Consider the following 57,671-nt stretch of genomic DNA (forward strand, 5'->3'; position numbering starts at 1 on the left):
TTGCCCGGGAGCTGCCGCGACGGGGCGCTGGTGTGCGGGCGGAGTTGTTGTGTTCTGCCGTCGTCGGGGAGTCGTCACGACGGGTCGCCGGTGGCCGGGCGGAGCCGCCGTGCCCTGCCGTCGCCCGGCGGAAGCCGCCGCAGCGCGTCGTCAGGCTCGGGAGGCGACGCCATGAGCCGTACTCACCCCAAGGGACGTAAGAAGCGGGACCTCGCCGGGGAGGCCTTCGCCGAGGGGATGAAGCTGCTGCGGGCCAATCCCGCCCTCGCCGCCGTCGAGTTCAGCGTCTGCCGGCAGGAGGGCTGCGAGCTGGCGCCCCGCGACGGGCTCGTCCGCGTCGACTCCGACGGCGATCTGCACGCCCACCCGGACCGGCTCGCCGAGCCCGCCGCCTGGGCCTGGGCCCTCGCGCACGCCGTACTGCACCTCGGGTTCGGCCATGTCCCGGCGGCGGAGGGCAAGCGGGAGCAGCCCGACCGCTTCGATCTCGCGGCCCGCTGCGTCGTCGTCAACCGCTTCCTGCTCTCCTTCCCGATCGGGCAGACCCCGGACCACCTGCCCCTGACCTACCCGGACGGTGACGAGGAACGGCTCGCCGCGCGCTGGCGGCGCGCCGGCGTCCCGGCCACGTACGAGCACTGCGGCACGGCAGGCGAGGAGCCGGACCAGCTGCTGCTGCCGTGGATGGGCTGGTACACCCGGCCCCCGGACTGGCAGCTCGCCTTCGCGACCGCGCTGACCCGGACCGTGTCCACCGCGATGGACATGGCGGGCGGCCGCCGCGACTCCATGGACGGCGAACCGGCGAAGAAGCGGCCCTGGCAGTGGGCGCTGGAGTGGTTCATCACCTCCTACCCGCTGCTCGGCGGCATCGCGGCCGGCATCAAGCTGGTCGCCGACGCCGAACTCGCCCGCGCCCACGGCATCGCCGTCGCCGCGGTGAACGCGGAGGCGGGCGAGATCTACATCAACCCGCTGCGCGACTTCGACGCCGAGGAGTGGCGGTTCATCCTGGCCCACGAGATGCTGCACGCCGCCCTGCGGCACGGCGACCGCTGCGGCGCCCGCGACCCGTACCTGTTCAACGTCGCCTGCGACTACGTCATCAACGGCTGGCTGCGCGACATGCAGGTCGGCACCATGCCCGAAGGGCTGCTGTACGACCAGCAACTGGCCGGCCTGTCCGCCGAGGAGGTCTACGACCGGATCGCCGGCGACCTGCGTCGGATGCGCCGCCTGGCCACCCTGCGCGGCAAGGGCGTCGGTGACGTCCTGGGCGGCCCGCTCGGCCCGCCGTGCGACTACGTCGACCTCGACGGCTTCTACCGCCGCGGCCTCACCCAGGGACTGGACCTGCACCAGCAGCAGGAGCGCGGGTTCCTGCCCGGCGGGCTGGTCGAGGAGATCCGCGCGCTCAGTCATCCGCCGCTGCCCTGGGACGCCCGACTCGCCCGCTGGTTCGACGAGTTCGTGCCGCGTCCGGAGCCGGTGCGGTCGTATGCCCGTCCCTCGCGCCGTCAGTCGTCGACGCCCCACATTCCCCGCGCGGGCCACTACTTCCCGCCCGAGGAGATCGCCCGCTGCACCTTCGGCGTCGTCCTGGACACCTCCGGCTCGATGGACCGGGTCCTGCTCGGCAAGGCGCTGGGTGCGATCGCCTCGTACGCCGGGGCCCGGGACGTACCGGCCGCACGGGTCGTGTTCTGCGACGCGGCCCCGCACGACGCGGGCTATGTGCCGGTGACGGACATCGCCGGGCGGGTGCGCGTGCACGGCCGCGGCGGCACCGTCCTGCAGCCGGGCATCGACCTGCTGCAGCGCGCCGACGACTTCCCGCCCGGCGCGCCCGTCCTGGTGATCACGGACGGCTGGTGCGATGTGCTGCGGGTGCGGCGCGAGCACGCGTATCTGATTCCGCAGGGCCGTCGTCTGCCGTTCACCCCGCGTGGGCCGGTCTTCCGGGTGCGATGAGCGCGAGTGTGATCGGATGGTGGCACGGACCCCACAAGCGGGACCTCACTGAAGGGATTCATCGTGGCAACCACGCGCTCCGCACACACCGTGTGGGAAGGAAACCTGTTCAAGGGCAACGGCGTCGTCTCCTTCGACTCCTCCGGCAGCATCGCCCAGCAGCCGGTGACGTGGGCATCGCGCGCCGAGGACGCGAACGGCAAGACCAGCCCCGAGGAGCTGATCGCCGCCGCCCACTCCAGCTGCTTCTCGATGGCCTTCTCGAACATCCTCGACAAGGCCGGCACCCCGCCGACCAAGCTGGTCACCTCCGCCGACGTCACCTTCCAGCCCGGCGAGGGCATCACCGGCATCCACCTGACCGTCGAGGGCACGGTGCCCGGCATCTCCGAGGACGACTTCCTCGCCGCCGCCGAGGACGCCAAGACCAACTGCCCGGTCAGCCAGGCTCTCAGGGCCACGCCGATCACCCTGTCGGCGAAGCTCGCCTGAACCGCCGTACCGTCGGCACGTCGCGCAGACCACTCCCGGGTGGCCTGCGCGACGTCGGTGCGTGGGTAAGTACAGGAACGCCGGGCCGTCTCAGGGAAATCACCCGCATACTCGCCCTGTTCAGCGTCTCTGATTGGCTTGGCGATCCCTTGGGTTGCACAGGACCGGAGCGTGGAGAACCGCCCCATGCCGCCAATCGTCTTCGTGCCCTGGTGCCGATGAGCAAGCCGCCGGCCCGCGTGACACGTCCCTCCGGACGCTGGCCGGTCAGGCCGGTACAGCCCTGACCGGGGAGGGTGCCCGACGTCGCCTGGGCGCCGGGCGTGCACGTCACGCTCTGCCACGCCCGCACTACGGATGGCTGATCCGACAGGTGAGCCTGGCCGGCCGGATCCGCCCGGAGGGCGCGGCGCCGGCCCGGCTGGCCGACACCTGCTTCGAGCGGGACCGCCTCAGGCTCGGCGACCGGCCGCTGCTCGACGTCCTCGCGGAGCGGCTCGCCCTGCCGGAACCCCTCGCGTTCGGCCCGAACGTCCACCAACTCGTGTTCCCCGGCGGGCGGTTGCTGACCGACCTGCTCTCCGACGAGGTCCGTCGGCCGGATCTTCTGAACAGCATCATCTACCGCGGCAGAATGCCCAGCGGCGCCCCGCCCCACCACACCCTCAACGCACCGCCCAACCTCAGGAACCACGGCGTCACCCTCTCCGCCCACGGCCGCGGCGTCTCCGTCCAGGCCGGCTGGGCCCCGCACGTGGAGAACGGCCTCACCCTGGTCGCCCTCGGCATGATCTCCGGCTTGGCCGTCCTGATCGCCCTGCCGCCGACCCTGCTGCCGGCCTTCTTCGGCGTGAACGGCAGCAGCGTCGACGAGCGCCGCTCCATTCTCGACCTCGGGGAGTACGGCACGGCCTACGCACTGGCCTGGCTGCCGTTCGTCGTCCTGGTCGTGATCGGATACATCATGCTCAGGCGGGTCAGCGGACGCTCCGGCTTCCGGCTCTCCCCGCCCGACGATGCACCCGCTCCGGTGCCGCACCCCGTACCCCGCCCGGGAGTTGACCGACCATGCCGACACGCCCCGCCGTCTCCGCGCACCAGGGCGGAACCGAACGCGCCGGTGCCGCCACCTGGCAGGCGTACGAGGACGCGTTGCTGTCCGGCGCGGAGTACGCCGAGTTCGACATCCGGCGCACCGCCGACGGCGTCCTCGTGGTCCACCACGACCCCCGCGCCGGTCGTACCGGGCCGCTCCTGTCCTCGATCACGTACGCCGAGCTGTGCGAGCGGGCCGGATACGCGGTGCCCGTCGTCGACGAGGTGATGGAACTGATCGCCGGAAAGCTCGAGGGGCACCTCGACCTGAAGGAGACGGGATACGAGCGTGAGGTGATCGACCGGGCGGTCGTGCTGCTCGGCGCGGACGGGTTCGTCGCCACGACTCTGGAGGACCGTTCCGTCGCCGCGATCACCCGGGCCTTCCCCGGGGTGCGTACGGCCCTGTCGCTGGGGCGCGAGCGCAGGGAGGTGGGGCCGGCGCGGCTGGCCGGGACCCGGCTGAGCGAGCTGCTCCCCATGCGGCGCGTGCGGGCCTGCGGGGCGAGCGGGGTGGCCGTGCACCAGCGGCTGGCGCGGGCCGGCGTACTGCGGGAGGCGGCGCGGCACGGGCTGTTCGCCATGGTGTGGACGGTCAACGACGACGCGCCGCTGCGCACGTTCCTGGCCGACCCGCGGGTCGACGTGCTGATCACCGACCGGCCCCGCCGTGCCCTGGCCCTGCGGGGCGTGGACCCGATGCCCTTCGCGCGTACCCCCGGCACCGGCGAGGACTGAGCGCCCGCTCAGCCTGGTCTCGCGGGGCTGCTCACCCATGGACATCCGCCGCCTGGGTACTCGCCCCATTGACAAGAGGCCACTCAAGTTTTGTGCTGGAGTTCGGGACGGCGCCCTGGCGGAAGGGGACAGCGATGGGACATGCGGTCGGGATCGATCTCGGTACGACGAACTCGGTGGTGGCCGTTCTGGAGGGCGGCGACTCCACCGTCGTCGCCAATGCGGAGGGGGCCAGGACCACACCGTCGGTCGTGGCCTTCGCCAAGAACGGCGAGGTACTCGTCGGCGAGGTCGCCAAACGGCAGGCGGTGACGAACGTCGAGCGCACCGCGCGCTCCATGAAGCGCCACATGGGCGACGCTCACTGGCGCTTCCCGGACGAGGGCTCCCTCGACGGCACCCGCTACCGGGCGCAGGAGCTGTCCGCGCGGGTCCTGCAGAAGCTCAAGCGGGACGCCGAGTCCTACCTGGGCGAGGACGTCACCGACGCGGTGATCACCGTCCCCGCCTACTTCGACGACACCCAGCGGCAGGCCACCAAGGAGGCTGGTGAGATCGCCGGCCTGAAGGTCCTGCGGATCATCAACGAGCCCACGGCGGCGGCGCTGGCGTACGGCCTCGACCGGGGCGAGGAGCAGACCGTCCTGGTCTTCGACCTCGGCGGCGGCACCTTCGACGTCTCCCTGCTGGAGATCGGCGACGGCGTCATCGAGGTCAAGGCCACCAACGGCGACACGCACCTGGGCGGCGACGACTGGGACCAGCGGGTCGTCGAGTACCTCGTCAAGAAGTTCAAGGGCCAGAACGGCATCGACCTCGGCAACGACAAGATGGCCCTGCAACGTCTGCGCGAGGGCGCCGAGAAGGCCAAGATCGAGCTGTCCAGCTCCTCGGAGACGACGATCAACCTGCCCTACATCACCGCCTCCGCCGAAGGCCCCCTCCACCTCGACGAGAAGCTCACCCGCGCCCAGTTCCAGGAGCTCACCGCCGACCTCCTCGACCGCTGCAAGACCCCCTTCCACCAGGCGGTCAAGGACGCCGGCATCAAGCTCTCCACGGTCGATCACGTCATCCTCGTCGGCGGCTCCACGCGGATGCCCGCGGTCACCGACCTGGTGAAGGAGCTCACCGGCAAGGAACCGCACAAGGGCGTCAACCCCGACGAGGTCGTCGCCGTCGGCGCCACCCTCCAGGCCGGCGTCATCCGCGGCGACGTCAAGGACGTCCTCCTGCTCGACGTCACCCCGCTGTCCCTCGGCATCGAGACCAAGGGCGGCATCATGACCAAGTTGATCGAGCGCAACACCACGATCCCGACCCGGCGTTCGGAGATCTTCACGACCGCCACCGACAACCAGCCCTCGGTCGGCATCCAGGTCTACCAGGGCGAACGCGAGATCGCCGCCTACAACAAGAAGCTCGGCGTCTTCGACCTCACCGGCCTGCCGCCCGCCCCGCGCGGAGTCCCGCAGATCGAGGTGGCCTTCGACATCGACGCCAACGGCATCATGCACGTCTCGGCGAAGGACCTGGCGACCGGCCGCGAACAGAAGATGACCGTCACCGGCGGCTCGGCGCTCCCGAAGGACGACATCGACCGCATGATGCGGGAGGCCGAGCAGTACGCCGAGGAGGACCGCACCCGCCGGGAGGCCGCCGAGACCCGCAACCAGGCCGAGCAACTCGTCTACCAGACCGAGAAGTTCGTCCGCGACAACGAGGACAAGGTCCCGGCCGACACGAAGTCCGAGGTCGAGTCCGCGGTCTCCGAGCTCAAACAGCTCCTGGAACAGAACGCCGAGACGAGTGCCCTGCGCACCGGCATCGAGAAACTCGCCACCGTCAGCCAGCGGATGGGGCAGGCGATGTACGCGGCGGCCTCCGGCGGTCAGACCGGCGAACAGGCGACGTCCGGCGAGCGGAGCACGTCCGACGAGGAGGGAGTGGTGGACGCGGAGATCGTCGACGACGAACAGGACCAGGACCGGGACACCAAGGGCGGGGCAGCCTAGACCCGCGGCGGCCCTACGGCGTGTATGCAGTCGGCAGTGTGGCGCATACGGCATCCAGGACCGCTGCGTACGGTGTACCGAAGGTGGTGAGCCGGCTGCGGAGCCGCTCCAGGCCGTCGCGGTGTTCGGTCAGCAGGTCGGTGTTGCCGGTGCGGGCCGCGAACTCCAGCACCGCGGGCAGGAAGTCGGGCAGTTCCTCGCCGGTGAACTCCAGTCCGTGCGCCCGGTAGACCTCCTTGAGGCGGGCCGGCGACCTGCCGTGCCACCGGCTCAGGTACAGGCTGTGCCGGTTGTCGCGGTCGAACACCTGGACGTAGTGCGCGGCCAGCTCCTGCGGGGGTGTGACCGCCGCGTGGTCGGTGAACCCCCGTAGCTGCGGGGCGGCTTCCCGCAGCAGTGGCAGCCGGGCGCGGAAGTCGTCGTCGGGGTAGGTCAGGCAGAGCGCGGCCGCCTGGTACAGCACCTCGAACGAGGGCATGAGGCCTCCTTCTGCTCCCGAACCTAGGGCGGGGCGGGGAAGCGCACCCGTTCACGGCGCCCGTACGGGTCAGGGGAGCGGGACCGGTGTACGGGTCGTACGGGTCAGGGCTTGACGGCGACCCCGGCGTACACGGGCACGATGCCCTCCGCCTGGGCGGCCACGTCCTCCGGCTCCGGGCGCCAGCCGTAGACCGGGATCACGCCGGGCCCCAGGAGCTCCAGGCCGTCGAAGAAGCGGGAGAACTCGGCGAGGGAGCGCGGGTAGAAGGGGGTGCCGCTGCGGCGGAAGTGCTCGGCGGCCTTCCCGATCGCCTCGGGGCTCAGGTCGGGGGTGACCTGGGACAGGATCAGGTAGCTGCCGGGGGCAAGCGTCTCGACGTACCGCTTGAGCAGGCCGTGGACGTCGTCGCCGTCCGCCGCGTCGCCCAGGTAGTGCGTGAGGGCGACCAGGGACAGGGCGACGGGCTGCCCGAAGTCCAGGGACTCGGCGGCCGCCCGCAGGATCGTGTCCGGGGCACGGACGTCCGCCTGGACGTAGTGCGTGGAGCCCTCGGCGGTGCCGTGCAGCAGGGCCTCCGCGTGCCTGAGGACGATCGGGTCGTTGTCCGCGTACACGACCTTCGCCTCGGGGGCGACCCCCTGGGCGACCTGGTGCAGGTTGGGTTCGGTGGGGATGCCCGTGCCGATGTCCAGGAACTGTCGGATCCCGGCCTCGGCGGCGGTGCGGACGGCCCGGTGCATGAACCGCCGGTTGGCGCGCGCTCCGCGCAGCACGGTGCCGTCGGCCGCGAGGATCTTCCGGGCCAGCTCCTCGTCCACCGGGTAGTTGTCCTTGCCGCCCAGCCACCAGTCGTACACCCGGGCCGGGTGCGGACGGCTGGTGTCGATACGGGTGGGCGCGGCGTCGGATCCGGTCATGCGGTGTGGTCCCCCTCGGGCTCGATGCGGTCGCGGGACAGTCGCCGTGGCGGCCGGAAAGGTTGCCGTACGTGATCAGAAGTCCGCGCGGCGCTCCCGCAGGATCTTCTTCGTGCGCTCGGCCGACGCGGCGCCCGTGGACATGTGGTCCAGCACCTCCAGATGCGCGGCGACCTCCTTGCGGGAGTCGAGATACAGCGCGCCGGTCAGGTACTCCGTGAAGACCATGTCGGGCAGCTCCGGCTCGGCGAAGCGGAAGAGCGTGAAGGGCGCGTACGTCCCCGGGTGCGGGCCGTCCTTGAACTCGGCGACCTGGAGCGTGACCCGGTCGCGCTCGGCGAACTCCAGCAGCTTGTCCAGCTGGTCCCGCATCACCTCGCCGCGGATGCTCACCGGCCGCCGCAGCACGGTCTCGTCCATGATCACCCACAGATGGGGTGGATCCGGGCGTTCCAGCAGCTGCTGCCGGGCCATCCGCAGGGACACATGCCGCTCGATCGGGTCCGGCCCGTCCTGCCCGACGGTCCCGGCCTCCAGTACGGCGCGCGCGTAGTCCTCGGTCTGCAGCAGCCCGGGCACGAAGTGCGGCTCGTAGGAGCGGACCAGCCGGGCGGCACCCTCCAGGCTCACGTACAGGCTGAACCAGTCCGGCAGCACGTCGTGGAAGCGCTGCCACCAGCCCGGCTGGTTGGCCTCCTCGGCCAGCGCGACGAACGCGGCCGTCTCGTCGTCCGGTACGCCGTACGTCTCCAGCAGCACCTGGACATACGGGATCTTCAGCGCGACGTCGGCCATTTCCATGCGCCGTACGGTCGCGGGGGCCACCCGCAGGACCTGTGCCGCTTCCTCACGTTTGAGCCCGGCCGCCTCCCGCAGCTCCTGCAGACGTTTGCCGAGCACCACCTGGCCCACGGTCGGCGCGGGCCGCCGCTCACTCACGCCACGCCTCCCCTACGCGCCGAAAGTACGTCGTGCAGTGTGTCATGTTCCGCCGCCATTCTCACCGTGTCGGCGGCGAGGCGCTCGCCACGCGCGGCCGGACGGGCGGCGGCCGCAGCTCAAGGGGCCGCATTACCTCAGGGGTAATCGACCGGGGCGCCGGTGCGCGGGGATCGTGGTGTCACCGGGTTCCGGGCCGGCGCACTCCGGTCCGGAACCCGGTTCCCAGCAAGGCAACTCGACCTCGACGGAGGGTGATTCGTCATGTCCGCCACCCAGCTCGCCCGGACGTCCGACCCGCAGACCGCGCTGCGCCGCTTCCTGGCCCTGGACGCGGTCGTGACCGGGGCGAACGGCCTCGCCTACCTCGCAGCCTCCGGGCCCCTCGGCCGCTTCCTCGGCGTCGACTCGACGCTGCTGCTCGTACTCGGCGCGTTCCTCGCGGTGTTCGCCGCGGGTGTCGGCCGGCTCGCCGCCCGTGCCCGGCCCGCCACCCTGCCTGTGCGGGCGGTCGTCGAGGCCAACCTCGCCTGGGCGGCGCTGAGTTTCGTCGCCCTCGCGGTGTGGCTGTCGCCGTCCATCGCGGGCACCGTGTGGACGGTCCTGCAGGCGCTCACCGTCGCCGGGTTCGCCGCACTGCAGTACGTGTCCCTGAAGGAGCGTCAGGAGAGCAGTGACTGAAGGTACTTGGCGGTCGCCGGGTCGGCCGGGAGGAACGTCTCGATGGCCAGCTCGGCGACGGTCACGTCCATGGGGGTGTTGAAGGTGGAGATGGAGGAGATGAAGGACAGCGTCCGGCCCTCGTGCTCGATCCGCATCGGCAGCGCGAGGTGCGGTACGGGCTCCGCAGGCCCGGCAACCGTCTCGGCCTCCGGCACCGGATACGCGGCCACCTCCTCGTACAGCTTCCGCAGCGGCTCGGAGCGGTGCAGGGCGATCTGCCGCCCCATCTGGTCCAGCAGATGCCCCCGCCACTCCCGGAGGTTGCGGATGCGCGGCGCGAGCCCCTCCGGGTGCAGCGTCAGCCGCATCGCGTTCAGTGGGGGCGCGAGGAGGTGCTCGGGGATGCCGTCGAGGAGCATCAGGATGCCCTGGTTGGCCGCGACGACGTGGTACGTCGCGTCGACCACCAGCGCCGGATACGGCTCGTACCCCTGGATGAGCCGCTCGATGCCCTCGCGCAGCGCGCCGAGCGCCGGGTCGTCCAGCGGGGTCTCCGGGTAGCGCGGGGCGTAACCGGCAGCCAGCAGCAGCGCGTTGCGCTCCCGCACCGGCACGTCCAGGTGCTCGGCCAGCCGCAGCACCATCTCCTCGCTCGGCCTCGACCGGCCGGTCTCGATGAAACTGATGTGCCGGGCGGAGGAGTCGGCTCGCAACGCCAACTCCAGCTGACTGACCCGCCGTTGCTCCCGCCAGGCCCGCAGCAGCGGGCCGACGCCCTGGCCGGCGGGGGTGGGGGAGGACGCGGTGGTGCCGGTCGCGACAGTGGTCATGCTGACGACCGTAGTCGAGAGAGTGGATGGGCGAGGTGCCCTGGCCGTGGAGGCTGGGCCCGCATCACCGCGCCGGCGGACGACCTCGCCGACGAGTGCGCGCCGAGCTGAGGCGGGCGTAATCCTCCGGCGGCCGGGAACCCTCCTGACCAGGGCCGCCGCAGCCCTCCTGTGGCAGGCTGGACAGGTACGCGACATCCAGGAAGGGAGCAGGGCCATGCCCCTCGAACCGCTGTCGCAGAAGGAGATCGAGGACCGGCTGGCGGAACTGCCGGGCTGGTCGCTGGACGGGGACCGCATCGCGCGTTCGTACCGGCTCCCCACGCACATCGCGGCCGCCGCGATGGTCGTGCACATCGCCCAGGTCCAGGACGAGCTCGACCACCACTCCGACCTCACCCTGGGCTACCACACGGTCTCCCTGACCGTGAACACGCACAGTGTGGGCGGCGCCGTGACCGAACGGGACTTCGCGCTGGCCCGCCGGGTCGAGGACCTGGCCGCGGCGCACGGGGCCCAGTGAAGCCGTGCTCGACTACGACAAGGAAGCCGGCGCCTACGACGTCCTGCGCGGCGGCGAGCCCAGGGCCGCGGCCGCCGCGCAGGCGGTGCTGGGCCTCGTACCGCCGGGTGCGCGGGATCTGCTCGACGTCGCCTGCGGCACCGGCATCGTGACCCGGCGGCTCGCGTCCGGGCGGGACGGCATGCGGGTGACCGGTGCGGACCGGGCGTACGGCATGGCGCGGATGGCCGCCGTACGCCTGCCCGGGGCGATCGTGCTGGCCGACAGCCGCAGGCTGCCGTTCCCCGACGGGACCTTCGACGCGGTGACCAGCGTGTGGCTGCTGCACCTCCTCGATCAGGCCGACGTGTGGACCGCCGTCGCCGAGTGTGCCCGGGTCCTGCGCCCCGGCGGGGTGTACGTGACGACGGTCGACAAGGCCGCCGCGCACAACGTGGGCAGCGACATCGACGCCGTCCTCGCCTCCCGCCCGCGCCGGCCCGCCCAGGACGCCGCCGCGATCGTCGAGTCGCACGCCGCCGAGCACGGCCTGGCCCCGGCCGGCCAGGCCCGTTTCCCCGGCCACGGCCAGGGCCGCAGCCCCCGCCGCACCATCGCCGACCTGCGCCGCGGCTGGTTCGTCACCCTGCCCCCGGGCGACCCGCTCGCCGACGGCTTCGCCGCCCGCCTGGCCGAACTGCCGGACCAGGACCGCCCACGCCCCGACCCGGTGTTCTCCCTGCGGGCCTTCAGGAAACCCGCGTGAAGTCCATGTACCAGTTGGTCACCCAGGTCTCGCCGCCGTCGACGGAGAGGGTTTGCTCCCAGCGGGCGGCACCCCAGCCACGAGGAGTTCACCCGCCCGGACGACTTCGACCTGGCCGCGTACTGGACGGCGTACCAGCGCGACTTCCACGACCGGCTGTACCGGGCCGAGGCGCTCGTCCGGCTGGCGCCGGTCGTCAGGCTCTACGCGGCGGCGCCCGCGGACGGACGTACGCACGAGGACGGCTGGACCCTGGCCACCGTCCCCATCGAGTCCGTCGACCACGCCCACGCCGAGTTCCTCCGCCTCGGCGCCGACATCGAGGTGCTGGAGCCCTCTGAGCTGCGCGAGAAGATCGCCCGCACGGCGGCCCAACTGGCCCGGAGATACGGCAACTTCCGCGCCCCCGGCGGCGACTGAAGAGGAACGGAACCCGTCCGTCCTCCCAGGAGGTACGTCTCGTGCAGCACCCGTACAAGCACCGCAGACGAAGGGTCGTCCTCTCCGCGCTCGGCGCCACCGCGACGCTCGTGGCCGCCGGACTCACCACGCTGACCGGCACCGGCACTGCCGAAGCCGCCACCGCCCGCCAGGTCGAGGCCCTCGACCGGGGCGTGGTCAGCGTCCACACCGGCAGCGGCAACCTGGTCAGCTGGCGCTGGCTCGGCACCGACCCCGACAACGTTTCCTTCAACGTCTACCGAGCCGGTACGAAGGTCAACTCGACCCCGGTCACCGGCTCCACCAACTACTTCCACTCCGGCGCTCCCGAACAGGCCGACTACACGGTCCGCGCGGTCGTGAACGGCACGGAGCAGGGCGACTCCGTCCACGCGATCCAGTTCCGCGCCGGCTACAAGGACGTCCCGATCTCCCCGCCCGCCGGCGGCACCACCCCCGACGGCGTGGCCTACACCTACGAGGCCAACGACGCCTCCGTCGGCGACCTCGACGGCGACGGCGCCCTCGACATCGTCCTCAAGTGGCAGCCCACCAACGCCAAGGACAACTCGCAGTCCGGCTACACCGGCAACACGATCGTCGACGGCATCAAGCTCGACGGCACCCGCCTGTGGCGCATCGACCTGGGCCGCAACATCCGCTCCGGGGCGCACTACACGCAGTTCCAGGTGTACGACTACGACGGCGACGGCAAGGCCGAGATCGCCATGAAGACCGCCGACGGCACCCGGGACGGCACCGGCGCGGTGATCGGCAGCTCGTCCGCAGACCACCGGAACTCCAGCGGATACATCCTGTCCGGCCCCGAGTTCCTGACCATGTTCAACGGTCAGACCGGCAAGGCGATGGGTACCGTCGACTATGTCCCGGCGCGTGGCACGGTCTCGTCCTGGGGCGACTCGTACGGCAACCGCGTCGACCGGTTCCTGGCGGGCACCGCCTACCTGGACGGCTCCCGACCGTCCCTGATCATGGCGCGCGGCTACTACACGCGTTCGGTCATCGCCGCCTGGGACTGGCGCAACGGCACCTTCACCCGCCGCTGGACCTTCGACACCAACTCCTCCACCAACAGCGGCAAGGGATTCGACGGCCAGGGCTCGCACAGCCTGTCCGTCGGGGACGTCGACAACGACGGCAAGGACGAGATCGTTTACGGCTCGATGGCCGTCGACGACAACGGGTACGGCCTGTGGACCACGAAGACGGGCCACGGCGACGCGCAGCACCTGGGCGACCTGGACCCGTCCCGCACGGGCCTGGAGTACTTCAAGGTGTCCGAGTCCACGTCCCAGCCCGCCGAGCTGTACATCAACCCGGCGAACGGCACGGTCAACTGGAAGCTCGCCGCCTGCTGCGACAACGGCCGTGGCGTGGCCGGCGACATCTGGGCGGGCAACGACGGCGCCGAGGTCTGGTCGGCCTCCGACTCCTCGATCCGCGACGAGGCCGGCGCCACCAAGGGCCGCGAACCGTCCTCCGTCAACTTCCTGTCCTGGTGGGACGGCGACCCGGTCCGCGAACTCCTCGACGGCACCCGCATCGACAAGTACGGCACCTCGTCCGACACCCGACTGCTGACCGGCTCCGGTGTCTCCTCCAACAACGGCACCAAGGCCACGCCTGTGCTGTCCGGCGACATCCTCGGCGACTGGCGCGAGGAGGTCATCTGGCGGACCAGCGGCAACACGGCCCTGCGGATCTACTCCACACCGTACGAGACGAACACGAAGATCACGTCCCTGCTCCACGACCCGATGTACCGCACGGGCCTCGCCTGGCAGAACACGGCCTACAACCAGCCACCGCACCCGAGCTTCTTCATCGGCAACGGGATGCCTTCGGCACCACGGCCGACGGTATACACGCCGTAGGAGACAGAGAGGGCGCGTGCCGGATGCGGCACGCGCCCTCGAGCGTCAGGCGACCGTACAGCTCTGGTCACCCACCTTGAACGACGCCGGTTTCGCGTTCGCCCCCGACCAGCTCCCCGTGAAGCCGAAGCTCACCGACGAACCTGCCGCCACGTTGGCGTTCCAGCCGACGTTCTTCGCGGTCACCGCCGTGCCCGACTGGGTGTGGTCGGCGTTCCACGCCTGTGTGATCTTCTGGCCGTCGGTGAAGGTCCAGCCGAGTGACCAGCCGCTCCAGGGACTTGAGCCGGTGTTGGACAGTTGTACGTCCGCCTGGAAGCCGCCCGACCACTGGTTGGTGACCTTGTACGTCACCGTGCAGGCGCCCGTGGGTGTCGGTGTGGGATCGGTGCCGCCGCCACCGCCGCCACCGCCTCCCGTGTCGGAGCTGTCGCCGTAGATGACGCCCCGGCCGTTCGTCGCGACGTACACGCGGCCGTAGACCCGCGGGTCACCGGTGATGGCCGCACCCGTCCAACCCCACTGGTGGGCATCGTCGTTGATGCGTGTCCAGGTCGCGCCCTTGTCCGTCGAGCGGAAGATGCCGCGTACGCCGCCGATCTTCGCGCTGGTGTAGAGAGTCTGGTACGAGGCCCCCGTCGCCGCCTTGCCGAAGCCGATGGTGTCGGCCTGCTCGACGTTCGGCAGCTTGGTGAACGTCGCGCCGGCATCCGTCGTGTGCCACAGGCCGTACGCGCCGTCCGTCGCCCCGCCCGCCAGCCACACGTCGCCCTTCGCACCGGGCAGCGCCTGGAAGCGGACGCTGTCGCCGCTCGGGAGACCCGTTGCCGCGGACGCCGTGAAGGTCGCGCCGCCGTCCGTACTCACGTAGAACTTCCCGGACTTGAAGCCGTAGAAGGTCTTCGGATCGACCCGGTCGGACTCGACGATCGCGCCGGCGGGGATACCGCTCGATGCCGACCAGGAGGCGCCGAAGCCCGTCGTGTACTGCACGGTGGTACCCGCCGGGCTCCACACGAAGCGGCTGCCGTCCGCCGCCGCCGCGACCGTACCGCCGCCGCTGACGCCCGAAGGATCCGTGCCGGCGAACCAGTTGGCGCCGTTGTCCGTCGAGAACGCGACGTGCGGGCCCGAGTCCAGGTTGCCGACCCGGACGACCGTGTTGGGGTTCGTCTCGGCGAAGTCCAGGCTGGTGGTCGAGGCGAAGTTCGGCTGGGTGTACATCATCGCCGGGACCTTGGTCAGGTCTGTGTGGCGGAAGCCGCCGATGTCACCCAGGGCGCTGAGCAGCGGGGCCCCCGACGGTGGTGACGCCAGGTCGTTGACCGCCGTCTCCTCCAGGCCCTGCACCATCGGTTTGATGGTGAACTGGCCTCCGGAATCCCAGTTGGTGAGGTTCTCCGTGCCGTAGATCGTCGCACCCGTCCCGTACATCATGCGGTTGGAGTTGAACGGGTCGATCTCCAGTGACTCGGTCATCCAGCCGAGCTTCGGCGTCTGTTCGGGTGGGGAGGGGTTCGCACCCCAGGTCAGCCACGGGGACGACGAGACGTCCATCGTGTACCGGTTCGAGCGGTTGGGATACGACGTGTAGTCCCACGCCTTCGTCCAGGTGCCGCCGCTGTCCGTGGAGCGGAAGATCTGCGTGTCCGGCCACCAGGAGCTGTAGGCCGTCGCCATCACCGTGCCCGGGTCCGAACGGTCGACGGTCAGACCGCTGAACCCGTAGTACGTGTCGGCCTCCGCGACCGGGCTGATGTCCGTCCAGGTGCCGGTCGCCGTCGCGTACCGCCACAGCCGGCCCTTGCCGCCGTCGTACGGACCACCCTTGTCGCTGTATGCAATATACAGATGGCCGTTCTCGGTATCCAGTACACCCTTGTGTGCCAGGTATCCCGTCGGCTGCCCGGCGACCCGCGACCAGGTCGCGCCCGCGTCCGTCGACCGGTACACCGCGTTGTCCTGGTCCGCGACCCCGACGTAGATCGTCCTCGTCGCGCTGCCCGACGTCCCCGTCGACTCGTCGAAGGTGACCCAGACGATGCCCTGGTTGTCACTGGCGTAGCCGCTCGTGTCGCTCGGATCCTGCACGTAGTTGCCGACGTTGGGGAAGTTCGCCACCTGCGACCAGGTCACCCCGGAGTCCGTCGACCGCCACAGGCCCTTGCCGCTCGGCGCGCCCAGATACAGCACGCTGTTCCGGTTGGGGTCGACCGCGAGCCGCTCACCCATGCCACGGCCGGGCATGTTGCCGCCCAGCTTGAACGGCAGGTCCGCCTTCTGCCAGCTGGCGCCGCGGTCGGCGGACCGCATGACCGCCCCGTTCCCCGGATCCCAGCTGTTCGTGTACGTACCGACGGCCGCGTACACCTTGTTCGGGTCGACCGAGTCCGACGCCAGGCTCACCACGCCCGTGTGCCCCCAGTCGTCCCAGCCGACCGAGTCCAGCAGCGGCGTCCAGGTCTTCGACGAATCCTGCCAGCGGTAGGCGCCGCCGATGTCGGTACGGGCGTATGCCAGGTTCTTCTCCTTGCGGTTGAAGACGATGCCGGGGACGAAACCGCCGCCGTCGATCCGGGCGTTCTTCCAGGTGTACGTGTCGGCGGTGATCGACACCTCCTTGGAGGCGTCGGCGGCCAGTGCGGGCGGGGTGCCCGCGAGCAGGCCGGCCGCGAGGGCCAGCGTGGCCGTGAGGATGCGGGTTCTTCGCACGGTGGGGGTCCTTCCTTTCCGGAGGGGAGCGCGCGAGGACCGGGCGGCCCCCAGTGCGGGAGGGGGCCACCCGGCCAGGTGGCCTCGTCGTCCGGTGACGAGGCCGCGCACGCGGAACTTTCAAGCGGTTCCGGGGAAGGAGCGGTGCCTGTAGCGCCCCTTCAGGGGCGCGGGACTGCATCGATCTGCGGCTCTGCCGCGTGGGCGCGACCAGCCACAACGGACCCGCAGTCCGAACACGGCCCAACCCGCGGAGCGCTTGGCGGGGACTATTCGAGAAGCTCCGCGTACGAACCCATGGCCAAGGCGATGTCCGCCTGAGCCCAGAACCGGTGGTACGTGAACGACGGCGCGGCACCGCCCGCCAGATACGCCTCGATCTTCGACCAGGCCGGGTCGTCCTCGTAGAACGAGCGGATCGAGTCGAAGGTCGACGACGAGTTGATCGCGTCGCCGTTCGGCATGGTCCCGGTCCAGCCGCTCGGGACGTAGATCCCGTCGTCGAACCGGTTGTAGTCGGCGCGGGTCTCCGGGACGGCGATGCCCAGGCTGTCCTGGTAGTTGTTCCACATGCCGTCGAGGAGCGCCTTCGCCGTCGTCGCGGCCGCGGTGTCCCCGGACCGGTCGGCGTAGTACGTCAGGGTCTTGGCGTACGCGGCCGCCACCCCGACATCGTTGGTGTAGTCGGCGACGGTGACGTGCAGGCCGCTGTTGGCACCCGGGTCGGCGGCGTTCCAGGTGTCGGGCTGGCCCGACCACTGGAGCGTCGACGGGATCCGGAAGGTGCCGTCCGGGTTGACCGTGGTCTCGGACAGCGCCCAGTCGACCCACTTGTCGAGGACCGCCTTCGCGGCGGCGTTCCCCGTCTGCTGGTAGTACTCGGCCACCCGCTCCATCGACCACGCCTGGAAGCCGAACCACTGGTTGGACGGCGGGTCGTGGTAGACGGGCTGCTGGTCGTAGTACATGCCGTAGAACGTCGACTTCCCGGCCGGCGGGCTCGCGTACCGGCCCGCCCAGCTGTTGGTCGCACCGCCCGCGATCGCGCCCTCGTCGGACTGCAGCCAGCGGTAGAACTCCATCTGCCGCTCAAGGGACTTGGCCCAGTCCGCCTGTCCCGTCGCCGACTTGGGCTTCAGGTCGGCGTAGCTGCTGAGCGCGTACGCGGCGAGGGGGTTCTGGTAGCCGCCGTGCGCATGGCTGGAGCCGATGCGCCAGGCCCAGCCCGCCGACGTGTCGGTGGCCCCGCCCCACGCGTAGTACCAGGACATCAGGTAGTGCGAGGCGTCCTTGCCGGTGCCGGCCGGGCAGGAGGTGGCGCCGACGCAGTTCCCGACCTTCTTGAAGTACTTGTCGTACATGGAGTACCGCAGATAGTCGCCCATCTTCGCGGCCTTGCCGACGGTCGCGGAGATCTCGCCGCCCTTGCCCTGCTCGTCGGCCCACTTGTCCGCCCAGTAGGCGGCCTGCACCGCACGCGCGTCGGCGTCCGGGGCGTTGGTGAACTTCCACTGCTTCGCGTACGACGCGTCACCGGTGAACAGGTCCAGGTACCCGTTCGTGCCGCCGTACTTGAAGGCGTCGCAGGTCGGCTGCGGCACCGTCTCCCACACCGACTCCTGCGCGCCGCGCTGGAAGGTGTTGATGTACGACGGTCCGGTGTCCGACGGGCCCGCCTCGCACTTGCCGGGCGAGTTGCCGTAGCCGTAGACGTTGTCGACGTCCTGCAGCCAGTGCATACCGTAGACATCGTCCGTACCGTATGCAGTCTTCAGTTCACCGGCTATCGGATCCGAGCCGACCGAGACCGCCGCGTCGAGCTTCGCCGGGTACTCGTTGGGGGTGTCGAGCTCGGGCGCGTACGTCGCCGGCTTCGAGGCGTTGTAGAAGGAGTTCGTCGGCTGGTCGGCGTGGGTCGGGATCATGTACTTCTCCATGATGTCCCAGGCCCCGTTGAACTTCGTCCAGTCGCCGGTCACCTTGCCGTACATCGCCTGCAGCCACAGCAGATAGCTGTACGCCTCCGACGTCGTCTCGTGGCCGTGGTCCGGCGCCTCGACGATCAGTGTCTCGACCGAGTGGTAGGGGATGCCCTCGGGTGAGAAGTAGCCGTTCGCCGGGTTGGTGATCTTGCCGTACAGCTCCAGGAAACGGCCGTCGTACGCCTTCGTCGCGGCGATCTGGGTCACCGTGACCGAGGCCTTCGCATGGCCGTTGGCCGACGACTCGAAGGTCGCCGCACCGGTGCCGGAGGAGTCGGCGGCGACGGTCACCTCCTGCGCGGTGTTCCAGTTCGACGGGGTGAAGGTGAGCGAGGCGCCACCGGTCACGGACAGACCTGAATTGCCGCCGGTGCGGGTGGTGTTGACGGTGACGTCGGAGGACGGCTGGGTCGACAGCCTCACCTCGTACGTGCCCGTCTTGCCCTGCTGGACGGCCAGTTGGGTCGCCGAGGCCACGACGGCCGGGCCCGAGGCGACCGTGATGCCGACCGGGGTCGACTCCGCGGACGCGCCCAGACTGTCGTACGCCTTCGCCAGCAGCGAGTGGTTGCCCGCGGACAGGCTGGAGACCGACAGCGTGTAGGGGGCGCTGGTGTCGGTGCCGAGCAGCGTGGTGTCGTCGTAGAACTCCACCTTGCTGATCGTCGCGTCGTCCGCGGCTGCGGCGGTCGCCGCGAGCGGGACGGCGTCGCCCTGCGTGTAGACCGCGCCCGCGGCGGGGCTGGTCAGCACGGTGATGGGCGGCTGGTGCGCGCCGACACAACTGGTGCCGTTGATCGCGAAGTCGGTGGGCGCGGCGTTCGCGCCGCTGTACGTGAACTGCGCGCCGGTCGACACGGCGGCCCCGGCGGCGATCGCCCCGTTGTACGAGGCGCTCTGTACCGTGACGGCCTGGCCGGACTGGGACCAGGTCCCGTTCCAGCCGTTGCTGAGCTTCTGGTTGCCCGCGTAGCTGTACGTCAGCGTCCAGCCGCTGATGGCGTCCGTGCCACGGTTGGTGATCGTGAGGTCAGCGGTGAAGCCGGAGCCCCAGTCATTGGTCTTGTAGTCGACGCTGCACTGAAGTGCCGCCGCCTGTGCGGTGGTTGAGCCCGTTCCCAACATGGTGAAGGGAAGGGCGAACGCCGCCACGACGGCGGTCCAGAACCGCCGCGCGACTCTGCGTCTCCTTCTGGGGTGCATGTGCTGGTTCCTCCTTGCGGCTCGGAGAAGGTGGGGGCGGAGCAGCAACAAGCCTTGAACCAGTGGGAGCGCTCCCATAGTGAGGACGAGGGTGGAAGGGGTCAAGGTGCTTGAAGAGTCGAAAAGATTCGATGCGAACTGTTGAGGGAAAGTCAGTGACTCCCCTGTTCTTTACCGTCACTTGGCGCTAGCTTCATGGACACCAGTGGGAGCGATTCCATCAGTCGACGCGTCCGTCACGACGCGCCTGATCTGCAAGGAGTCGCTCATGCGACACCCCCCGCGTTCAGTACTCTTAGCCGTCGCCGGTGCGGTCGCCCTCGTCGGGGCCGTCACCGTCCCGGCCGTCACGGCGCAGGGAGCCATGCCCGCCTGCACGGTGGAGTACTCCGTCACCAGCCAGTGGGACACCGGCTTCCAGGGTGCCGTGAAGATCACCAACAACACGGCGGCCGTGAGCAGTTGGCGCCTCGGCTTCGACTTCGCCGGTGGCCAGAAGATCGACCAGGGCTGGAACGCCAAGTGGTCCCAGTCCGGTACGACGGTGACCGCGACCAACGAGGGCTGGAACGGCACGCTCGGCACCGGCGCGAGCGTCAGCGCAGGGTTCATCGCCTCCTGGTCGGGGAGCAACGCCGTACCGGCCGCGTTCAGGCTCAACGGCACCACCTGCAACGTCGACACCGAACCGACGCCCACGGATCCGACCGAGCCGACCGATCCGACGGGCCCGACCGATCCGACGGACCCGGGTGACGACGCGGTGCCGGTGCTGCACGTCGCCGGGAACAATCTCGTGGACGCCGACGGCACCACCCGTCGCCTGCTCGGCGTCAACCGCTCCGGCGGCGAGTTCATGTGCGTCCAGGGGCGCGGCATCTTCGACGGGCCGGTCGACGACGCCTCCGTCCAGGCCATCGCCGACTGGAACGCCAACACCGTCCGCATCCCCCTGAACGAGGAGTGCTGGCTCGGCCTGTCCCACATCGACGCGCGGTACGCCGGCGCCAACTACATCAACGCGGTCAAGGACCTGGTGTCCAGGGTGAAGGCACACGGCATGACGCCGATGCTCGAACTCCACTGGTCCTGGGGCCAGTACACCGGCAACTCGGCCGGCTGTTCCGACGTGCACGCCAGCTGCCAGAAGCCGATGCCCAACATGCAGTACACCCCCGCGTTCTGGGCATCGGTCGCCAGCACCTTCAAGGACGACCCGACCGTCGTCTTCGACCTGTTCAACGAGCCCTACCCGGACCGCGCCACCGCCACGACCACCCAGGCGTGGCAGTGCTGGCGGGACGGCGGCACCTGCCCCGGCATCGAGTACGAGGTCGCCGGTATGCAGGATCTCGTCGACTCCATACGGGACACCGGCGCCCGCAACCCGATCCTGGCCGGCGGGCTAGCGTACGCGAACGACCTCAGCCAGTGGCTGACGTACCGGCCCACCGACCCGGCGGGCAATCTCGTCGCCGCCTGGCACGTCTACAACTTCAACAGCTGCTCCAACGAGAGCTGCTGGAACTCCACGCTCGCTCCCGTGGCCGCCCAAGTACCGCTGGTGGCCGGGGAGATCGGTGAGAACACCTGCTCGCACGGATTCGTCGACCAGGTCATGAAGTGGTTCGACGACCGGGACCTGTCGTACCTCGGCTGGACCTGGAACACCTGGGACTGCTCCTCCGGGCCGTCCCTGATCTCCGACTACGACGGTACGCCCACGGCGTACGGCATCGGGCTGCGCGACCATCTGCGCTCCCTGGACGGATGACCTCGTAACCAACACCCGCGAAGGACAAGGAAACCCGCACTCATGAGTCGTACCAGAACAGCGATAATCGCCGCCCTGGCGCTGGTCGCCGGCGCCTCGGGGACCGCGCTCGCCGCGGATCCCGACGCGATCGGCGTGGCGGCCGTGCCCTGCACCGTGGACTACAAGGTGCAGAACCAGTGGGACACCGGCTTCACCGCCGCCGTGACGGTCACCAACAACGGGGCCGCCAAGTCGGGTTGGTCGGTGAAGTGGTCGTACGCCGGAAACCAGCAGGTCACCAGCGGCTGGAACGCCAGGATCAGCCAGAGCGGCACCGCCGTCACCGCCACCAACGAGTCCTACAACGGCACGCTCGCCACCGGCGGTTCGGCGAGCTTCGGCTTCCAGGGCACCTACAGCGGCACCAACGCGCTCCCCGCCACCTTCACCCTCGACGGCGTGACCTGCAACGTCGACGACGGCGGCTCCACCGATCCGGACCCGGATCCCGACCCCACCGGTCCCAAGGTCGACAACCCGTACTCCGGCGCCAAGGTGTACGTGAACCCCGAGTGGTCCGAGAAGGCCGCCGCCGAGCCGGGCGGCAGCCGTATCTCCAGCCAGCCCACCGGCGTCTGGCTCGACCGGACCGCCGCCATCAACGGCGTCAACGGCGGTATGGGCCTGCGTGACCACCTCGACGAGGCCCTGACCCAGAAGGGCTCCGGCGAACTCGCCGTCCAGCTCGTCATCTACAACCTGCCCGGCCGGGACTGCGCCGCCCTCGCCTCCAACGGCGAGCTCGGCCCGACGGAGATCGACCGGTACAAGACGGAGTACATCGACCCGATCGCCGCGATCCTCGCCGACCCCAAGTACGCCGACCTGCGGATCGTCACCACCATCGAGATCGACTCGCTGCCCAACCTCGTCACCAACACCGGCAGCCGCCCGACGGCCACCCCCGAGTGCGACGTGATGAAGGCCAACGGCAACTACCAGAAGGGCGTCGGCTACGCCCTCAACAAGCTCGGTGACGTGTCCAACGTCTACAACTACGTCGACGCCGGTCACCACGGCTGGATCGGCTGGGACGACAACTTCGCCGCCAGCGCCACCGTGATGAAGGAGGCGGCCACCTCTGAGGGCGCCACCGTCAACGACGTCCACGGCTTCATCACCAACACGGCCAACTACAGCGCCCTGAAGGAGAACAACTTCGCCATCGGTGACTCCGTGGCCGGCAAGTCCGTCCGCGAGTCCGCGTGGGTGGACTGGAACCGGTACGTCGACGAGCTGTCGTTCGCCCAGGCGTTCCGCAACCAGCTGGTCACGACCGGCTTCAACGCCGGCATCGGCATGCTGATCGACACCTCCCGCAACGGCTGGGGCGGCAGCGCCCGGCCCGCCGGCCCCGGTGCGATGACGGACGTCGACACCTACGTCAACGGCGGCCGCTACGACCGCCGGATCCATGTCGGCAACTGGTGCAACCAGTCCGGCGCCGGCCTCGGCGAGCGCCCGCAGGCCAGCCCCGCGACCGGGATCGACGCGTACGTGTGGATGAAGCCGCCGGGTGAGTCCGACGGTTCGAGCCAGGCCATCGACAACGACGAGGGCAAGGGCTTCGACCGCATGTGCGACCCGACCTACACGGGCAACCCGCGCAACGGCAACAACCTGTCCGGCGCCCTGCCCAACGCGCCGATATCCGGCCACTGGTTCTCCGCGCAGTTCCAGCAGCTGATGCAGAACGCGTACCCGCCGCTGTCATAAGCAGCCGCCCCCCCGCCGGGGTCCAGCCCTCCTCCCGGGGCGGGCCCCGGCGGCTGGCGCATTCCACCGCCTGTTTTTTGCTGTCGTGGCAACAGTGGTGGCCTCATCCCGGTGCGTCGGCGCACGCTGGCCGCACGCGGACGAGAGGCTGAACACCATGGCGCACCACCACCATCACGGTCACGATCACCACGAGCACACCGACATCGACTGGAACGAGATGGCCCCGCTGCTGGAAGCCCAGGCGGAGCTGTTCACGCCCCTGTACGAGCGGGCCATGTCCTGGCTGGGCAAGAAGCAGACCGATCCGGGGCTGATCGTCGATGCCGGCAGCGGACCCGGCGTCATCGCCTGTCTGCTCGCCGAGACCTTCCCGGGCGCCCGGGTCGTCGCGGTCGACGGCAGCGAGCCCTTGCTGGAACGCGCCCAGGCACGCGCCGAGCGGCTCGGCGTCGCCGACCGCTTCGGCACCCTCGCCGGTGAACTCTCCTACATCCTCGACGACTTGGACTATCCCGCGGATCTGCTGTGGGCCGGCCGCAGCCTGCACCACCTCGGCGACCAGCGCGCCGCCCTCAGCGCGTTTGCCGCCCGGCTCGCCCCCGGCGGCACCCTGGCCCTGCAGGAGGGCGGCCTGCCCACCCGCTTCCTGCCCCGTGACATCGGCTTCGGGCGCCCCGGCCTGGAGGCGCGGCTCGACGCGGTGGAGGCCGACTGGTTCGCACAGATGCGGGCCGACCTGCCCGGCTCCGTCACCGAGACGGAGGACTGGCCGGCCCTGCTGGCCGCGGCCGGCCTCCGCCCCAGCGGCACCCGCAGCTTCCTCCTCGACCTGCCCGCCCCGACCCCGGACCGGGCCCGCGCCTACATCGCCGCCCATCTGACCCGCATCCGCGAGGCCATCGGCGATCACCTCGACGCGGACGACCGGGCGACGCTCGACCGGCTGCTGGACCCGGACGACAAGGCGAGCGTGCACCACCGGCCGGACGTTTTCGTGCTGGCGGCGCAGACGGTCTACACGGCTGTGCGTACGGGCTGACGGATGGGCCGTGTATGCGGGCTACCGCATGCACGGTGTCCACTGCATACGCGATGCTCGCTGCATGCGCGGTGCCTACTGCATACACCGTGTCCATGGATGGCCGTCGGCTGCTCGACGCCGGCCACCGGGTCGCGGTCACCGGCCGCGGCGAGGCCCGGCTGCGGGGCTTCGCCGAGGAGCTCGGCAAGCCCGACGGGCTGCTGACGCTGGTCGGCAACGCGGCCGCGTACACCGGCCTCGCCGAGAACACCCGGCGGCAGGTCACCGACTGGGGCGTCGGCGTGACGCTGATCGCGCCCGGCCGGGTGGAGACCCCGTTCTGGGACGGCAACGGCAGCCCGCCGCCGGGGCAGCTGCTGACCGCCGACCAGATCGCCGACTCGGTCGTGTGGGCCGTCCGGCAGCCCGAAGGTGTCGACATCAACACCGTCGTCGTACGGCCGCTCGGACAGCCCAACTGACCAGCCCCCGCTCTCAGTTGTTCCGGATGAACTCCCGTGCCAGCCGGTCGCCCAGTGAGACCGCCGCGTCGTGGCTCTCGATGGGGGAGGCACGGGAGTTCCGGAACAGGATGTACGTCACGCCGGACTCGGCGCCGCCCGTGGCCGGGTCGGGGTCGATGCCGAGGGCCTCGGCGGTGGCGTACGAGGCCTCGCCGATGATCTTCGCGGGTCCGGTGTCGCCGACGACCGCGTACTGGACCTGGTTGTTGTGGACGACCGCGACCACACCGCCGCCCCTGATACCGGCGGCGGTGTAGTCCCAGGTGCCGCTGACGCTGGGGACGACGACGTAGGGGAGCGTGTCGGACCGTAGCGGCTTGCCGTCGGACTGATGGAACGCTGTGTCGTCCTGGTACCAGGGGTCGGTGTTCTCGTTGCACTTGGCGGTGCGCTGGCCGTCGCAGTCGATGTCCATGTCGGCCTTCCAGAAGACGGCGCCGTTCTTGCCGCAGACGGGGATTATGGCCGGGCTGTCCGCGTCGGTGCGGTACCTGCCGTTCGAGATCTGCGAGCAGGACGTCACCTCGGCCAGCAGATCGGCCGCGCTGACCGTGCCTTCCTGGGGCGATGTCGGGTGTGGGGTGCCGGAAGCGGCCGTGGGGGGCAGGCCGGCGGCGAGCAGCGCGGCTCCGCAGGCCGCGGTGAGGGTCAGTGGTCGCACGCGCACTGTGGGGACCCTCCTGTTAGGAAAGTTTCCTTATGGCTGTCGTACAAGGTGGCCTCTCTGCATGGTCGCGTCAAGCCCGTTGCGATGAACTCGGGCCTTCTGGGTCGATTGCGGCGTCATGGCACCAGTAGAAGACTGGACATTCGGAAAATTTCGGATATGTGCCCAGGCTTTCTTGGAGGTGTCATGTTCGTACGTGCCGTTTACGCGACCGGCGATCCCGCGAAGATCGACACGGCTGTCAGGGCAATGAACTCGCAGGGGCGAGAGCTGCTGGAAGAGCGTCCGGGTTATCGCGGAGCGGGTGTCTTCGTGGACCGGGAGGTCGGCAAGCTGCTGGCGGCGAGCTGGTGGGAGTCGGAGGAGGCCAGACGCAACAGCGACGAGGTGTTGCGCGAGCGGCGCGCGGCGCTCCTGGAGCCGTTCGCGGCGACGCTGGCGGTCGACAACTACGAGGTGGCGGTCTTCCATCCCGTCCGGCAACCGCAGGCGGGAGGCGGACTGCGGCTCACCCGGCTGGAGTTCGACCCGGCGGACGCGGACCTGCTCGCCGACACGCTCCGGGCGACGGTGCTGCCCAGGATCGACACCCTCCAGGGGGTGGCCAGGACGTCTCTGCTGGTCGACCGGGAGCGGGGGCGCGGGCTGGTCGGCGTGATCTTCGTCGACCAGGCGTCTCTGCAGGCGTCCCGCGCAGGCGCCGCGGGAGTCCGGCACGAAGGCGCGGCCAAGGCACATGCGACGGTGACCGGGCTGGAGGAGTTCGAGGTCGTCTTCTCCGACGTGCGCGGCGACTGAGCCGTCCTGCACGGGAGTTGGCCGCCGGACCGGCCCTCCGTACGCGTCCGCCCGCCGCCCAGCTGCCCGAGCGGCGGGCGGATCGTCGTACCGGAACGGGTCTCAGTCCATGTCGAAGGTCTCAGCCCATGTCGAACGTGGCCGGGTCCGGGCCGATCCGCCGGTCCTCGTTCAGCGCGCTGATCGCCGCCAGGTCCTCGGTGTCCAGGCTGAAGTCGAACACCTCGATGTTCTCCTTGATCCGGGACGGCGTCACGGACTTCGGGATCACGACGTTGCCGAGCTGGAGGTGCCAGCGCAGCACGATCTGGGCCGGCGAACGCCCGTGCTTCTGGGCGATGGCGACGATCGCCGGGACCTCGAGAAGGCCCTTGCCCTGGCCGAGCGGCGACCACGCCTCGGTGGCGATGCCCTGCTCGGCGTGGTACTCGCGGGAGGCGTGCTGCTGGAGGTGCGGGTGCAGCTCGATCTGGTTGACCGCGGGGATGACCGACGTCTCGCCGATCAGCCGCCGCAGGTGCTCCGGAAGGAAGTTGGAGACGCCGATCGCACGGACACGGCCGTCGGCGTGGAGCCTCTCGAACGCCTTGTAGGTGTCGACGTACCGGTCCTTGGACGGCAGCGGCCAGTGGATGAGATACAGGTCGACGTACTCCAGGCCGAGCTTGGTCAGCGAGGTGTCGAAGGCGCGCAGTGTGGAGTCGTACCCCTGGTCGCTGTTCCAGAGCTTGGTGGTGACGAAAATGTCCTCGCGGGGGAGGCCGGCGGCGGCGATGGCCTTGCCGGTGCCTTCCTCGTTGCCGTAGATCGCCGCTGTGTCGATGCTGCGGTACCCGGCCTCCAGCGCCGTGCCGACCGCCTGCTCCGCCTCGTCGTCCGGCACCTGCCAGACGCCGAAGCCCAGCTGGGGCATCTCGACGCCGTTGTTGAGGATGATCGGGGGGACCTTGCTGCTCACGAGCTCTTGATCCTTACGGTTGTCGTCAGGTGGTACTTCCCATCGTCAACGATCACGAGCCGCCGTGCATTCCTGACCGGAGAATCCGCCGGAACGGATCGGAGTCAGGCCCGGTACAGCGCCTCGACCTCGTTGGCGTAGGCGTTTTCGATCGCCTTTCGCTTCAGTTTCAGCGACGGCGTCAGCAGACCGTGTTCCTCGGTGAAGGGCTGGGCGAGAATACGGAACGTACGGATCGACTCGGCCTGCGAGACAAGGGTGTTGGCGGCGACCACCGCACGCCGCACCTCCGCCTCCAGGTCCGGGTCGCGGACCAGCTGGGCGGGCGACAGCCGCGGTTTGTCACGCATCGTCAGCCAGTGTTCGACGGCCTCCTGGTCGAGGGTGACGAGCGCGGCGATGTACGGGCGGTCGTTGCCCACGACGATGCACTGGGCGACCAGCGGGTGGTCCCGGACGCGTTCCTCCAGCACCCCGGGCGAAACACTCTTGCCGCCGGAAGTGACCAGGATCTCCTTCTTGCGGCCGGTGATGGTGAGGAAGCCGTCCTCGTCCAGCGAACCGAGGTCGCCGGTGGCGAGCCAGCCGTCGTGCAGGGTCTCGTCGGTGGCCTTCTGGTTGTTGAGGTAGCCGTGGAAGATGTTGGCGCCGCGCAGCCAGATCTCGCCGTCGTCCGCGATGTGCACGGTCATGCCGGGGATGGGCTGGCCGACCGTGCCGTATCGGGTGCGGCCGGGCGGGTTGGCGGTGGCGGCCGCCGTGGACTCGGTGAGACCGTAGCCCTCGTAGATGTGCACGCCGGCGCCCGCGAAGAACAGGCCGAGCCGCCGGTCCATCGCCGAGCCGCCGGTCATCGCCTGCCGGATGCGCCCGCCCATCGCCGCCCGCATCTTGGCGTAGACGAGCTTGTCGAAGACCTGGTGCCGCATCCGCAGCCCCGCCGACGGGCCGGGCCCGGTGCCCCAGGCCTTGGCCTCCAGGGCGTCCGCGTACTTCACGGCGACCTCGACGGCCTTCTCGAAGGCGCCCGACCGGCCCTCCTTCTCGGCCTTGCGGCGGGCGGCGTTGAAGACCTTCTCGAAGATGTACGGCACTCCGAGGAAGAACGTCGGCCGGAACGCGGCCAGGTCGGGCAGCAGGGCGGCCGCGTTCATCTGCGGCTGGTGGCCGAAGCGGACCTTGCCGCGGATCGCGGCGACCTGCACCATCCGCCCGAAGACGTGGGCGAGCGGCAGGAACAGCAGGGTCGCCGCCTCGTCGCCCTTCTTGGAGTGGAACACCGGCTCCCAGCGCTCGATGACGGTGTCCGCCTCGTACATGAAGTTGCCGTGCGAGATGAGACAGCCCTTGGGGCGGCCGGTGGTGCCCGACGTGTAGATGATCGTCGCGGTGGAGTCCGGGGTGACGGCCTGGCGGTGCCGGTGCGCCAGCTCGTCGTCCAGGTGGGCGCCGGCCTCGTACAGCTCGTGCACGGCGCCCGCGTCGAGCTGCCACAGCTGCTGCATGCGGGGCAGCCGGTCGATGACGGTGGCGATCGTCATCGCGTGGTCCTCGTGCTCCACGACCGCCGCCGACACCTCGGCGTCGTACAGCATCCAGAAGCACTGCTCGGCCGAGGAGGTGGGGTAGATCGGCACCACCTGGGCACCGATGGTCCAGAGCGCGAAGTCGAAGAGGGTCCACTCGTAGCGGGTGCGGGACATGATGGCGACCCGGTCGCCGAATCGGATACCCCGGGCGAGGAGGCCCTTGGCGAGGGCGAGGACCTCGTCCCGGAACTCGGCGGCGGTGACGTCCCGCCACTGCCCTTCCTCGTCCTTGCGGCCGAGGGCGACGTACAGCGGGTCTCCCTGGGCATGTTCGAAGACGACGTCGGCCAGGCCGCCCACCGGTGGTGCCAACGCCAACGGAGGGTTGGTGAACTCGCGCAAACCCCGCTCCCCGCTCCTGTTGCATTGGTTCGCTCCGCACGGCGCCGTGAAAGCTACCCCACCCACCGACGGGGCGGGAGGGGGGCGGAAATCGAGCGCTGCTCAGGTATGCACTGGTCAGCGCCGGAAAATGCGCTCACATGGGGAAGGGTCGGACAGAAAACCGACGGTTGCGTAAGTTTCGGACCCGTAATCTCCACCGAATCTGTACGAACCGATCACGCGGCGCGGGCCCCCGGCGGTGCGGTCGGCCGCGGGACGCTGTCCTCTCCTCTGTCAGCGTCCCCATGGCCGAAATCGTCACTCTGTCATCGCCCGCCACGCTGACGCCGGTGCAGGCGGTCGCCGCCCGCCAGGATCGCCGCCGCCAGGGCGTCCGCCGCGCCCTGGGCGGTCGTACGGCGGGTGCCGTGGACCAGGACGAAGTCGACGCGGCCGAGTTCCGGGAGGCCGGAGCGGTCGGGGACGCGGACCAGACCCGGCGGGATCAGACCCCGTGAGTGCGCCATCACGCCGAGGCCCGCCCGTGCCGCCGCGATCAGCCCGTTGAGGCTGCCGCTGGTGCACGCGATCCGCCACTCCCGCCCTTGCCGCTCCAGCGCCTCCAGGGCGAGGGCCCGGGTGATGCCCGGCGGCGGGAACACGATCAGCGGCACCGGGCGGTCGGCCTCCAGGCGGAGCCGTTCCGCGCCGATCCACACCAGGCGGTCGTGCCAGACCAGTTCGCCCCGCGGGTCCTCGGGGCGCCGCTTGGCCAGCACCAGGTCCAGCTTTCCCGCGGCCAGTTGCTCGTGCAGCGTGCCGGACAGCTCGACCGTCAGCTCCAGGTCGACCTCGGGGTGATCGTGGCGGAACCCCTCCAGGATCTCCGGCAGCCGGGTCAGCACGAAGTCCTCCGACGCGCCGAAGCGGAGCCGGCCGCGCAGCCGGGTGCCGGTGAAGAACGCCGTCGCCTGCTCGTGCACCTCCAGGATCCGGCGGGCGAAGCCGAGCATCGCCTCGCCGTCCTCCGTCAGCTCCACGGAGTGGGTGTCCCGGGTGAACAGCTGCCGGCCGGTCGAATCCTCCAGCCGCCGCACATGCTGGCTCACGGTCGACTGACGCAGTCCGAGCCGCCGGGCGGCCTGCGTGAAACTCAGCGTCTGCGCCACCGCCAGGAACGTACGCAGGTGGGACGGGTCGTACACGCCTTCAGGTTATCGCGGAACGTGATGACAGTCAGAGTGGTATGCCGGATTCCCGATCGCGCGACTCCGGAGGACGATGGAGAGGGCACGATCGTGCCCCGGAACCGGACGTACAGCGAAGTAGTGGAGCACAGTGAAACGCCTGCGATGGCCGAGTTGGATGCCGATCGATCCGTACATCCTGCTGCTGCTCGGGACGGTGGGCCTCGCGGCACTGCTCCCGGCGCGCGGCACGGCCTCCGACGTGGCCTCCGGCGCCTCCACGGCTGCGATCGCGTTCCTCTTCTTCCTCTACGGCGCCCGGCTGTCCACCCGTGCGGCACTGGACGGGCTGAAGCACTGGCGGCTCCACGTCACCGTGCTGGCCTGCACCTTCGTCCTGTTCCCACTGCTGGGCCTGGCCGCGCGCGGACTCGTCCCGGTGCTGCTGACGCACCCCCTCTACCAGGGTCTGCTGTTCCTCACCCTGGTCCCGTCGACCATCCAGTCGTCGATCGCCTTCACCTCGATGGCCCGCGGCAACGTGCCCGCCGCGATCTGCGCCGGCTCCTTCTCCTCGCTGATCGGCATCGTCATCACGCCGCTGCTGGCGGCCAGTCTGCTCGGCAACAGCGGGGGCGGCTTCTCCGCCGACTCCCTCGTCAAGATCGTGCTGCAGCTGCTGGCGCCGTTCCTCGCCGGGCAGCTGCTGCGCCGCTGGATCGGCGGCTTCGTCGCGCGGCACAAGAAGGTCCTCGGCCTCGTCGACCGCGGCTCGATCCTGCTGGTCGTCTACACCGCGTTCAGCGAGGGCATGGTCCAGGGCATCTGGCACCAGGTGAGCCCCGCCCGGCTGGCCGGACTGCTCGCCGTCGAGGCCGTACTGCTGGCCGTGATGCTCGCCCTGACCTGGTACGGCGCCAAGGCGCTCCGCTTCAGCCGCGAGGACCGCATCGCGATCCAGTTCGCCGGCTCGAAGAAGTCCCTGGCCTCCGGACTGCCCATGGCGAGCGTCCTGTTCGGCGCGCACGCCTCGCTGGCCGTGCTGCCGCTGATGCTCTTCCACCAGATGCAGCTGATGGTGTGCGCGGTGATCGCCAAACGCCGCGCCCGCGACCCGCAGGAGCCGCTCACTCCTCCGGCGTCAGCCGCAGCGTCACGAACCGCGGTCGGTACAGGGACACGTTCCGGTTGAGCTGTGCCGCGGCACCGCCCGGCTCCAGCCAGTTGACGTCGTAGCTCACCACCAGCCGTCCGCCGTCGCTCAGTTCGGGGTGCGCCTGCGGGTTGTACGCGGCGACCTGGCCCTGGGGGAGGGCAGGGCTGAAGTCCCTCGTCGGGCCGTGCCACGGGCCGGTGGGGGAGCAGGCCCAGTACGACGTCACGGTGGTCAGGCCCTTGGTGCCCGCGGCCATCGTGAACAGCACGTACGTGCCGTCCGTGCGCACCACCGAGAACGCGCTGCCCACCCCGGTGCGCCGCCCGTCCCCGAGCACCGGGCGCGGGCCGGACGCCGTCCACCGGGAGCCGTTCCAGTACTGCCAGGCGGCCGGCTCCCCGAGCCTGCCCCGCGGCACGCGTGCCACGTACGCCCGTGAGGCGGGCCGGGACGCGGCCTGCCCGTCGTCGCCGCCGAAGACGTACGTCCAGTCGCCGTCCTCGACGAGCGTCGTCCCGAACAGGACCCTCCGGGACGGGTCCGGGACCAGCTGCTGGTCCAGCACCTTGACGACCGACTCCACCCGCAGGTCGGGCAGGGTGAGGGTGGCGACCTCGGTGGCGGTGGGCACGCCGTAGATCCACGGGGCGGCCCCGGCGGTGCGCACCCAGAGCAGTACCCGCAGGACCTGCTCGGTCGAGCCGGGGGAGCGGGGCTCGACGCGGGCCGCGACCGGCCAGCGCCACTGGTTCGGGGCCGGGTCGGGGAGGAGGGGGGCGGGGAGCGTGGAGAGCAAGCGCTTGCCGTCGGGGCTCATCACCACGGCCGAGTTGCGGACCAGCGGGGCCGTCGTGTCCCGCCAGGCGAAGGACTCGCCGGCCGGGTTGGGCGGGGCGTACACCTGGCCGAGGTAGGTGTCGGAGAACAGCCACAGGATCCGGCCGTCGGGGAGGCGTACCGAGTGGGTGCCGTCGCCGCCGGTCCAGTCGTCGGTGCGGGTGGCGTCGTCACCGTAGCGGGCGAACTCGGCGGTGAGGTTGTCGTCGGTCGACCACTCGCTGACGGTATGCGGTATGCAGTCGGCGCCATCCTGTTCACCGTCGTCCGGGAGCGCGGTAAGCAGCACGGCCCCGAGAACCAGGGCCAGCAGCAGGCCGACCCCGGTTCCCGTGCGCTGTCGTGCTCGTGTGTCGTCGGGCACGCCCGGGACGTTAGTGGCCCGCGCTCACCCGGTCCATGGGCAGCCACAGGACGGTGCCGCGCGTCCGGCCGGTGCCGGCGGTGCTTGCGGTGGTTTCCGTGTTTCCGGTGCTTTCGGTGCGCAGGCCGGTCAACTCCTCGGTGCCGAGTGCCCGGTCCCATACCTGGACGTCGTCGATCGCGCCGGTGAAGAAGGCCCGGCTGTCCATGCGCTGGCCGATGTGCACGCCGAACGGGGAGTTGCGGCTGACCGAGCCGGCCACGTCCGCGGTCGTGACCGCCGTACCGTCGAGGAACAGCATGAGCTCGCCGTCGCCGCGGCGCAGCGCCAGATGGTGCCACTGGCCGTCGTTGTGGGCGCCGGTGGTGCTCACGGACGCCGTGCGTACCGTCCGCGCGCCCTCCCGGGTGGTGATCAGGGCGCGCACCCGGTTGTTCGCGGGTTCGCCGCGCAGCCAGATCTGCGGCTGGGTGCTGCCGATGCCGCCCATCCACAGGAACGGCTGCTCGCCGGTCGTGGCCGAGTAGCGGAACCACAGTGATGCCGTGAAGTCCTTTGAGCCGAGCGGGAGTTGGGCACGGTACGGCAGGCGTACGGCGTCGTCGGTGCCGTCGAACTCCAGGGCGCCGTCGAAGACGCCGTCGGTCTGCTCGGCGCCGCCGAGGACGGCCGCGCGGGGTGTCTGCGGTGCGAGGTCGGGGGTGGTCGGGTCGGGGCCGCGGCGGGGCTGCAGCCAGTCCTCGGTGAAGCGGGCGAAGCGGATCTCGTCGCGCGCGTCGACGGCGCCGCCCTCGTACATCAGGCCCACGGTGTGCCCGTCGATGGCCATCATGTCGGAGTAGCCCGACCAGTCCGTGGTGACGACCGTGCCGCGGTCCACGCTGTCCCAGGTGCGGCCGCCGTCGTGGGAGGAGCGGACCATCATGGTGCGGCGGCGGTCGGGGTCGCCGGGGCAGGCCAGCAGGATGCGGTTGCCCAGGCGGAGCGTGGAGCCCTGGACCTGGGGCGTGTAGAGGTCCGGGAGGTCCCGGAAGGGCGAGACGAAGCTGTCGCCGCCGTCGCGGCTGTACGTCTGGCTGCGGTGGCCGAGATCGGTGCCGTCCTGTTCGCGGCCGCTGATGAGAAGGGTGCCGTCGGTGCGTTCGGTGAGGGTGACCTCGGACGGCTTCTGCCGGAAGGTGCCGTCGTCGGCGATGGGCCAGGAGTCGGTCGCGCCGATCCGCCAGTGGTCGCCGCCGTCGTCGCTGACGATGAGGGCCGCGTGGTTGGCGCTGATCCGACTGCCGTCCCACGTCTCGGTGTTGACGCCGAAGACGAGTCGGCCGGCGTGCTTGCCGCGGGTGAGCTGGATGCCGTGCACGGGGCCGGTGGCGTACCAGGAGTTCCAGTGCGCGGGCAGGATCTCGTCGCTCAGATCGCGCGGCTCGGACCAGGTCAGCCCGTCGTCGTCGCTGTACTGCAGATGCGGGGTGCGGTCGCAGGGCACGGAGCAACCGCCGCTGTCCGTACGGCCCGTGTTGTACGTCTCGGCGAGCAGGATCCGGCCCGTCTCGCGGTCCACGATCGGTGCCGGGTTTCCGTGCGTGTCGCCGTCGCCCTCGTTGACGACCTGGAGCGGGCCCCAGGTGCGGCCGCCGTCGGTCGACCGCTTGAGGACGATGTCTATGTCGGCGGCGTCACCGCAGTTGAGGACCCGGCCCTCGGCGAACGCGAGCAGTGTGCCGTCCGTGGACTTCACGATCGCCGGGATGCGGAAACAGGCGTAGCCGGGGTCCTGGTCGGCGCGGAAGAGGACCTGCTGCTCGAACGGCGGGGGATCGGTGGCAGGGCGGGACTGCGCGGGACTCAGTGACACGGCCGTCGCCAGTGTGGCGACGGCCGCGACGAGAGCTGATCTCAGACGTGCGCGAACTCTTGGAGGCATCGTGCGGTCTGCCTTTCATCCATCTGGACATTCGGACATCCCACGTCCAACGTGCGCCCCCCAGACGTTAGTTGGGCTCTCGCACACCTCACAAGCGCCGTGCACGTGTCCTGTCACGGATGGAGTAGTACTTTCCCTCTCTTGCTCCCGTGCCTCGATCACCGCACGGGCTGGCGGCTAACGTTCCGTTATGACCGCACCTCTCGCACTGGATCCCGCGTGCACCGCCCTCGTCCTCGTCGACCTGATGGACCGCATCGTCGGCCTGCCGCTCGAACCTCGCAAGGGCAGCGAAGTCCACACCGTCTCCGCGGAGTTGGCGGCCGCGTTCCGCACGGCAGGAGCCCTCGTCGTCCTCGTCCGGGTCGAACGCCCCGGCGTCGTCGAACAGCCGCCCGGCAGCGGACTGGTCCAAGGCCTGCTGACGGACGGCGACTTGGAGATCGTGAAGCGGACGATCGGCGGCTTCCAGGGCACCGGCCTGGACGACCGCCTCCGCGAACGCGGCGTCGGCACCCTGGTGTTCGGCGGCATCGCCACCAACCTCGGCGTCGAGTCCACCGCCCGCGCCGCCGGCGACCTCGGCTACGACCTCATCTTCGTCGAGGACGCCATGACCGCGTTCACGGCCGCCGAGCACGAGGCGTCGGTGCGGCTCGACTTTCCGCGGCTGGGGTCGGTGGTGAGGGCGGCGGAGGTGGAATTCACAAGGGGCTGAGCAACGCCAAACCATCGCAGGTCACAGGCCCACCAACCGCACTGTCCCAAGACCACCGGCACAGAGCGCCCGTAGGTGACCGAGCCATGCCAGCGGGGCCCCTGCGGCGCAGGGGGCGCTCCCCGCCGGTCGGGGCCCCGCCGCCGTGACGCGGGAAGCCGGTCAGCCCTGGGCGGCCGCGGTCCGCAGGGCGAGCCGGTGTTCGCCCGCGTACACGTTCATGGAGCTGCCCCGCAGGAAGCCCACCAGCGTCAGCCCGGTCTCCGCGGCCAGGTCCACCGCGAGTGACGAGGGCGCCGACACCGCGGCCAGGACCGGGATGCCCGCCATCACGGCCTTCTGCGCCAGCTCGAAGGAGGCCCGGCCCGACACCAGCAGGACGGTGCGGGACAGCGGCAGGTTCCCGTTCTGCAGGGCGCGGCCCACCAGCTTGTCGACCGCGTTGTGCCGGCCCACGTCCTCCCGGATGTCGAGGAGCTCGCCGTCCTCGGTGAACAGGGCCGCCGCGTGCAGGCCCCCGGTCCGGTCGAAGACCCGCTGGCTCGCGCGCAGCCGGTCGGGGAGGCTCGCGAGCAGCTCGGGCTCGACGCGGACCGGGGGAGTGTCGGCGATGGGCCAGCGGGTCGTCGTACGGACCGCGTCGAGACTCGCCTTCCCGCACAGGCCGCAGGACGAGGTCGTGTAGACGTTGCGCTCGAGCGTGATGTCGGGGATCGCCACCCCGGGGGCCGTCTTCACGTCGACCACGTTGTAGGAGTTCGAGCCGTCGACCGTCGCCCCCGCGCAGTAGACGATGTTCTGCAGATCGTATGCGTTAGCCAGTACACCCTCGCTGACCAGGAAACCGGCCGCCAGCGCGAAGTCGTCCCCCGGCGTCCGCATGGTGATCGCCAGCGGCTTGCCGTTCAGCCGGATCTCCAGTGGCTCCTCGGCGACGAGCGTGTCCGGGCGGGTGGAGACCGCCCCGTCCCGGATGCGGATCACCTTGCGTCGTTCCGTGACTCGTCCCATGTCCCCATCAGTCCCGGTTCTGTACGTGCTGGTAGCCGAAACGGCCCTTGATGCAGAGATTGCCGTGGGTCACCGGGTTGTCGTGCGGCGAGGTGACCTTCACGATCTCATTGTCCTGCACGTGCAGAGTGAGGTTGCAGCCCACTCCGCAGTACGCGCACACGGTCGTCGTCTCCGTCTGTGCCGACTCGTCCCACGTACCCGCCGCCCGCATGTCGAACTCCGACTTGAACGACAGCGCCCCCGTCGGGCACACCTCGATGCAGTTCCCGCAGTACACGCACGCCGAGTCGGTCAGCGGAGCGTCGTGCTCGACCGCGATCCGGGCGCCGAAGCCACGACCCGCGATGGAGATCGCGAAGGTGTTCTGCCACTGGTCGCCACAGGCGTCCACGCACTTGTAGCAGAGGATGCACTTGTCGTAGTCGCGTACATACAGGTCGTTGTCGACCTTCGGCTCCTCGTCGAGGCGGGCCGCGTCCGGGCCGAAACGGTCCGGCTTCGCCTCGTACTCCTTGAGCCATCCGGCCACCTGCGGTGTCGTGGACAGGTCGACCGAGGAGGCGAGCAGTTCGAGGACGATCTTGCGGCTGTGCCGGGCGCGCTCGGTGTCGGTCCGCACCTCCATGCCGGGCTCCGCCTTCCGGGAGCAGGCCGGGACGAGAGTGCGGGAGCCCTCGACCTCGACGACGCAGACCCGACAGGCGTTCTTGGGGGTGAGCGTGTCGCCCTGGCACAGGGTCGGGATGTCCTTCCCGGCGGCCCGGCAGGCGTCGAGGATCGTGGAGCCCTCGGGGACCCGGGCCGGTTCCCCGTCGATCGTGAACTCCAGCAGCCGGCGCGGGATCCCCAGCGGTGTCACGGTCATTCGTACGCCCCCAGACGGTCGATGGCGGATTCCACGGCGTTCCACGCGGTCTGTCCCAGACCGCAGATCGAGGCGTCCCGCATCGCGCGGCCGACCTCCCTGAGCAGGGCGATGTCGTCGGCCGCGGCGGCACCCGTGCGCTCCGCGATCCGGTGCAGAGCCTCCTCCTGCCGCACGGTCCCGACCCGGCACGGCACACACTGTCCGCACGACTCGTCCCGGAAGAACTTCGCGATGCGCAGCAGCAGTCGAGGCAGTGGCACGGTGTCGTCGAAGGCCATGACGACGCCCGAGCCGAGTGTGGTCCCCGCCTCCCGGGTGCCTTCGAAGGTGAGCGGGATGTGCGTCTCGTCGGGCCGTACGAAGCCGCCCGCGGCGCCGCCGAGGAGTACGGCCCGCAGACCGTCGCGGACTCCGGCCAGCTCCAGCAACTCGCCCAGCGTCGCCCCGAACGGCAGCTCGTAGGTCCCGGGCCGCTCCACACTCCCCGACACACAGAACAGCTTCGGTCCGGTCGACCTGCCCGTGCCGATCGCCGCGTACGCCGGTGCGCCCATCGTCAGGATCGGCAGTACGTTGACCAGCGTCTCGACGTTGTTCTCGACCGTCGGCTTGCCGAACAGGCCCTTCTCCACGGGGAACGGCGGCTTCGAGCGCGGCTCGCCCCGGTAGCCCTCGATGGAGTTGAACAGAGCGGTCTCCTCGCCGCAGATGTACGCCCCGGCGCCCCGCCGGATCTCGATGTCGAAGGCGTAGCCCTGGCCGAGGACGTCGTCGCCGAGCAGACCACGGGCGCGCGCCTGGTCGACAGCATATTGCATACGATGTATCGCCCGCGGATATTCGCCACGCAGGTAGATGTATCCCGTATGCGCACCGATCGCATACGCCGCGATGGTCATCGCCTCGACCAGCGCGTACGGGTCGCCCTCCATGATCACGCGGTCCTTGAAGGTGCCCGGCTCGGACTCGTCGGCGTTGCACACCAGGTAGTGCGGATGGTCGGGCTGGGACGCCGTGGCCTGCCACTTGCGGCCGGTGGGGAAGGCGGCGCCGCCACGCCCGACCAGGCCCGAGTCGGTCACCTCGCGGATGACCCCGGCGGGACCGAGCTCGAAGGCCCGGCGCAGCGCGGTGTAGCCGCCGTGGGCGCGGTAGTCGTCCAGCGACGCGGGGTCGACGACGCCGACGCGGCGCAGCAGGGCCAGCGACGGGTCCCCCGCCTGGGGCACCGCCATCGCCGCGGGCGGCTCCTCGGGCGCCGAGTCGGGTGCGCTCGCGGCGAGCACGGCATCCCGTACGGTCGCCGGCGCCGACACCGCCGTACGCACCGGATCTCCCGCCTTGACCGCGAGCGCGGCCGGGGCACGTTCGCACAGGCCCAGGCACGGGCTGCGCTCGACCGAGACCCCGCTGCCGAGGCCCAGTTTCGCCTCGATCCCGGCGCACAGCTCCGACGCCCCGGCGGCCGCGCACGCGAGGTCCGTGCACACGTGGAGCACGTTCGCCGGCCGGGGCTTGACGGAGAACATCGCGTAGAAGGTGGCCACCCCGTACGCCTCCGCCGGCGGCACCGTCAGCCGCCGGCACAGGTAGTCGAGGGCGCCCTCGCTGATCCAGCCGACCCGGTCGTTGAGGGCGTGCAGCCCCGGCAGCAGCAGGTCGCGGCGGTCCCGGGCCGCGCGTCCGCCGCGGGCCCACCTCAGGTCGGCGTCGGAGCGGTCGGCGCCCTCCCAGGAGGACTCCGGGGGGCCCAACAGGGCGTCCACGGCGGCCCGTTCGTCGTCCGTCGGTTTGCTGTCGCCGAAGTGCAGGTCCACTTGCGTCACCTCACGTAGGTCGCGACCGGGAGCTTCTCGATGCGGATCGCCGACGCCTTGAACTCCGCCGTCCCCGCGATCGGGCAATTGGCCTCGATCGTCAGCTGGTTGGTGTCCACCTCGTCGGGAAAGTGCATGGTCATGAAGGCGAGCCCGGGCCGCAGCGCGGTGTCGATCCACACGGGCGCGACCACCGACCCGCGCCGCGAGGCCACCTGGACCTCCTCGCCGACCACGACCCCGTACCGTTCCGCGTCCTCCGGGCACAGCTCGAGGTACTCGCCGCGCCGCAGCGGGGACGCAAGACCCCCGCTCTGCACACCGGTGTTGTACGAGTCGAGCCGCCTGCCGGTGGTGAGCCGGATCGGGAACTCCTCGTCCGTCAGGTCCACGGGCGGATCGTGCTGCACGATCCCGAAGGGCGCCGGCAGCCCGCGCCGCGCCGGGTCCGTCTCCCACAACCGGCCGTGCAAATAGGTCGGTTCGAGCTCGTCCGTGCTCGGGCACGGCCACTGGATGCCCTGGTGCTCCGCCAGGCGTTCGTACGTCATCCCGTAGTGGTCCGGCGACACCGACCGCAGCTCGTTCCACACGGTCTCGGAGTCGGCGTACTTCCACTCGTGCCCGAGGCGTGCCGCCAGATCACAGAGGATGTCGATGTCCTCGCGCGCCTCACCGGGCGGCGTGACCGCACGCCGTACCCGCTGAACCCGCCGCTCGCTGTTGGTGGTGGTGCCGTCGGTCTCCGCCCAGCCGGCGGTCGCGGGCAGGACGACGTCCGCCAGCTCGGCGGTCTTGGTGAGGAAGATGTCCTGTACGACGAGGAAGTCCAGCGCCCGGAGCCGCCGTACCGCCTGCTCGCTGTCCGCCTCCGACTGCGCCGGGTTCTCGCCGATGCAGTAGACGGCCCTGAGCGTGCCCTCCTCCATCGCCTCGAACATCTCCGTCAGGTTCAGCCCGTAGTGCGGCTGGATGACGGTGTCCCAGGCCGACTCGAACTTCAGCCGGGCCTCGGCGTCGAGGATGTCCTGGAAGCCGGGGAGGCGGTTCGGGATGGCGCCCATGTCGCCGCCGCCCTGCACGTTGTTCTGGCCGCGCAGGGGCTGCAACCCCGAGCCGTAGCGCCCCACATGCCCGGTCAGCAGGGAGAGGTTGATCAGCGCGCGGACGTTGTCGGTGCCGTTGTGGTGCTCGGTGATGCCGAGGGTCCAGCACAGCTGGGCCCGCTCGGCCCGGGCGTAGGCGTGCGCCAACTCCCGTATGGCGGCGGCCGGTACGCCCGTCACCTTCTCGGCGAGCGACAGCGTCCACGGCTCGACCAGCGCCCGGTACTCCTCGAAGCCGGACGTCGCCCGCTCGATGAACGCCTCGTTGGCCAGGCCCGCGTGGATGATCTCGCGGCCGATCGCGTGTGCCATCGGGATGTCCGTGCCGACGTTGAGGCCGAGCCAGCTCTCCGCCCACTCGGCGGTGGAGGTGCGGCGCGGGTCGACGGCGTACATCCGGGCGCCGTTCCTGATCCCCTTGAGCACGTGCTGGAAGAAGATCGGGTGTGCGAAGCGGGCGTTGGAGCCCCACATCACGATGACGTCGGTGTGCTCGATCTCCTCGTACGACGACGTGCCGCCGCCGGACCCGAAGGCCGCGGACAGGCCGGCGACGCTCGGGGCGTGGCAGGTCCGGTTGCAGGAGTCGACGTTGTTGGTGCCCATGACGACCCGGGCGAACTTCTGCGCCACGAAGTTCATCTCGTTGGTCGCGCGGGCGCAGGAGAACATCCCGAACGCGCCGCGCGCCGCCTCGAGCCCTTGGGCCGCCCGGTCCAGCGCCTCGTCCCAACTCGCCTCCCGGAATCGCTCGTTGCGCGAGTCGCGGACCAGGGGGTGGGTGAGCCGGGTGTAGGTCTTCGGGGTTCGGTCGCGTTTCCTCATACGAGGTTCCCCAGAGTTCATGCGGCGCTCCTCAGTGCGAGCAGGTCCGAGATGGCGTGCACGGTGCGCAGGGTGGGCACCTCCACGCCGGTGATCTCCGCCAACTCGACGACGGCCGCGAGGAGTACGTCGAGTTCGAGCGGTTTGCCGCGCTCCAGGTCCTGGAGCGTGGAGGTGCGGTGGTCGCCGACGCGTTCGGCGCCCGCGAGACGGCGTTCGATGGAGACGCCGACCTCGCAGCCGACGGCCCCGGCGACCGTCAGCGTTTCGGCCATCATGATCTCGATGACCTTGCGGGTGCCGCCGTGCAGGCACATCTGCCGCATGGTCGCGCGGGCCAGCGCGCTGATCGGGTTGAAGGAGATGTTGCCGAGCAGCTTGACCCAGATGTCGCCCCGTACGTCGGGCTCGACCGGGCACTTGAGACCGCCGGCCTGCATGGCCTCGCTGAACGCCAGACAGCGCGCCGAGACGCTGCGGTCGGGCTCGCCGACCGAGAACCGGGTTCCTTCCAAGTGCCGTACGACACCAGGGTCTTCGAGTTCGGTCGCCGCGTAGACGACACACCCGACGGCCCGTTCGGGCGCGAGCACCGCACTGACCGCGCCGTCCGGGTCCACGCTTTCGATGCGGTGGCCGTCGTAGGGGCCGCCGTGCCGGTGGAAGTACCACCAGGGGATGCCGTTCTGGGCGGCCACCACCGCCGTGCTGTCGTGCAGCAGAGGCTCGATCAGCGGCCCGCACGCCGCGTACGAGTTGGCCTTGAGGCCGAGGAAGACGTAGTCGACCGGGCCGATCTCGGCCGGGTCGTCGGTGGCGTGCGCGCGGGCCGTGAAGTCGCCGCGCGGGCTGAGCACCCGTACTCCGTGCTGCCTCATGGCCGCCAGATGCGGTCCACGGGCGACGAGATGCACGTCGGCGCCCGCGCGGTGGAGCGCGGCGCCGACGTAGGCGCCGATCGCACCGGCGCCGAGGACTGCGACTTTCATATGAGGGAGCTCCGTTCGGTTGAGGGATACCGAGGAACTGCCGAATCTCTGTCGACGAAATACTGTCTACAGTATGGGACCTGGCCCAGCAAGGGGTCGCGCAGCACGCGACCGTTCGTCGCGTCCGGCATACCGTTCATCGGATACGGTCGACGCGCGACTTTTCAACTTCCGTCTTCCTTCCTACCGTTCGGGATCATGAGTCCCCCAGTCGCACCGCCGGGATGGAGCCGCTGGCTGGTTCCGCCTGCCGCTCTCTCGGTCCACCTCTCCATCGGCCAGGCGTACGCCTGGAGCGTGTTCAAGCCGCCCCTCGAGTCCGCGCTCGGCCTCAGCGGCACCCAGAGCGCGCTGCCCTTCCAGCTGGGCATCGTGATGCTCGGCCTGTCGGCCGCGTTCGGCGGCACGCTCGTGGAGCGCAACGGGCCGCGCTGGGCGATGACGGTCGCCCTCGTCTGCTTCTCGTCCGGCTTCCTGCTCTCCGCGCTGGGCGCGGCGACCGAGCAGTACTGGCTGATCGTCCTCGGCTACGGCTTCGTCGGCGGCATCGGCCTCGGCATCGGTTACATCTCGCCGGTCTCCACGCTCATCAAGTGGTTCCCGGACAGGCCCGGCATGGCCACCGGCATCGCGATCATGGGCTTCGGTGGCGGCGCGCTCATCGCCTCGCCCTGGTCGGCGCAGATGCTGGAGTCGTTCGGTTCCGACAGCTCCGGGATCGCCGTGGCGTTCCTGGTACACGGGCTTTCGTATGCAGTCTTCATGCTGCTCGGGGTGCTGCTGGTCCGGGTGCCGCGCACCGAGAAGCCGGTCAGCGGCGGACCGAGCATCCTCGAGGGTCCGCAGGTCTCCGCCCGCAGCGCCGTACGCACCCCGCAGTTCTGGTGTCTGTGGGTCGTGCTCTGCATGAACGTGAGCGCCGGCATCGGCATTCTGGAGAAGGCCGCCCCGATGATCACGGACTTCTTCGCGGACACCTCCACCCCGGTGTCGGTCTCCGCGGCCGCCGGCTTCGTCGCCCTCCTGTCGGCGGCCAACATGGCGGGCCGCATCGGCTGGTCGTCGACCTCCGACCTGATCGGACGCAAGAACATCTACCGCGTCTACCTGGGCGCGGGCGCGCTGATGTACGCCCTGATCGCACTGTTCGGCGACTCGTCGAAACCGCTGTTCATCCTGTGCGCGCTGGTGATCCTGTCCTTCTACGGCGGTGGCTTCGCGACGATCCCCGCGTATCTGAAGGACCTCTTCGGCACATACCAGGTCGGTGCGATCCACGGGCGGCTGCTCACCGCCTGGTCCACGGCCGGCGTCCTCGGCCCGCTGATCGTGAACTGGATCGCCGACCGCCAGGAGGAGGCGGGCAAGGGCGGTGCGTCCCTCTACGGCCTGTCCTTCGTCATCATGATCGGCCTGCTCGTCGTCGGCTTCGTCGCCAACGAGCTCGTCCGGCCGGTCCACGCCCGGCACCACATCCCGGCACCGAGGGAGGCAGCCGATGTCGAACGACAGCAGTCAGAGTCCGCCTGACCGGCGAGGGCTGATCGCCTTCGCCTGGGTGTGGGTGGGGGTGCCGCTCGCCTACGGGGTGTTCGAGCTCGTACGCAAGGCGACGCAGCTGTTCACGGGGTAGTTGTCCGGAAACTGTTCGGGCGTACTCTCCTTGCCCCCGCGGATGACGGAAGCTGACAACGGGGGCGCCGGAATCCTGTCGTCTCACCTGCCGTCGTACTGGTGAGTCACTGATCAGACTGGTGGATCCCGTTACCCGAAGCACCGAGGGGGACCACCCATGAACGGCTCGCGCATCGCCGCCGTCGGCCACTACCAGCCCGCCAAGGTACTCACCAACGAGGAACTGGCGGGCATGGTCGACACCAGTGACGAGTGGATCACGTCCCGGGTGGGCATCCGCACACGCCATATCGCCGGGCCCGACGAGCCGGTCGACGAGCTGGCCGCGCACGCCGCCGCCAAGGCGCTGGCGGCGGCGGGCCTCGCGCCCGGCGACATCGACCTGGTCCTCGTGGCCACGTCCACGGCTGTCGACCGCTCCCCGAACATGGCCGCCCGGGTCGCCGCCCGGCTCGGCATCCCGTCGCCGGCCGCGATGGACGTCAACGTCGTGTGTGCCGGGTTCACCCATGCCCTGGCCACCGCCGACCACACCGTCCGGGCCGGCGCCGCGACCCGGGCCCTGGTGATCGGTGCCGACAAGATGTCCGAGGTCACCGACTGGACGGACCGTACGACGTGCGTCCTCGTCGGCGACGGAGCGGGGGCCGCCGTCGTCGAGGCGGACCCGTCCAGTGACGCACCCGGCATCGGGCCCGTGCTGTGGGGTTCGGTGCCCGAGATGGGGCACGCGGTGCGCATCGAGGGGCAGCCCGCGCGGTTCGCGCAGGAGGGGCAGAGCGTCTACCGCTGGGCGACCACCCAGCTGCCGCCGATCGCCCGCAAGGCCTGCGAGAAGGCCGGGCTCGCGCCCGAGGACCTGGCCGGCGTCGTCCTGCACCAGGCGAACCTGCGCATCATCGAACCCCTCGCGGAGAAGATCGGCGCCGTCAACGCCGTCGTCGCGCGGGACGTCGCCCAATCGGGCAACACCTCCGCGGCGAGCATTCCGCTCGCTTTCTCCAAGCTGGTGGAGCAGGGGCAGATCTCCACGGGCGATCCGGTGCTGCTGTTCGGGTTCGGCGGCAACCTGTCCTACGCCGGGCAGGTCGTCCGCTGCCCGTAACGTGCCCCCGGGACGGGGTGTGACGAGGCCAACTCCCGAACGCCCTGGCCATTGTGCGCCGTAGACTGTAGACGAAAGACAATCGATACTGGCTGTCCAGTGGCGGCCGGCTTCCGGCTTCAGTCGCCCGGCATGGCCCAGGAGGGGGACCGTGATGTTGTCGACCGGACTGCCGCAGGGTGCGGTACCCAAACTCGAACGCCCCGGTCCGCTCCGCGACCGCGTCTACGAGGCGCTGCTCGAACTGATCACCACGCGCGCCCTGCAGCCCGGCCAGCACCTCGTGGAGAGTGAGCTCGCCGGACACCTCGGCGTCTCCCGGCAGCCGGTGCGCGAGGCCTTGCAGCGGCTGAACACGGAGGGGTGGGTCGATCTGCGGCCCGCCCAGGGTGCCTTCGTGCATGAGCCGACGGAGGAGGAGGCCGACCAACTCCTCACCGTGCGCACCCTGTTGGAGGCCGAAGCCGCCCGGCTCGCCGCCGCCAACGCGAACAAGGCCGGCATCGAGGCCCTGGACGAGATCCTCGCCCAGGGCCTGCTCGCCGTCGCGTCCGACGACGTGGACGCGGCCGTCGCGCTCAACGCCCGCTTCCACGCGACGATCATGGAGCTCGCGGGCAATGTGGTCCTCGCCGAACTGGCGGCCCAGGTCGACCGCCGGGTGCGCTGGTACTACACGCCCGTCGCCCGGCAGCGCGGCCACCAGTCCTGGATCGAGCACCGCGACCTGATCGCCGCGATCTCGGACCGCGACGAGCAGCTCGCCACCCAGCTGATGCGCGAGCACACGGAGCACACCCGGCGGTCGTACCACGCCCGCGCCAAGTCCTGAGCGGCGTAAGGCCGTTGGGGCGCCTCTGACAGTGCGTGCCGAGCCGTGCCGTCAGGGGCGCCCGCTGTTCCCCGTGGAATCGGTGCGCGGACTGGCCAGTTGCACCCAGGTGCCCATCTCCCGCTGCTCGATGCGGGTGACGGCGGCGGTCAGCACCCGGTCCCGGGTGGCGGGGTCGTCGTACGGTTCGGCGCCGGTGCGGTACAGCCGGCGCTCCGCCTCCACGGCCTCGCGGGCCTCGCTGAACCGCAGGTAGTCGTCCTGCCAGTGGAAGACGGAACGCAGCCCGCTGATCACCACGACGACGCCGCCCAGTACGGCGGGGACCTGTGCGTCGCCGGGTGAGATGACCGCCGACACCGGGATCGCGGCCGAGACGAGCAGTACCAGGGTCTCGGTCAGCCGGAAGTATCGGCGGGCCTTGATAGCGGCGTTGCGGTACCAGTCGTACGACCCGTTCGCCAGGCGCATTGCGTAACCGGGTTCCGAGTCGGGTGACGGCTCCTGAGTCATGAGTGCTCCCCCCAGCACTGACATCGGCATGCACAGGGTAGCCAACCGCGCCTCGATTCAGCCCTGTTGGTGCGGGAGAGCGAGCACCCTCGCAAGAACATCTTTGTCCTGCGAGTGGAGAAAGTCTGCGGCAATCTCCGCGTAACTTCTTCCCACTCCCGGCAGCCACTGCTACGTTCCCCTCGAAAGCAAGCCACCTAGGTGGCCGAAACCCGGCGCGCACAGGCCGATCGAGGCGGGGAGGGGCTCGTGAGACGTATGACGGCGCGGCCCGCGAACGCCCATCAGGCCCGACTGCTCAAGCTGTTGCGCGACGGCGGGCCCAACTCCCGGGCCCAGCTGGGCGATCAGGTCGACCTGTCACGGTCCAAGCTGGCCGTGGAGGTGGACCGGCTGCTGGAGACGGGCCTCGTCGTGGCCGACGGGCTCGCCGCCTCACGCGGCGGGCGCCGCTCCCACAACGTCCGGCTTGCCCCCAACCTGCGGTTCCTCGGCGTCGACATCGGCGCGACCTCGGTCGACGTCGCCGTCACCAACGCCGAACTGGAGATCCTCGGACACCTCAACCAGCCCATGGACGTACGCGAGGGCCCGGTCGCGGTCTTCGAGCAAGTTCTCTCCATGGCCGCGAAGTTGAAGGCCACCGGGCTCGCGGAAGGGTTCGACGGCGCCGGCATCGGCGTACCGGGACCGGTCCGCTTCCCGGAGGGCGTGCCGGTGGCTCCGCCGATCATGCCGGGCTGGGACGGGTTCCCGGCACGGGAGGCACTCAGCCAGGAACTCGGCTGCCCGGTCATGGTCGACAATGACGTGAACCTGATGGCGATGGGTGAGCAGCACGCGGGCGTCGCACGCTCCGTGGGCGACTTCCTCTGCATCAAGATCGGCACCGGCATCGGCTGCGGCATCGTCGTCGGCGGCGAGGTCCACCGCGGTACGACGGGCAGCGCCGGCGACATCGGGCACATCCAGGCCGTACCCGACGGCAGGCCCTGCGCCTGCGGCAACCGGGGCTGTCTGGAAGCCCACTTCAGCGGGGCGGCCCTCGCCCGGGACGCCGTGGAGGCGGCCCAGCAGGGACGCTCCGCCGAACTCGCCACGCTGCTGGCGGCGAACGGCACCCTGACCGCCGTCGACGTCGCCACCGCGGCCGCCGCCGGCGACGCCACCTCCCTCGATCTGATCCGTGAGGGCGGCAACCGCGTCGGCCAGATCATCGCCGGACTCGTCAGCTTCTTCAACCCGGGCCTGGTGGTGATCGGCGGCGGGGTGACCGGCCTCGGCCACACCCTGCTCGCCGCGATCCGCACCCAGGTCTACCGCCAGTCGCTGCCGCTCGCGACCGGCAACCTGCCCATCGTTCTCGGGGAGTTGGGCCCCACCGCCGGAGTCATCGGCGCGGCCCGGCTCATCAGCGACCACCTGTTCTCACCCGCGTAAGCCTTCTGTAGGCCCTCAGTAGGTCTCTGGCCGATACGGCCCACCAGCACAGCGCCCTGCTCTGCCCTGCCCCGAAACGCCTGCCCCGCACGCGCCCTGAACCGGCCCGCACGCCAGCCAAGGGGAACCGCCATGGCACCAGAACCACCGCTGCTCACCATGTCCGGCATCACCAAGTCGTTCCCCGGAGTCCGGGCCCTCGACGGCGTCGACCTCGACGTCCAGGCCGGCGAAGTGCACTGTCTGCTCGGCCAGAACGGGGCCGGCAAGTCCACCCTCATCAAGGTGCTGTCCGGCGCCCACCAGCCCGACACCGGTACCATCCACTGGCGCGGCGACCCCGTCACGCTCCGCTCACCGATAGCCGCCATGCGCCTCGGCATCGCCACCATCTACCAGGAACTCGACCTGGTGGAGCACCTGTCCGTGGCCGAGAACGTCCACCTCGGCCATGAACCCACAACCGCCGGGTTCGTCGTGCGCGGCAAGGCCGCCCGTGCATCAACCGCACAGCTCCTGCACCGACTTGGACATCCCGAGATCGAACCGGGCTGCCTGGTCGGTGAGTTGTCGGCCGCCCAGCAGCAGATCGTCTCCATGGCGCGGGCGCTCTCCCACGACGTACGGCTCATCGTGATGGACGAACCGTCCGCCGCCCTCGACCCCGACGAGGTCGACAACCTCTTCCGCATCGTCGGCGACCTCACCGCCGACGGCGTCGCCGTCGTCTACATCTCGCACCGCCTGGAGGAGATCCGCCGCATCGGCGACCGCGTGACCGTTCTGAAGGACGGACGGGCCGTCGCGGGCGGGCTGCCCGCCAAGTCCACGCCGACCCGTGAGGTGGTCGCGCTGATGACGGGCCGGAACGTCGAGTACGTCTTCCCGGGCCGGCCATCGCGTGCGGCGACCCTGGAAGAGCCGGTCCTGGAGGTCCGCGGGCTGGCCCGGGAAGGGGAGTTCGAGCCCCTGGACCTGCAGATCCGCCCGGGCGAGATCGTCGGGCTGGCCGGACTCGTCGGTTCGGGACGCTCCGAGATCCTGGAGACGATCTACGGCGCCCGCAAGCCCAGCTCCGGTCAAGTCCTCGTCGGCGGACGGGCGTTGCGGCCCGGCAGTGTGCGCGCCGCCGTCCGTGCCGGACTCGGGCTCGCCCCCGAGGAACGCAAGGCGCAGGCCCTGCTGATGCTGGAGTCCGTCACCCGGAACGTCTCGGTGTCCTCCATGTCCCGCTTCTCACGCGGCGGCTGGATCGACCGGGGTGTCGAACTGGAGGCGGCGCGGGCCGCGACGCGCGAACTGTCGCTGCGGCCCGACAACCCCTCCGTGCCGGTGCGCACCCTCTCCGGCGGCAACCAGCAGAAGGCCGTCCTCGCGCGCTGGCTGCTGCGCGGCTGCCGAGTGCTGCTGCTCGACGAACCCACCCGCGGCGTCGACGTCGGCGCCCGCGCAGAACTGTATGCAGTCGTCCGTCGACTGGCTGACGAGGGGCTCGCCGTGCTGCTGGTCTCCAGCGAGGTGCCCGAGGTGCTGGGCCTCGCCGACCGCGTGCTGGTCCTGCGCGAGGGTCAGGTCGTCCACACGGCGCCCGCGCGCGAACTCGACGAACACCGTGTACTCGACCTCGTCATGGAAGGAAGCCCCGTGGCCAGTGCAAGCCCGGCGGCCGGTGAAGGGAGCCCGGCGTCATGACGCAGCACGTGTCCCCGCCCCGCGACGGCACCGACAAGACGGCCCCGGTGGGCCAACCCCCGTCCTGGCGGGGGATGTTGGTCCGGGCCGACGTCCGTACCTTGTCCCTGCTCGGCGTGCTCGCCGTACTGATCCTCATCGGCGGCATCACCAAGCCCGACGAGTTCCTAGACACCCGAAACCTCCAACTCGTCCTCACCCAGGCCTCGGTGATCGGTGTCGTCACCGTCGGCATGACCTTCGTCATCACCTCCGGCGGTATCGACCTGTCCGTCGGTGCGATCGTCGCCCTCTCCTCGGTGTGGGCGACCACGGTCGCCACCCAGGAGTACGGCTTCGGCGGCATCCTCTTCACCGCGGTGCTGGTCGGCGTGGGGTGCGGGCTGGTCAACGGGCTGCTCATCGCGTACGGCGGGATGGTCCCGTTCATCGCCACGCTCGCCATGCTGGCCTCCGCCCGCGGACTCGCCCTGCAGATCACCGACGGCAAGACACAGATCGTCACCGTCGAGGGCGTCCTCGACCTCGGCGAGCGCGACGCCTACGTGCTCGGCATCCCGCCGCTCGTCATGGTGTTCGCGGTCGTGACGATCATCGGCTGGCTGATCCTGAACCGCACGACCTTCGGGCGCCGCACGGTCGCCGTCGGCGGCAACGCGGAGGCGGCCCGCCTCGCCGGCATCGACGTACGCCGCCAGCGGCTCTACCTCTACCTGCTGTCCGGACTGTGCTGCGGCATCGCCGCCTTCCTGCTGATCATCCTGTCCGGCTCGGGCCAGAACACCAACGGCAACCTGTACGAGCTCGACGCCATCGCGGCCGCGATCATCGGCGGCACGCTGCTCACCGGGGGCCGCGGCACCATCACCGGGTCCGTGCTCGGCGTCCTGATCTTCACCACGATCACCAACATCTTCGCCCTGAACAACCTGCAGAGCGACGTCCAGCAGATCGCCAAGGGCGCGATCATCGTCGCCGCCGTGCTGGTCCAGCGCCGTACCGCAAGCACGACCTGAGGGTCGTACCGCCAAAGCCACGACCTGAGGAAAGGGTTCACCGCCATGCCAGAGCTCACGAACCGCTTCACCAGTCGCAGAGGGCTGCTCTTCGGGACCGCCGCGGTGTCCGCCGGTGCCCTCCTCGCAGGTTGCACGAGCAACGAGTCCGACGACGAGCCGGCCGCGAACGACCAGCCCGCCGCCGAGGACAAGCCGGGCAAGGAGGTCACCATCGGGTTCGCCGGCCCGCAGGCCGACCACGGCTGGCTCAACGCCATCAACGACAACGCCAAGAGCCGCGCCAAGAAGTACTCGGACGTCACCCTGGAGATCACCGAGGGCTCCAACGACACCGCCCAGCAGATCGGCCAGATAGAGACGCTGATCAACAAGAAGGTCGACGTGCTGGTGGTGCTGCCCGCCGACGGCAAGGCGCTCACCCAGGTCGGACTGAAGGCGATGCGCGCGGGCATCCCGGTCGTCAACCTCGACCGGATCTTCAACACCCCCCAGGCGTACCGCTGTTGGATCGGCGGCGACAACTACGGTATGGGCCTCAACGCTGGCCACTACATCGGCGAGAAGCTCAAGGGGAAGGCGAACGCCCGCGTCATCGAACTGGCCGGCCTCGACAACCTCGAGCTGACCAAGCAGCGCACCCAGGGCTTCGACGACGCGCTGAAGAACTACCCCAACATCAAGAAGGTGGCCCGGCAGGCCGCCGAGTTCACGGTCGAGTCCGGACAGGCCAAGATGGCCCAACTCCTGCAGGCCCAGTCGAAGTTCGACGCCCTGTGGAACCACGACGACGACCAGGGCGTGGGCGCCCTGCGCGCCATCGAGCAGGCCGGGCGCGACGACTTCCTGATGGTCGGCGGCGCCGGCGCCCTGTCCGCCTTCCAGGCCATCAAGCAGGACAACGGCGTCCTGAAGGCGACCGTCCTGTACCCGCCGACGATGGCCGCGTCCGCGATCGACCTGGCCCGTGCGCTCGGTCAGGGCAAGGGCGTGAGCGGCATGGCCGAGTTCGAGATCCCCGCGTCGCTCACCCTCTACTCGGCCGTCGTCGACAAGGACAACGTCGACACGTACATGTCCACCGGCTTCAAGTGAGGCGCGCCCTGCCCGACGGACCGCGGACGTCCCTCGGGCCGGGCCCCACCCCCCCCACCGCGCCACGACGACGAGGAGGACATCTGCATGGAACAGCCGCAGCAGACAGCAGCACCGGAGGCCGGGAAGCCGCCGTTGCGCGTCGGCATGGTCGGCTACGCCTTCATGGGCGCCGCCCACTCCCAGGGCTGGCGCACCGTGGGCCGCGTCTTCGACCTGCCCCGCAGCCCCGTACTGGCCGCGATCTGCGGGCGGGACGCGACCGCCGTGCGCGCGGCGGCCGACCGGTACGGCTGGGCGGCGGCCGAGACCGACTGGCACGCCCTGATCGAACGGGACGACATCGACCTCGTCGACATCTGCACCCCCGGCGACAGCCACGCCGAGATCGCGCTCGCCGCGCTCGCCGCCGGCAAGCACGTGCTGTGCGAGAAGCCCCTCGCGAACACCGTCGAGGAGGCCGAGACGATGACAGCGGCCGCCCAAGCGGCGTATGTGCGCGGTCAGTTGGCGATGGTCGGGTTCAACTACCGCCGGGTGCCCGCCACCGCGCTGGCCCGGAGCATGGTCGCCGAGGGCCGCCTCGGCGCCCTGCGGCACCTGCGGGTGACGTACCTTCAGGACTGGCTGGTGGACGCGGAGTTCCCGCTCACCTGGCGGCTGCGCAAGGAACTGGCCGGCTCGGGTGCGCTCGGCGACCTGGGCGCGCACATCGTCGACCTCGCGCAGTACCTGGCGGGGGAGCAGCTGGCCGGCGTCTCCGCGCTCACCGAGACCTTCGTACGCGAACGCCCGCTGCCCGGCGGACCGACCAGCGGCCTGTCCGCCGCCGCGTCCACCGGCACCGGACAGGTCACCGTCGACGACGCCGCCCTGTTCACCGGCCGTTTCACCTCCGGCGCCCTCGCCTCCTTCGAGGCCACCCGCTACGCCACCGGCCGCAAGAACGCCCTGCGCATCGAACTCAACGGCGAGCACGGCTCGTTGGCCTTCGACCTGGAACGCCTCAACGAACTCTCCTACCACGACGGCACCGAGCCCGGAGCGCACGCCGGCTTCCGCCGCATCCTCGTCACCGAACCCGACCACCCTTACCTGGACGCCTGGTGGCCCCCCGGCCACGGCCTCGGCTACGAGCACACCTTCGTCCACCAGGCCCGTGACCTGGTCCACGCCATCGCCGAGGGCCGGCAGCCCGAACCCTCCTTCGCCGACGGGCTGCAGGTGCAGCGCGTGCTGGCGGCCGTGGAGGAGAGCGCCGAGAAGAACTCCGTCTACACGCCGATAGCCGTCTGAGGAGGGCTCAGAGAATGCCGCGCACCTTCACGCTCTTCACCGGCCAGTGGGCCGACCTCCCCCTCGAAGAGGTCTGCCGCCTCGCCCGCGACTTCGGCTACGACGGACTCGAACTCGCCTGCTGGGGCGACCACTTCGCGGTCGACAAGGCACTCGCGGATCCGGCGTACGTCAAGTCGCGTCACCAACTCCTCGACAAGTACGGCCTGAAGTGCTGGGCGATCTCCAACCATCTGGTGGGCCAGGCGGTCTGCGACGCCATCATCGACGAACGCCACCAGGCCATCCTGCCCGCCCGTATCTGGGGCGACGGCGACGCGGAGGGCGTACGGCGGCGGGCGGCGGCCGAGATCGCCGACACCGCGCGGGCCGCAGCGGCCTTCGGCGTCGACACGGTGATCGGCTTCACCGGCTCGGCGATCTGGCACCTCGTCGCCATGTTTCCGCCGGCGCCCGAATCGATGATCGAGCGCGGCTACACGGACTTCGCCGAGCGCTGGAACCCGATCCTCGACGTCTTCGACGCGGAGGGCGTGCGGTTCGCGCACGAGGTCCACCCCAGCGAGATTGCATACGATTACTGGACGACTGTACGCACGCTGGATGCGGTCGACCGTCGACCGGCTTTCGGCCTCAACTTCGACCCCTCCCACTTCGTCTGGCAGGACCTCGACCCGGTCGGCTTCCTCTGGGACTTCCGCGACCGGATCTACCACGTCGACTGCAAAGAGGCCCGCAAGCGCCTCGACGGTCGCAACGGCCGCCTCGGCTCCCACCTGCCCTGGGGCGACCCCCGCCGCGGCTGGGACTTCGTCTCGGCCGGGCACGGCGACGTCCCCTGGGAGGACGTCTTCCGGATGCTGCGCTCCATCGACTACGGGGGCCCGATCTCCGTCGAGTGGGAGGACGCCGGCATGGACCGGCTCCAGGGCGCACCCGAGGCCCTGACCCGCCTGAAGGCATACGACTTCGAGCCGCCGTCGGCCTCCTTCGACGCGGCGTTCGGCGGCACGGACCAGGCCGCGTCAACCACTGCTCCGCTTCAGTGAGTTCCGGGATGACGGCGCATCCCGGCGTACCGCACCCGCCCGTACAACCGGCCCCTTTCTGGAGGCACCCGTGCACGGGAACGACAGCACCACAGGCACCGGCAGAACCGAGACCCACAGACGACGCCTTACCGTCCGTAAGGCAATCGCCCTGCTCGGCGGCGCACTGCTGGCAGGAGCGTCCCTCACCCTCGCCGCTCCCCAGGCCGGCGCAGCCGTCGCCGACCCGGGAGCCGCGCCCGCGGCCGCGGTGGCCGAGGACTTCCAGCAGGTCACCCTCGCCAAGGGTGAACCGGAGGTCGGCGAGCCCATGTCGCTCGCCGTCCTCCCGGACCGTTCCGTCCTGCACACCTCGCGCGACGGGGAACTCCGCATCACGGACGCCGCGGGCAACACCCGGCTGGCCGGCAAGCTCGACGTGTACACACACGACGAGGAAGGCCTCCAAGGCATCGGCGTGGACCCCGACTTCACCACCAACCGTTTCATCTACCTGTACTACGCGCCCCCGATGAACACCCCCGCGGGCGACGCCCCCGAGACCGGCACCGCGGCCGACTTCGCTCCCTTCGACGGCGTCAACCGGCTCTCCCGGTTCGTCCTGAAGGCCGACGGCACGCTGGACGTCGCCAGCGAGACGAAGATCCTCGACGTCCCCGCCTCCCGCGGCATCTGCTGCCATGTCGGCGGCGACATCGACTTCGACGCGGCGGGCAACCTGTACCTGTCGACGGGCGACGACAGCAACCCGTTCCAGTCGGACGGCTACACCCCCATCGACCAGCGCGCCAACCGCAACCCGGCCTTCGACGCCCAGCGTTCGGCCGGCAACACCAACGACCTGCGCGGCAAGATCCTGCGCATCAAGGTGAACGCCGACGGCTCCTACGCGATCCCCGACGGCAACCTCTTCGCGCCCGGCACGGACAAGACGCGGCCCGAGATCTACGCCATGGGCTTCCGCAACCCGTTCCGCTTCAGCGTCGACCAGGCCACCGGCATCCTCTACGTCGGTGACTACGGCCCGGACGCGGGCGCCGCCGACCCGGCACGCGGCCCGGCGGGGCAGGTCGAGTTCGCGCGGGTGACCGGTCCCGGAAACTTCGGCTGGCCGTACTGCACGGGCGACAATGACCCGTATATTGCATATGATTTCACGACGGGTGTATCCGGTGCCGCCTTCGACTGCAGCGCCCCGAAGAACACCTCGCCGAACAACACCGGCCTGACCGAGCTGCCCCCGGCCCAGCCCGCCTGGATCCCGTACGACGGCGGTTCCGTGCCCGAGTTCGGCACCGGCTCCGAGTCCCCGATGGGCGGCCCGGTCTACCACTACGACGCCTCGCTCGACTCGCCCGTGAAGTTCCCCGAGGCGTACGACGGGAACTTCTTCGCCGGGGAGTTCGGCCGCCGCTGGATCAAGCGGATCGCGAGCGACGCCGACGGGACCGTGCAGTCGATCAACGACGTCCCGTGGACCGGCACCCAGGTGATGGACATGGCCTTCGGGCCGGACGGCGCGCTGTACGTCCTGGACTACGGCACCGCCTGGTTCGGCGGCGACGAGAACTCGGGCCTGTACCGCATCGAGAACGCGACCGACGGCCACTCACCGGTGGCGCAGGCCGCGGCCGACCGGACCTCGGGACAGGCCCCGCTGAGGGTACGTTTCTCCTCCGAGGGCACCAGTGACCAGGACGGCGACGCCCTCACGTACAGCTGGGACTTCGGCGACGGCGGCACGTCGACGGCGGCGAACCCGACGTACAGATACAAGAAGAACGGCACCTACAGCGCGACGCTGACCGCCAAGGACACCTCCGGCCGCACCGGCAGCGCGAGCGTGCAGATCGTGGTCGGCAACACCGCGCCCAAGGTGATGCTCGAACTCCCCAAGGACGGGCAGCTGTTCAGCTTCGGTGACGCGATTCCGTTCAAGGTGCGCGTGACCGACCCCGAGGACCGGACCATCGACTGCTCGAAGGTCAAGGTCACCTTCGTCCTCGGCCACGACACCCACGGCCACCCGCTGACCTCGGCCAACGGCTGCACCGGCACCCTGCAGACCAGTGCCGACGGCGGTCATGACGAGGACGCCAACATCTTCGGAGTCCTCGACGCCGAGTACACCGACGGCGGAGGCGGCGGCCAGGCCCCGCTCACCACGCACGACCAGAACGTCGCCCAGCCCAAGCAGCGCCAGGCCGAGCACTTCGGCAACGGCTCCGGCGTCTCGGTCATCACCAAGGCCACCGCACACGGGGGCAGGACCGTCGGCGACATCAACAACGGCGACTGGATCTCCTTCACGCCGTACGTCCTCAGCAACGCCCAGCAGATCACCGCGCGCATCGCGTCCGGCGGCACGGGCGGCACCCTCGAGATCCGTGCGGGGTCCTCGACGGGCACCCTGCTCGGCAGGGCGACCGTGCCGGTGACCGGCGGCTGGGAGAACTTCCAGGACGTCACCACGAACCTGTCCCGCGCGCCGAGGGGCACCACCACCCTCTACCTCGTCTTCAAGGGGACGGGTACCAGCGCCCTGTACGACGTGGACGACTTCACCTTCACGACCGGCTGAGAGGAGGTGCGCTGATGCGCTCAACCAGACGAGTGGGAACGGCAGTTGTGGGAGCCGCCGTGCTCCTGGGCTGCGTGTCCGAACCGGCCGCGTCACAGGCAGGGGAAGACGGAAAACGGGTGCTGGTCTTCTCCAAGACGGCCGGTTTCCGGCACGACTCGATCCCCGACGGCGTCGCGGCAGTCCAACAGCTCGGTGAGACGGGCGGGTTCACGGTCGACGCGACGGAGGACGCCGGAGCCTTCACGGCCGGCAACCTCCGCCGGTACGACGCGGTCGTCTTCCTGTCGACGACCGGAGACGTCCTCGACGTCGCCCAACAGACCGCGTTCGAGGGCTACATCCGGCGCGGCGGCGCCTACGTCGGCATCCACGCGGCGGCCGACACCGAGTACGACTGGGCGTTCTACGGCGGCCTCGCCGGTGCGTACTTCCAGTCGCACCCGGCGATCCAGCCCGCCACGGTGCGGGTGGAGGACCGCGCACATCCGGCCACCTCAGGGCTGTCCCGCACCTGGAACCGCACCGACGAGTGGTACAACTACCGCTCCAATCCCAGGGAACACGCCCACGTCCTCGCCTCCCTCGACGAGTCGTCGTACACCGGCGGCACCATGAACGGCGACCATCCGATCGCCTGGTGCCAGACCTACCAGGGCGGGCGCGCCTTCTACACGGGCGGCGGGCATACGAAGGAGTCCTACGCGGATCCTGTATTCCGTCGACACCTGATGGGCGGAATCCTGTATGCAATCGGCGATGTGCAGGCCGACTGTCGACCGGAGAACGGCTACCGTCCACTCTTCGACGGCACTTCACTGGACGGGTGGCAACAGGCGGGCCCGGGCTCCTTCACCCTCGACGACGACGGCACGATCACGTCGGCCGGCGGCATGGGGATGCTCTGGTACGCCGCGTCGGGCTTCACCTCGTACTCCCTGAAGCTCGACTGGAAGATGTCCGGCGACGACAACTCCGGTGTGTTCGTGGGATTCCCGCCCTCGGACGACCCGTGGTCGGCGGTGAACAACGGCTATGAGATCCAGATCGACGCCACGGACGTACCCGAGAAGACGACAGGGTCCGTCTACGGCTTCCGGTCCGCCGACCTGAAGAAGCGCGACCGTGCGCTGAACCCGCCGGGGGAGTGGAACACGTACGAGATCCGGGTGGAGGGCGAACGCCTCCGCGTCTGGCTCAACGGCGTGAAGATCAACGATTTCACCAACACCGATCCGGCCCGGAGCCTGCGCGACGGACACATCGGCATCCAGAACCACGGAGCCGACGACCAGGTGTCCTTCCGCTCGGTCCGGATCAGGGAACTGCCCGCGCAGGGCGACTGAGCGACGGCGGGCGGGGGACGCCGGACTCCCGCTCGCCGTCTTCCCTCTCTCGCGACTGGCCTCGCGGTTCTCGGTTCGCGGTTCGCGGTTCGCATACGACTTTCGCGGTTCGCACACGACGCGCTCGACAAGGAGGCTGCCCATGTCCGCGTCCCTTCCTGGCACCCGTGTGGGGGTGTGGCTGATCGGAGCCCGCGGCTCCGTCGCC

General features: G+C 70.2%; 46 protein-coding genes and 1 pseudogene (1 of these 47 only partly in view). 29 read left to right on the top strand and 18 right to left on the bottom strand.

What is annotated here, in order from left to right; translation table 11 throughout:
* Positions 1 to 171 precede the first annotated feature (171 nt).
* The 4 genes from AQJ91_RS17065 to dnaK all read left to right on the top strand — a co-directional run bounded on the left by AQJ91_RS17065 (position 172) and on the right by dnaK (position 6,311).
* The gene (locus AQJ91_RS17065) at positions 172 to 1,971 is read left to right on the top strand and encodes a vWA domain-containing protein (RefSeq protein WP_067021925.1); all 1,800 of its coding nucleotides are present in this window, start codon (positions 172 to 174) and stop codon (positions 1,969 to 1,971) included.
* A gap of 63 nt (positions 1,972 to 2,034) precedes the next feature.
* Positions 2,035 to 2,463: an OsmC family protein gene (locus AQJ91_RS17070; RefSeq protein WP_067021927.1), complete on the top strand. Its 429-nt coding sequence runs from the start codon at positions 2,035 to 2,037 to the stop codon at positions 2,461 to 2,463.
* 1,068 nt (positions 2,464 to 3,531) lie between these two features.
* The gene (locus AQJ91_RS17080; protein ID WP_067021930.1) at positions 3,532 to 4,296 is read left to right on the top strand and encodes a glycerophosphodiester phosphodiesterase family protein; all 765 of its coding nucleotides are present in this window, start codon (positions 3,532 to 3,534) and stop codon (positions 4,294 to 4,296) included.
* 134 nt (positions 4,297 to 4,430) lie between these two features.
* A complete protein-coding gene (gene dnaK, locus AQJ91_RS17085; RefSeq protein WP_067021932.1) occupies positions 4,431 to 6,311 on the top strand; it encodes a molecular chaperone DnaK in 1,881 nt (626 codons plus the stop codon).
* A gap of 13 nt (positions 6,312 to 6,324) precedes the next feature.
* On the opposite strand, the gene narJ is transcribed toward dnaK, so the two are convergent.
* From narJ to AQJ91_RS17100, 3 genes are all read right to left on the bottom strand, one after another.
* Positions 6,325 to 6,789, bottom strand: coding sequence for a nitrate reductase molybdenum cofactor assembly chaperone (gene narJ / locus AQJ91_RS17090; RefSeq protein ID WP_067021934.1), 465 nt, complete (start codon positions 6,787 to 6,789; stop codon positions 6,325 to 6,327).
* A 104-nt stretch (positions 6,790 to 6,893) separates the two neighbouring features.
* Positions 6,894 to 7,709, bottom strand: coding sequence for an SAM-dependent methyltransferase (locus AQJ91_RS17095; protein ID WP_067021936.1), 816 nt, complete (start codon positions 7,707 to 7,709; stop codon positions 6,894 to 6,896).
* Positions 7,710 to 7,784: 75 nt separating this feature from the next.
* Complete coding sequence (locus AQJ91_RS17100) at positions 7,785 to 8,648, bottom strand: helix-turn-helix domain-containing protein (protein ID WP_067021938.1); 864 nt, start codon at positions 8,646 to 8,648, stop codon at positions 7,785 to 7,787.
* Positions 8,649 to 8,912: 264 nt separating this feature from the next.
* Between AQJ91_RS17100 and AQJ91_RS17105 the strand changes: the two genes are divergently transcribed.
* Positions 8,913 to 9,329 carry a hypothetical protein gene (locus AQJ91_RS17105; protein WP_067021941.1) on the top strand — a complete coding sequence of 139 codons (417 nt, stop codon included), beginning with the start codon at positions 8,913 to 8,915 and terminating at the stop codon, positions 9,327 to 9,329.
* On the opposite strand, the gene AQJ91_RS17110 is transcribed toward AQJ91_RS17105, so the two are convergent.
* Positions 9,311 to 10,141 (bottom strand): helix-turn-helix domain-containing protein, encoded by an 831-nt coding sequence (locus tag AQJ91_RS17110; RefSeq protein WP_067021943.1) that lies wholly within the window; start codon positions 10,139 to 10,141, stop codon positions 9,311 to 9,313. The two genes, AQJ91_RS17105 and AQJ91_RS17110, sit on opposite strands and share 19 nt — an antisense overlap.
* Before the next feature lie 217 nt (positions 10,142 to 10,358).
* On the opposite strand from AQJ91_RS17110, the gene AQJ91_RS17115 reads away from it, so the two are divergent.
* The 4 genes and pseudogenes from AQJ91_RS17115 (at position 10,359) to AQJ91_RS17130 (ending at position 13,745) form a co-directional block, all read left to right on the top strand.
* Positions 10,359 to 10,664, top strand: coding sequence for a 4a-hydroxytetrahydrobiopterin dehydratase (locus tag AQJ91_RS17115; RefSeq protein WP_067021945.1), 306 nt, complete (start codon positions 10,359 to 10,361; stop codon positions 10,662 to 10,664).
* Positions 10,665 to 10,668: 4 nt separating this feature from the next.
* A complete protein-coding gene (locus AQJ91_RS17120) occupies positions 10,669 to 11,409 on the top strand; it encodes a class I SAM-dependent methyltransferase (protein WP_067021947.1) in 741 nt (246 codons plus the stop codon).
* A 183-nt stretch (positions 11,410 to 11,592) separates the two neighbouring features.
* Positions 11,593 to 11,730, top strand: a pseudogene (locus AQJ91_RS57795) (WCX domain-containing protein); the annotation flags it as partial.
* Between the two features lie 140 nt (positions 11,731 to 11,870).
* A complete protein-coding gene (locus tag AQJ91_RS17130) occupies positions 11,871 to 13,745 on the top strand; it encodes a rhamnogalacturonan lyase (protein ID WP_067021949.1) in 1,875 nt (624 codons plus the stop codon).
* Between the two features lie 45 nt (positions 13,746 to 13,790).
* Here AQJ91_RS17130 and AQJ91_RS17135 read toward each other — a convergent pair whose 3' ends face one another.
* Positions 13,791 to 16,457 (bottom strand): cellulose binding domain-containing protein, encoded by a 2,667-nt coding sequence (locus tag AQJ91_RS17135; protein ID WP_067021950.1) that lies wholly within the window; start codon positions 16,455 to 16,457, stop codon positions 13,791 to 13,793.
* 269 nt (positions 16,458 to 16,726) lie between these two features.
* Positions 16,727 to 19,642: a glycoside hydrolase family 48 protein gene (locus AQJ91_RS17140; protein ID WP_067021952.1), complete on the bottom strand. Its 2,916-nt coding sequence runs from the start codon at positions 19,640 to 19,642 to the stop codon at positions 16,727 to 16,729.
* Positions 19,643 to 19,910: 268 nt separating this feature from the next.
* On the opposite strand from AQJ91_RS17140, the gene AQJ91_RS17145 reads away from it, so the two are divergent.
* From AQJ91_RS17145 to AQJ91_RS17160, 4 genes are all read left to right on the top strand, one after another.
* Positions 19,911 to 21,416, top strand: a complete 1,506-nt coding sequence (locus tag AQJ91_RS17145; protein ID WP_079085016.1) for a cellulose binding domain-containing protein — start codon at positions 19,911 to 19,913, stop codon at positions 21,414 to 21,416.
* A gap of 42 nt (positions 21,417 to 21,458) precedes the next feature.
* Positions 21,459 to 23,174, top strand: coding sequence for a glycoside hydrolase family 6 protein (locus AQJ91_RS17150; protein WP_067021954.1), 1,716 nt, complete (start codon positions 21,459 to 21,461; stop codon positions 23,172 to 23,174).
* 157 nt (positions 23,175 to 23,331) lie between these two features.
* Positions 23,332 to 24,216, top strand: coding sequence for a class I SAM-dependent methyltransferase (locus AQJ91_RS17155; RefSeq protein ID WP_067021956.1), 885 nt, complete (start codon positions 23,332 to 23,334; stop codon positions 24,214 to 24,216).
* A gap of 95 nt (positions 24,217 to 24,311) precedes the next feature.
* On the top strand, positions 24,312 to 24,680 hold the full coding sequence (locus AQJ91_RS17160; RefSeq protein ID WP_234382442.1) for an SDR family oxidoreductase: 369 nt from the start codon (positions 24,312 to 24,314) through the stop codon (positions 24,678 to 24,680).
* A gap of 13 nt (positions 24,681 to 24,693) precedes the next feature.
* Here the strand turns inward: AQJ91_RS17160 and AQJ91_RS17165 are convergent, their stop codons facing one another.
* Positions 24,694 to 25,389, bottom strand: coding sequence for a glycoside hydrolase family 75 protein (locus AQJ91_RS17165; protein WP_079085017.1), 696 nt, complete (start codon positions 25,387 to 25,389; stop codon positions 24,694 to 24,696).
* A gap of 186 nt (positions 25,390 to 25,575) precedes the next feature.
* Between AQJ91_RS17165 and AQJ91_RS17170 the strand changes: the two genes are divergently transcribed.
* Positions 25,576 to 26,187 (top strand): hypothetical protein, encoded by a 612-nt coding sequence (locus AQJ91_RS17170; protein ID WP_067021960.1) that lies wholly within the window; start codon positions 25,576 to 25,578, stop codon positions 26,185 to 26,187.
* 121 nt (positions 26,188 to 26,308) lie between these two features.
* On the opposite strand, the gene AQJ91_RS17175 is transcribed toward AQJ91_RS17170, so the two are convergent.
* The 3 genes from AQJ91_RS17175 to AQJ91_RS17185 all read right to left on the bottom strand — a co-directional run bounded on the left by AQJ91_RS17175 (position 26,309) and on the right by AQJ91_RS17185 (position 30,263).
* A complete protein-coding gene (locus AQJ91_RS17175) occupies positions 26,309 to 27,145 on the bottom strand; it encodes an aldo/keto reductase (RefSeq protein ID WP_067021962.1) in 837 nt (278 codons plus the stop codon).
* A gap of 104 nt (positions 27,146 to 27,249) precedes the next feature.
* Positions 27,250 to 29,076 (bottom strand): AMP-dependent synthetase/ligase, encoded by a 1,827-nt coding sequence (locus AQJ91_RS17180; RefSeq protein ID WP_067021964.1) that lies wholly within the window; start codon positions 29,074 to 29,076, stop codon positions 27,250 to 27,252.
* A gap of 308 nt (positions 29,077 to 29,384) precedes the next feature.
* Positions 29,385 to 30,263, bottom strand: coding sequence for a LysR substrate-binding domain-containing protein (locus tag AQJ91_RS17185; RefSeq protein ID WP_067021966.1), 879 nt, complete (start codon positions 30,261 to 30,263; stop codon positions 29,385 to 29,387).
* A 160-nt stretch (positions 30,264 to 30,423) separates the two neighbouring features.
* On the opposite strand from AQJ91_RS17185, the gene AQJ91_RS17190 reads away from it, so the two are divergent.
* Positions 30,424 to 31,437 (top strand): bile acid:sodium symporter family protein, encoded by a 1,014-nt coding sequence (locus tag AQJ91_RS17190; protein WP_067021968.1) that lies wholly within the window; start codon positions 30,424 to 30,426, stop codon positions 31,435 to 31,437.
* On the opposite strand, the gene AQJ91_RS17195 is transcribed toward AQJ91_RS17190, so the two are convergent.
* Positions 31,373 to 32,602: a DUF4185 domain-containing protein gene (locus AQJ91_RS17195; protein WP_067021970.1), complete on the bottom strand. Its 1,230-nt coding sequence runs from the start codon at positions 32,600 to 32,602 to the stop codon at positions 31,373 to 31,375. The genes AQJ91_RS17190 and AQJ91_RS17195 overlap by 65 nt on opposite strands.
* A 10-nt stretch (positions 32,603 to 32,612) precedes the next feature.
* Complete coding sequence (locus tag AQJ91_RS17200) at positions 32,613 to 34,526, bottom strand: sialidase family protein (RefSeq protein WP_067021972.1); 1,914 nt, start codon at positions 34,524 to 34,526, stop codon at positions 32,613 to 32,615.
* 190 nt (positions 34,527 to 34,716) lie between these two features.
* On the opposite strand from AQJ91_RS17200, the gene AQJ91_RS17205 reads away from it, so the two are divergent.
* Positions 34,717 to 35,244: an isochorismatase family protein gene (locus tag AQJ91_RS17205; protein ID WP_067021974.1), complete on the top strand. Its 528-nt coding sequence runs from the start codon at positions 34,717 to 34,719 to the stop codon at positions 35,242 to 35,244.
* Between the two features lie 162 nt (positions 35,245 to 35,406).
* Here AQJ91_RS17205 and fdhD read toward each other — a convergent pair whose 3' ends face one another.
* From fdhD to AQJ91_RS17230, 5 genes are read right to left on the bottom strand one after another with little or no spacing between them, the layout of a single operon-like run.
* A complete protein-coding gene (fdhD, locus tag AQJ91_RS17210) occupies positions 35,407 to 36,255 on the bottom strand; it encodes a formate dehydrogenase accessory sulfurtransferase FdhD (RefSeq protein ID WP_067021975.1) in 849 nt (282 codons plus the stop codon).
* Positions 36,256 to 36,262: 7 nt separating this feature from the next.
* Positions 36,263 to 37,123 (bottom strand): 2Fe-2S iron-sulfur cluster-binding protein, encoded by an 861-nt coding sequence (locus AQJ91_RS17215; protein WP_067021977.1) that lies wholly within the window; start codon positions 37,121 to 37,123, stop codon positions 36,263 to 36,265.
* The gene (locus AQJ91_RS17220) at positions 37,120 to 38,943 is read right to left on the bottom strand and encodes an NAD(P)H-dependent oxidoreductase subunit E (protein ID WP_067021979.1); all 1,824 of its coding nucleotides are present in this window, start codon (positions 38,941 to 38,943) and stop codon (positions 37,120 to 37,122) included. Before AQJ91_RS17220 ends, AQJ91_RS17215 begins: the two co-directional genes overlap by 4 nt.
* Positions 38,944 to 38,948: 5 nt before the next feature.
* Entirely contained in the window at positions 38,949 to 40,874 is a 1,926-nt protein-coding gene (locus AQJ91_RS17225; RefSeq protein WP_067021981.1) for a molybdopterin oxidoreductase family protein, read from the bottom strand.
* A 17-nt stretch (positions 40,875 to 40,891) separates the two neighbouring features.
* A complete protein-coding gene (locus AQJ91_RS17230; RefSeq protein WP_067021982.1) occupies positions 40,892 to 41,863 on the bottom strand; it encodes a 2-dehydropantoate 2-reductase in 972 nt (323 codons plus the stop codon).
* A 198-nt stretch (positions 41,864 to 42,061) separates the two neighbouring features.
* Here AQJ91_RS17230 and AQJ91_RS17235 point away from each other — a divergent pair, with 198 nt between their 5' ends.
* The 4 genes from AQJ91_RS17235 (at position 42,062) to AQJ91_RS17245 (ending at position 45,435) form a co-directional block, all read left to right on the top strand.
* Complete coding sequence (locus AQJ91_RS17235; RefSeq protein ID WP_067021983.1) at positions 42,062 to 43,393, top strand: OFA family MFS transporter; 1,332 nt, start codon at positions 42,062 to 42,064, stop codon at positions 43,391 to 43,393.
* Positions 43,362 to 43,496 (top strand): MFS transporter small subunit, encoded by a 135-nt coding sequence (locus AQJ91_RS57360; RefSeq protein ID WP_267891203.1) that lies wholly within the window; start codon positions 43,362 to 43,364, stop codon positions 43,494 to 43,496. The genes AQJ91_RS17235 and AQJ91_RS57360 overlap by 32 nt, the downstream gene beginning before the upstream one ends.
* A 159-nt stretch (positions 43,497 to 43,655) precedes the next feature.
* On the top strand, positions 43,656 to 44,603 hold the full coding sequence (locus tag AQJ91_RS17240) for a beta-ketoacyl-ACP synthase III (protein WP_067021985.1): 948 nt from the start codon (positions 43,656 to 43,658) through the stop codon (positions 44,601 to 44,603).
* A 154-nt stretch (positions 44,604 to 44,757) separates the two neighbouring features.
* Positions 44,758 to 45,435 (top strand): GntR family transcriptional regulator, encoded by a 678-nt coding sequence (locus AQJ91_RS17245; protein WP_067021987.1) that lies wholly within the window; start codon positions 44,758 to 44,760, stop codon positions 45,433 to 45,435.
* A gap of 51 nt (positions 45,436 to 45,486) precedes the next feature.
* On the opposite strand, the gene AQJ91_RS17250 is transcribed toward AQJ91_RS17245, so the two are convergent.
* The gene (locus tag AQJ91_RS17250; protein WP_067021989.1) at positions 45,487 to 45,948 is read right to left on the bottom strand and encodes a DUF4231 domain-containing protein; all 462 of its coding nucleotides are present in this window, start codon (positions 45,946 to 45,948) and stop codon (positions 45,487 to 45,489) included.
* Between the two features lie 258 nt (positions 45,949 to 46,206).
* Between AQJ91_RS17250 and AQJ91_RS17255 the strand changes: the two genes are divergently transcribed.
* From AQJ91_RS17255 to AQJ91_RS17295, 9 genes are all read left to right on the top strand, one after another.
* Positions 46,207 to 47,388 (top strand): ROK family transcriptional regulator, encoded by a 1,182-nt coding sequence (locus tag AQJ91_RS17255; RefSeq protein ID WP_067021991.1) that lies wholly within the window; start codon positions 46,207 to 46,209, stop codon positions 47,386 to 47,388.
* 132 nt (positions 47,389 to 47,520) lie between these two features.
* On the top strand, positions 47,521 to 49,080 hold the full coding sequence (locus tag AQJ91_RS17260; protein ID WP_067021993.1) for a sugar ABC transporter ATP-binding protein: 1,560 nt from the start codon (positions 47,521 to 47,523) through the stop codon (positions 49,078 to 49,080).
* Positions 49,077 to 50,096 (top strand): ABC transporter permease, encoded by a 1,020-nt coding sequence (locus AQJ91_RS17265; RefSeq protein WP_067021995.1) that lies wholly within the window; start codon positions 49,077 to 49,079, stop codon positions 50,094 to 50,096. Before AQJ91_RS17260 ends, AQJ91_RS17265 begins: the two co-directional genes overlap by 4 nt.
* 45 nt (positions 50,097 to 50,141) lie before the next feature.
* Positions 50,142 to 51,191 (top strand): substrate-binding domain-containing protein, encoded by a 1,050-nt coding sequence (locus AQJ91_RS17270; RefSeq protein ID WP_067021996.1) that lies wholly within the window; start codon positions 50,142 to 50,144, stop codon positions 51,189 to 51,191.
* An 87-nt stretch (positions 51,192 to 51,278) separates the two neighbouring features.
* On the top strand, positions 51,279 to 52,487 hold the full coding sequence (locus AQJ91_RS17275) for a Gfo/Idh/MocA family protein (RefSeq protein ID WP_067021998.1): 1,209 nt from the start codon (positions 51,279 to 51,281) through the stop codon (positions 52,485 to 52,487).
* A gap of 14 nt (positions 52,488 to 52,501) precedes the next feature.
* Entirely contained in the window at positions 52,502 to 53,536 is a 1,035-nt protein-coding gene (locus AQJ91_RS17280; protein ID WP_067021999.1) for a sugar phosphate isomerase/epimerase family protein, read from the top strand.
* 70 nt (positions 53,537 to 53,606) lie between these two features.
* Positions 53,607 to 56,117 (top strand): PQQ-dependent sugar dehydrogenase, encoded by a 2,511-nt coding sequence (locus AQJ91_RS17285; protein WP_067022001.1) that lies wholly within the window; start codon positions 53,607 to 53,609, stop codon positions 56,115 to 56,117.
* 14 nt (positions 56,118 to 56,131) lie between these two features.
* A complete protein-coding gene (locus tag AQJ91_RS17290; protein WP_067022003.1) occupies positions 56,132 to 57,463 on the top strand; it encodes a ThuA domain-containing protein in 1,332 nt (443 codons plus the stop codon).
* A gap of 142 nt (positions 57,464 to 57,605) precedes the next feature.
* On the top strand, positions 57,606 to 57,671 hold the 5' end (the start) of the coding sequence (locus tag AQJ91_RS17295; protein ID WP_067022005.1) for an inositol-3-phosphate synthase. It continues 1,101 nt past the right edge of the window; 66 of the gene's 1,167 nt are visible here — the first part of the coding sequence; the start codon lies at positions 57,606 to 57,608; its stop codon lies beyond the right edge, outside the window.

This window comes from Streptomyces dysideae (assembly GCF_001514305.1).
GTDB lineage: Bacteria > Actinomycetota > Actinomycetes > Streptomycetales > Streptomycetaceae > Streptomyces > Streptomyces dysideae.

What these genes read in the sequence shown, in the direction of transcription:
- AQJ91_RS17065 (WP_067021925.1), top strand. Translation starts at nt 172, where the DNA reads ATGAGCCGTACTCACCCCAAGGGACGTAAGAAGCGGGACCTCGCCGGG.
- AQJ91_RS17080 (WP_067021930.1), top strand. Translation starts at nt 3,532, where the DNA reads ATGCCGACACGCCCCGCCGTCTCCGCGCACCAGGGCGGAACCGAACGC.
- dnaK (WP_067021932.1), top strand. Translation starts at nt 4,431, where the DNA reads ATGGGACATGCGGTCGGGATCGATCTCGGTACGACGAACTCGGTGGTG.
- narJ (WP_067021934.1), bottom strand. Translation starts at nt 6,789, where the DNA reads ATGCCCTCGTTCGAGGTGCTGTACCAGGCGGCCGCGCTCTGCCTGACC.
- AQJ91_RS17095 (WP_067021936.1), bottom strand. Translation starts at nt 7,709, where the DNA reads ATGACCGGATCCGACGCCGCGCCCACCCGTATCGACACCAGCCGTCCG.
- AQJ91_RS17105 (WP_067021941.1), top strand. Translation starts at nt 8,913, where the DNA reads ATGTCCGCCACCCAGCTCGCCCGGACGTCCGACCCGCAGACCGCGCTG.
- AQJ91_RS17110 (WP_067021943.1), bottom strand. Translation starts at nt 10,141, where the DNA reads ATGACCACTGTCGCGACCGGCACCACCGCGTCCTCCCCCACCCCCGCC.
- AQJ91_RS17115 (WP_067021945.1), top strand. Translation starts at nt 10,359, where the DNA reads ATGCCCCTCGAACCGCTGTCGCAGAAGGAGATCGAGGACCGGCTGGCG.
- AQJ91_RS17140 (WP_067021952.1), bottom strand. Translation starts at nt 19,642, where the DNA reads ATGCACCCCAGAAGGAGACGCAGAGTCGCGCGGCGGTTCTGGACCGCC.
- AQJ91_RS17145 (WP_079085016.1), top strand. Translation starts at nt 19,911, where the DNA reads ATGCGACACCCCCCGCGTTCAGTACTCTTAGCCGTCGCCGGTGCGGTC.
- AQJ91_RS17150 (WP_067021954.1), top strand. Translation starts at nt 21,459, where the DNA reads ATGAGTCGTACCAGAACAGCGATAATCGCCGCCCTGGCGCTGGTCGCC.
- AQJ91_RS17155 (WP_067021956.1), top strand. Translation starts at nt 23,332, where the DNA reads ATGGCGCACCACCACCATCACGGTCACGATCACCACGAGCACACCGAC.
- AQJ91_RS17160 (WP_234382442.1), top strand. Translation starts at nt 24,312, where the DNA reads ATGGATGGCCGTCGGCTGCTCGACGCCGGCCACCGGGTCGCGGTCACC.
- AQJ91_RS17170 (WP_067021960.1), top strand. Translation starts at nt 25,576, where the DNA reads ATGTTCGTACGTGCCGTTTACGCGACCGGCGATCCCGCGAAGATCGAC.
- AQJ91_RS17190 (WP_067021968.1), top strand. Translation starts at nt 30,424, where the DNA reads ATGCCGATCGATCCGTACATCCTGCTGCTGCTCGGGACGGTGGGCCTC.
- AQJ91_RS17200 (WP_067021972.1), bottom strand. Translation starts at nt 34,526, where the DNA reads ATGCCTCCAAGAGTTCGCGCACGTCTGAGATCAGCTCTCGTCGCGGCC.
- AQJ91_RS17205 (WP_067021974.1), top strand. Translation starts at nt 34,717, where the DNA reads ATGACCGCACCTCTCGCACTGGATCCCGCGTGCACCGCCCTCGTCCTC.
- fdhD (WP_067021975.1), bottom strand. Translation starts at nt 36,255, where the DNA reads ATGGGACGAGTCACGGAACGACGCAAGGTGATCCGCATCCGGGACGGG.
- AQJ91_RS17215 (WP_067021977.1), bottom strand. Translation starts at nt 37,123, where the DNA reads ATGACCGTGACACCGCTGGGGATCCCGCGCCGGCTGCTGGAGTTCACG.
- AQJ91_RS17225 (WP_067021981.1), bottom strand. Translation starts at nt 40,874, where the DNA reads ATGAGGAAACGCGACCGAACCCCGAAGACCTACACCCGGCTCACCCAC.
- AQJ91_RS17230 (WP_067021982.1), bottom strand. Translation starts at nt 41,863, where the DNA reads ATGAAAGTCGCAGTCCTCGGCGCCGGTGCGATCGGCGCCTACGTCGGC.
- AQJ91_RS17235 (WP_067021983.1), top strand. Translation starts at nt 42,062, where the DNA reads ATGAGTCCCCCAGTCGCACCGCCGGGATGGAGCCGCTGGCTGGTTCCG.
- AQJ91_RS57360 (WP_267891203.1), top strand. Translation starts at nt 43,362, where the DNA reads ATGTCGAACGACAGCAGTCAGAGTCCGCCTGACCGGCGAGGGCTGATC.
- AQJ91_RS17240 (WP_067021985.1), top strand. Translation starts at nt 43,656, where the DNA reads ATGAACGGCTCGCGCATCGCCGCCGTCGGCCACTACCAGCCCGCCAAG.
- AQJ91_RS17245 (WP_067021987.1), top strand. Translation starts at nt 44,758, where the DNA reads ATGTTGTCGACCGGACTGCCGCAGGGTGCGGTACCCAAACTCGAACGC.
- AQJ91_RS17250 (WP_067021989.1), bottom strand. Translation starts at nt 45,948, where the DNA reads ATGACTCAGGAGCCGTCACCCGACTCGGAACCCGGTTACGCAATGCGC.
- AQJ91_RS17255 (WP_067021991.1), top strand. Translation starts at nt 46,207, where the DNA reads ATGACGGCGCGGCCCGCGAACGCCCATCAGGCCCGACTGCTCAAGCTG.
- AQJ91_RS17260 (WP_067021993.1), top strand. Translation starts at nt 47,521, where the DNA reads ATGGCACCAGAACCACCGCTGCTCACCATGTCCGGCATCACCAAGTCG.
- AQJ91_RS17265 (WP_067021995.1), top strand. Translation starts at nt 49,077, where the DNA reads ATGACGCAGCACGTGTCCCCGCCCCGCGACGGCACCGACAAGACGGCC.
- AQJ91_RS17270 (WP_067021996.1), top strand. Translation starts at nt 50,142, where the DNA reads ATGCCAGAGCTCACGAACCGCTTCACCAGTCGCAGAGGGCTGCTCTTC.
- AQJ91_RS17275 (WP_067021998.1), top strand. Translation starts at nt 51,279, where the DNA reads ATGGAACAGCCGCAGCAGACAGCAGCACCGGAGGCCGGGAAGCCGCCG.
- AQJ91_RS17280 (WP_067021999.1), top strand. Translation starts at nt 52,502, where the DNA reads ATGCCGCGCACCTTCACGCTCTTCACCGGCCAGTGGGCCGACCTCCCC.
- AQJ91_RS17290 (WP_067022003.1), top strand. Translation starts at nt 56,132, where the DNA reads ATGCGCTCAACCAGACGAGTGGGAACGGCAGTTGTGGGAGCCGCCGTG.